Here is a 57,671-nt window from a genome sequence, read left to right on the forward strand (position 1 = left end):
TTTTTTTCTATGCCCAGACCCAGGAATAAGCAGGAACTTTTAGATCTATCTCAAAAAAATCTTGAAAGTCTATTTCATTTTTTAGATTCCTTACCAGCCGAAAACCTGCAAGAGGAATTTCCCCCTGGCAGCCTCAATAGGAATGTCCGTGATGTGCTGGGACACCTCTATCATTGGCAATTGATGATGCTGGACTGGTACAAGCTAGGTATGTCGGGGAAAAAACCAGATATGCCCGCCAGAGGCTATAGCTGGAAAAGTGTTCCGGATTTAAATCGAAAAATCAATGACTTATATGCTGATGCCCAACTAAACCAGGTACGACTCTGGTTGAATGAAACTCATTTTCAACTCAGAAGTCTGATCATGCAGCATTCCGATGAAGAGCTTTTTACTAAGAAACACTACAAATGGACAGCTTCAACCTCTCTGGGGGCTTATCTGATTTCTGCAACTTCCAGTCATTACGATTGGGCTTTGAAGTTGATTCGGAAACAATTTAAAAAGCTTTCTTCCGAATGAAACTAAGAAGTCTTCTTTTTAAATATATCATTGAACGCAAAGTCAAAACTGAGAATTGCCAGGAGTAAATAAGAAGACCAAAGCAATTCGATAGAATAAATCCGATACCCGAGGCTGAGCCAGAAACCTATTAAAAATGTCCAGCAGAAAGCCAGCTTTAAATAATCACGGTAATCCTTCTCATGCTTGCTAAAGAAATGCAGGCTGTAAAAAACAGCAGGCCCGATCATAGAAAGTCCAAGCAATAGCTGAGCACCTTCCCAGTGAAGAATTTTAAAGAGATTTGCGACAATGAAGATGGCTATAAATCCTTGTAGCACTTTCCTGTTTCGCCCTTTATCTTTAAAACTTCCATTGGCCAATTGGATAAAAAGGAACATGACGATGGCCAGGCGGAAGGCATAGGTGATATAATGCTCTTTGAGCAGGGAAATTCCCTGCCTATTCAGGATGGAAGCTGTGATCCCGATAATCAGAGAAAGACTTGCAAGGCTAAACAGATTCTTATTTGTCATCCAGGACCTAATGAATGGCTTATAATTTCATGTACTCGCCTCTATTTGACAATAGGTGTATCCTCATTTTCTTCTCACAGGAATCATTGCTAAAGAAGGATACAAAGTATCCCAATTGCCCATTGTCCAGGTACAAACGATTATTCGCATAGATTTCCAAATGTAAGTTGGGGTAGCTCGGAGTAGAAAGGAAAACAGAATCATTTTCAATTCTTATATCCAGGCAGTCTGTAGGGCCCAAAGTCAAATAGCTCCCTACATATTCTTTTAAATTCTCGGGATCAGTATGCTGGGCAAAATGATTGGGCAAATCATAGGTTTGTGATATGTGTCCATAAATTCCTCTTCCTTTTGCATAATAAATCTGGAATCGTTTGAGTTGATTTCTGATCGAAAGAACGGTGTACCTGATTACATCGGATTTGTATTCTTTTGAGTGCAGAAAATAGTCGATCAAATCTTCATCTACGATCCCCTCATAGGCCAATTTCCCATAGATCTTCACATCATCCGTAAGGATTCCCTCGATGAAATCGAATATTCGTTCATTCAATGATTTTACTTTCTCATTCATGGAATAGAGACTTTTCAAATCGCTGATCAAGGAATCTTTATAGGTATTGTCAGAAACATTGAGATGAATGAGATTTTGAAAGGCATCATCTTCGAGCACCAGATTGCCAGAATTTATGATTAGACCCGGGAAGTCCAGCGATTTTGTATAATCACTTTTTTCCACAGAGTCTTTCATGAAGAGATGAATCAAAGAATCTTTTACTTGAAGTTTGGAAATAGAAACTTCTGCGAGACTGAGATTTTGCTCTAATTCCTGATAGACCCGATGTATATTTTCATCAATCTTTCGGGTATACTGATAGTCTGAATTAAGTTTGTCGATGTACAAAGCCAACAGAATACCGAGGACTATCAGGAGTATTTCCCCGATTGCATAGACGAGATATCTTTTGGGATTCATGTGCTTGCCAGAGCTAAATCTTATCATATACAGCCGTTTTATTTTGGTTGGAGAACTAGTGGAAATAAATTGCCAAAGCAAACAAAATATTTAGTATGCCTTGGTTAGGTAAAGGGCTAGATCTTCTTAAGCTGCGGCATTCAATGAGTTAGGACATTTGGATATTATTATAGTAAGCCTTTTCCGTTACTTCATACCATTTCGCACTTCGTTTCCTAAAGGCATCATAACTCGCATAGGCCTTTCGGCTCATGGGATCTTTCGAAATCAGTTCTTCTACTGCTTCATCTGTATAGGATCTAAGGGTTTGTAAGACTTCTTTGGGGAAGGTTCTGATCTCGATATCCTCTTCCTTGATGAGTTTATCAAGATAAAGGGCATTCTGTGCATCGAACTCAGCTAATACCCAGGCTTGCGCCCACATAGAAGCAATACTCAAAATCTCTTGTAAGTCCGAAGGCAGGTCCTCGTAAATACTTTTATTGACAAAGAATTCCAGTTGAGTTCCCGCTTCATGCCAGCCTGGGATATAATAGTATTTGGCAATTTTGTGAAAGCCCATTTTGTAGTCGTGATACGGACCGATCCATTCGGTGGCATCAATCACGCCTCTTTCCAAACTGGTATAAATTTCTCCCCCGGCTACCAGCACGGGAGCACCTCCTGCTTTCTCCAATACTTTTCCGGCTATGCCCGGAATCCGCATTTTCAAACCTTTGAGGTCATCGATGCTATTGATCTCTTTATTGAACCAACCCCCCATTTGAACCCCTGTATTTCCTCCCATAAACGGAACCACATTAAATTTCGCATAGACCTCTTTCCACAATTCATATCCGCCACCCGCCATCAACCAGGCCGTAACCTGCTGGGCATTCATCCCAAAAGGAATGGAAGCAAAAAACTGTGCAGCCGGACTTTTTCCTGCCCAATAATAAGCACCTCCGCTTCCCATCTGCACTGTGCCACTTGAAACCGCATCAAAGGCTTCGAGGGCAGGTACCAATTCGCCCCCACCATAAACCCTAATATTGATCCGACCCGCTGACATCTTACGAACATAGTCTGCATAATAATTAGCAGCTTCTCCGAGTACGGGAAAATTAGGTGGCCAGGTTGTAACCATTTTCCAGCGGTACTTTTTGTTAGAAATGATGTTGGGGGCACCTTTTTCATCCGTTTTCACTTCTTCCGCACAACTACTAAGTGCCAAAGGGGCTCCTATGGCTGAAACGATACCGGCTTTTAGAAAATCTTTGCGCTTCATAAAAATATCTTTTAAGGCCTGAGCCTGTATATGCTAGAATATGTAAATGATTTCGGGGAAGGCGATGACCAAACCCAGAAATAGCACTTGAATAATGATAAAAGGAATGATCCCTCTGTATAAATGTTGTGTAGTAACTTCCGGCGGTGCTACACCTTTCAAATAAAAAAGGGAGAAACCAAAGGGAGGTGTCAAAAAGGAGGTCTGTAAATTCATTGCAATCAATACGCCTACCCAGAGCATATCTACCCCGAGTACATCAAAAATAGGCGTAACTACGGGAACGATGATGAAAATGATTTCGATGAAATCTATAAAAAAGCCGGCTATGAATATGACGACCATCACCAAAGCCAGAAATGCCATGGGGGATAGATTAGCTGCTGTAATCAGTTCGATGAGATAATCATCGCCTCCCAAGGTTCTGAAAATCAGAGAAAAGGTCGTAGCACCCAAAAGAATCATAAAGACCATAGCCGTCAGGTGGGTCGTCTGTTGCATGACCTCTTGCAGGATTTTGAGGGAAAATTTCTTTTGGAGAATGGTGAGCAAAGTCGCTCCCAGGGCTCCAACCGCGGCTGCTTCTGTGGGGGAAGCTATACCCGCGAATATCGAACCCAATACGGCTACAATAAGAAAGAGAGGCAATAAAAAGGCTTTCAAGACCCGCATGCCAAAACCTGCTCCTAAAAACTGTGCAACCTCTTCTTTAGGCATGGGCGGGGCATAATCCTTTTTTAAATTTGAGATGATCAGGATATAAATGATGTAGGCCAAAACCAGGAGTAGCCCTGGAATAATCGCTGCAGCAAACATACTTCCCACATCCACATTACTACTTCCTCGAGAACTACTGCCAATAGTATCTGCCAAAAGCACCAGGACAATAGAAGGGGGAATGATCTGCCCCAAAGTTCCGGAAGAGGCAATAACCCCTGTCGCCAATTCTGTTTTATATCCCCGCTTGAGCATGGTCGGCAAACTAATCAGCCCCATCGTAACTACTGTCGCTCCGACTATCCCGGTAGAAGCAGCAAGCATGGCTCCAACGGCAACCACTGATATCGCCAGGCCTCCTCGGATACGTCCGAAAAGTAGGGCCATGGTTTCGAGCATACTTTCGGCCAAACCCGATTTTTCCAACATAATCCCCATAAAAATGAATAGAGGAACTGCGATCAGAATAAAATTCTTGACCGTTCCCATGATTCGGTAGGGGAGGAGGTAAAAATCATTGAAGGAGAAAAAGTCCGGAGCCAGCCAGGTGAGGATGAGTCCGAACAAAACGGAAACTCCTCCCAGCGTAAAGGCAACCGGATATCCTTTGAGGATGAGGATAAAAATGATCAGAAATAATATGACTGCAAGTAATCCCATGTTATGCCTGTTTCTGATCTTTACCCATAAGGGTAAGGATGGAGGTGAGAATAGAGGAAATGCCTTGCAGCAAAAGGAGAATGAAACCTGCTACAATGGAAAATTTAAGGATGTATAAGGCTGGAAGACCACCTACCTGAGGCGAAGATTCTCCGATTTTAAAAGAGAAATAGGCATAGCGGGAGGCAACAATGATAATAATGATCGTCCAGGGAAGCAGAAAGAGTAAACCGCCGATCAAATTGACCCGAGCCTTCCCTTTCTCCGAAAACTTACTATAAAAAAGATCTACCCGTACATGTTTATCATGTTTGAAGGCATAGCCCGATCCCAGCAGGAAACAGAGGGCAAAAAAGTAAATCTCGAGTTCTCCCATCCAGATGAGAGAAAAATTGAAAAGGTAGCGCATGAGGACATCGATGCAAATGAGCCCGACCAGCAAAGCCGTAAACCAGCTGACTGCCTGTCCTACCCGCTCATTGATCTTATCCAGTAGTAGTGAAATTTGTAGCATTAACCTAGGGTTTCAATAGGCAATCTAAGGAAAAAATGGAGGAAGTGTTAAAGTGTTGTAGTGTTAGAGTGCGGAGGTTCTTATTTTGCTCCAGAAATTAACTATAACACGACAACACCCTCGCACGCTAACACTTCCCCATGCCTCTCAACATCGAAATCAAAGCACGTACAGAAAGAACAGATCAGATACGACAGATTCTTCACGACAAAGGCGCGGATGCCAAAGGTACCGACCATCAGACCGATACCTATTTCAATTGTGATAATGGGCGCTTGAAATTGCGGCAGGGAAATATTGAGTACTCCCTCATTCATTATGTGCGGGAAAATCAGGCAGGTCCCAAAGCGTCCAAAGTTTCTCTCTATCGTCCCAAACCTGATCCCAATTTGAAAGAGGTGCTTATTGCTGCCTATGGGATTTGGAAAGAGGTGGTGAAGGCAAGAGAAATCTTTTTCATCGAAAATGTGAAATTCCACCTGGATACAGTAGAAAAACTGGGAACTTTTGTAGAAATAGAAGCCATAGATCGGGATGGGAGTATAGGCGAGGAGAAACTTTTGTTACAATGTGAGCACTATATGGAACTATTTGGTATAAAGGAGGAGGATCTTTTGTCCACTTCCTATAGTGATATGATTTAAGGTCTCAGGAATTTAGAGGAATATGTTAGATAGATCCGTAAAGAGCCTATACAGATATACTTTTTTTCAAAACCTGATGGGTTTGGTAATGACTTGTGGGGCACTTTTTATATCGCGCTTTTTACTAAGACCTAATGCGGAAAAACCGACGTCCACCTTTACAAATATCTGGATAGATTATGGGATTTTATTATTTCTATGCCTGCTAGGCTATGTGTTATTTAAGCGATCCGTTGGGAAGAATCTAATAAAAGCCGAACGAGAGGAGAATCTCATCACAAAAATAGAGCTCTACAGTCCTTTCAGTATCATAAGGGCTGCTATTTTAGGAGGAATATCCATTTCAACTTACCTTTTTTTCATTATTTCTCGATCGGAAAGCCTCTATTACCTGACCTTAGCTTTACTTTTTGCAATGCTTTATTTTTTCCCAACTAAAGCCAGAGTGATAAAAGAACTCAAACTGAAAGGTGGATTAAAAAAGGAATTTCTGGAAAGCTTAAAAAGAAGAAGGAAGAGTTAAGGTATAAAGCCCTTAGGCAACTGCCGCCCTGGCCTAAGTGGATAGGTCTCATGGCTCTAATTGTATTCAAGTTAATTGTTTAGAAAAGAGAAAATGAGACAGCTCAACTTCGCTCGCTGCGATATAATTTATGCATCGGTTTATATACATAATATTGAGTAAGTCCTTAAATTGAAATTAGAAACTAAACGAAATTCTTAGGATGCAATTAAATCCCATCAAAAACACCTATATGAGCATGGCCATTATCAATGCTGCCATGATCGCCGGCCCTACAGTTCTGGCCATAGTTTTCTGGTTTATTGTCAATAATATGGGGGAAGGAGAAACTGCTCCTGCATCAGACATGACCCTGATTTTTCAGATCATTGTGCTTGGAAGCCTTTGTATGTCCTATGTAGTGGGAAAACTGATGGGAGGAAAGCAATTGGAAGCAGCCCGGAAAGCAGAAGGTCTGGAAAAGAAACTGGAACTCTACCGTAGCGTCAATATACTTAAAACAGCCTTGCTCGAAGGTTCTGCCCTGGCCGCTATGGTTTTCTTCTTTGTCTCCCATGATCAAACATTTATCTATTTGGGAGTGCTGGTTATCGGCTATATGCTGGCTACTTTCCCCACACAAAATAAAATCGCCAAGGATCTGGAATTGAGTGATCCGATGCAGCGCGAATTTACCAAAGCCCTACAGGCCTGAAGATGAAAGAAAAGAGGAAATTGGCTTTGGGCAAATAGGGTTTTTTCTCGCTTTTTTGTTATTAGAATGATCCGGCATCAGCCAGGAGAAAATAAGCCAGAGGGCTCTATCGTTTCTCCTATAGATATATTGGTACACAGCCGCATATTCTCTAATTAGATTTACATGAAGTATCTCCCCATCAGCATTTTACTGATTTCCCTCTTATTCTTCACTACCCAGCTAAAAGGCCAGGAATTCTTTGAAGGTAGCCTTACGTTTGAAGTAAAACTGAAAGGTCCCATGGCTGAAATGCTCAATAAAAATGAGCCCAATAATAAAATGACTATGCATGTTCGGGATGCAGACTATATCATCCTGCTAAGTGGAGGTCGTTATCCCAAGACCTTCTTCTTTGTAGCTGACTCCAATATCGAGTACAGTGTAGATATGAGCAAGAGAGAAGCCTATAAGTTTTCTATGCATGGAGACAAAGCCAGAGAAAGCCATAAGTCTGAAAAAAAGAAACCTGTAGAGGCAGCACCTACTGGCAATCAAGTGGAGATTCAGGGAATCCTCTGCGATGAATACAAAATGAGAAAAGATAATAGTTTGTTTACCTTCTACGTCAGCGATGACTATAGAGTAAACCTCGACCTTTATCCTAAAATACCTCGTACCAAAGCCAGTTTCCTGATCAAAGGACTTGATGGCCGCATTCCCCTCAAAACCGTCAAAAGACAAAAAGACCTGCAGGTAATTACAACTGCCGTCAAAATCACTCCGCAAGAATTTGATCCCAAGCAATTTCAATTGCCACCGGGATTTAAGGTGAAGGGGAGGGATTATAGGTGGTAATCCGTATTAGGGTGTTTGTGTGTTAGGGTACGAGTGTTATTTTTATAGTCTGAACGCTAATACCCTAAAACACTAATACGTTAACACTTCCTTATGGCTTCCCACAACGATCTCGGAAAAAAAGGTGAAGACATTGCGGCCGGATTTCTGGAGGCTAAAGGCTATCATATTATGGATAGGAATTACCGCTTTGAGAAAGCAGAGGTGGATATGGTAGCACTCCAACTAGAACCTGCAGAGCTGGTATTTGTGGAGGTAAAGACGCGTTCCAATACAGAATTGAATCATCCGGAAGATGCTGTTTCCGAAAAAAAGAAAGCCCTGATCTTTAAGGCTGCGGATTCTTATATCTACGAAAAGCAGATGTCAACTGTGCCCGTACGCTTTGATGTGATCGCCATAGGCATGGATAATCCCGAGCATCCTATGATTCACCATATAGAAGATGCCTTTCGAATGGAAGGAATGTGGTAATTGGTTTTGCTCTTGAAGTCCCACTCCCTATCTTTACCCAGATTTTTTGTTTACATAAGTTTCACTTAACTATATTCCTGAGCGTCATGACACAAGACCAATTAAAGGATATTCAAGCACGACGTGATGTGCTGGGGAGGTATCTTTGACATTGCTGGAAAGCTGGCAAAAATTGAAGATAAAGAAGCTATAACCCTCCAACCGGATTTCTGGGATCATCCGGACGATGCCCAGAAGGTACTCCGTGAAATTTCCAATATTAAGATTTGGACCGTGGCCTACAAAAAAGTAGAGGAAGCCATCGGTGAGGTCGAGGTATTGTATGAATTTCAGAAAGAAGGCGAAGTAGAAGTTGAAGATGTTAATGAAGCCTATGAGCTGGCGCTCAAGGTTTTGGATGATCTTGAGTTTCAGAAAATGCTGGATAAAGAAGAAGATCGTCTGGATTGTATACTCGAGATCAATAGTGGAGCCGGAGGTACCGAGAGCCAGGATTGGGTAGAGATGCTCAAGCGGATGTACACCATGTATGCCGATAAGCATGACTTTTCCTGGTCATTGCTGGATGAGGTACAGGGCGAGGAAGCAGGGCTCAAAAGTACAGAGCTTGAGATTAAAGGGAGTTTTGCTTATGGATTGTTGAAAGGGGAGAAAGGTGTGCATCGGATGGTGCGTATTAGTCCTTTCAATGCACAGGGGAAACGGCAAACTACTTTCGCTTCAGTAGATGTCCGACCTTTGATAGACGATACAATTGAGATCGAAATTGATTCTAAAGAAATAGAACTGACTACAACTCACTCTAGTGGTAAGGGAGGACAGAATGTGAATAAAGTGGAAACGGCGGTTCGCCTGAAACATATTCCTACTGGCATCACCATTTTTGCCCAGAAAGAGAGAAGTCAGCTTCGTAATAAGGAAAAAGCCATGGAGTTGCTGAAGAGCAAACTCTATGAACTGGAAATTGAAAAGCGTAATGCTGCCCGTTCGGAGTCCGAATCTGAAAAACAAGCCATTGAATGGGGCTCTCAGATTCGCAACTATGTCTTTCATCCCTATAAGCAAGTGAAAGATCTTCGTTCGGAGATCAAAAGCACCAATCTCCAGGGAGTTATGGATGGTGAACTGGACGAGTTTATTAAGGCTTATTTGTTGAGTTAATTTCTTGATTAATTAAAAACAAACTGTGTCAGCCCGAGCCCAGTCGAGGGGCCTAAGGTTTCCCCAACTTCCTTTCCCAAACACAAAGAAATTGTCATCCCGGAATCTATCAGATATCCGGGATCTCTAGCTTCTTCATATTTGCAAGAGATCCCGGCTCTTGGTTTAAGGCCGGGATGACAGATTGTTTCTTTTCTCATACAAATCGTGTCATCCTGAGCATAGCTAAGGACCTAAGCCCTTGCCCTACTTCCTTTCTCTTACTCTTCTTAAAGAATTGGAAAAGAGGTGGCTAAAATAATAAGGTTCCTCGGCTGGGCTCGGAATGACAGGATTTTTATGGTAATGCGCGCACTCCATTGGACAATTTGGTCAAGGGAGTGTGGGCTTGAGGCGGTGGGTTGAAAATTAGCTTCCTCAACGGGGCTCGGGCTGACACAATTGTTTATCATTCATTTCCCATCCACATACCACTCATTATATCGTTCTATAATGCGCTCGGTATCTTCTGGTTTGAAAAGTTCATTTCGAATCGCATCCGCCAATTCGGGGAAGTCGGGAAAAGCATCTGCAATGCGTACCCACTTAAAATTGTAGCTGACTTCATACAAACTACCATCCGGTTTTTTGATAAGGTCTATATATGCCGCTCCTTGTTTGAGGGTAAAGACCGAACGACGAGTATAAAATCGATACAAAGAAGCAGGGCCTTGTACCGTTCTCAAAAGGAAAATGGTAGAATCCGAAAATAGGCCTGCAAAATTTAAAGGAGTAGGCAAGACTTCATAATCCCGATTATCTACTCCAAAAGCCTTGATGCGATCGGGGGTGTATTTTGCCCGTACCCCATAGTCATCTACAAACTTCAATTGGCGTTGATTGAGAAAATCATCCTGTATGCGGATGTAGCCATAGGTAGTATCGCCATGATTGGCTACTATGTAACCTTGTTCGTAGCTGTTTTTGGGTCTTTTGGTTTGTCGTTTTTTCTCACTCTTATCCTGTGCCCATACATCTGAAAACAGGAATCCACTTCCAATTAACAGAGCAAGGAGAACTGAGGTCCGAATATGTTTCATTGCTTTGAAAAGCAGCTTGTTTGGGTTGTAATACTTGAGGAAAAAGCCTGCTTTATTGGAGCAGGGCCTTTATCTCTTCCGCACTGGGAATATCATTGTGATGCCATTTTTCGACGACAACTCCTTCTTTAAGTAACACATAGCCCGGATTTGAACGGACGATGGTCTTCAGTGTTTTTGGATCAAAATAGGTAAAGGGATAGGTCATGCCTGCTTTTGGTTTAACCTCCTCTTCAAAGCTTTTCTTGGAATCACCATTGGCTCCATAGACATTTACCCCACTTCCTTGCAGGCTTTGGTGCAAGGCCTCACTGGCTTTCATGTCGTCCATGTCTGCTTTGAATCCGGTGTAGATCACAACCATCAGATTGTTGCCTTCGAAGATCGGCAACTCACGATCACTATAGAACTGGTCGAAGTCAGCGCATTTTGGAAAATCATCTCCCGGAGCGATATATTCTTTACAGTGCTCAAGGTCTACGCCTACTTTATAAGCCCTATAATCTACTACGGGCAAATGCTCATGGCAGTAATAAGAATAGGCACCTGCCAGAAGGAAACTGGCCAGAACTACCTTCCAGGTTCCACTCTTTCCCAAAATGGGATGGATAGAATGCCTGACGATAAATACTGGGATCAGCATGCCTGTCAGGATGATATCTTTTACAAAAGACTCCCAGGGCTCAATTTTCAGGGCATCTCCAAAACAGCCACAATCTGCTACTGCTCCTGTATAATGAGAATAGCCCGTCAAAATGGTGAAGAAGATCATCATCAGCATGGAAAGCCACATGGTCAGATTCATCCTCCAGCCAACAATAACAGCGACTCCCAGGGCCATTTCAAATACACTGATAAACCAGGCGAGAGGCTTGGAAAGCGGAGTCATAAATTCAAAGAAGCCTTTGAAAAAAGAGAAATCACTCCCAAATACCCCAAAGTATTCTTCCAACTTATAGGCAAAACCGATATAATCATTGGCTTTAACATAGCCTGAGTAGAGAAACAACAATCCTACAAAGATGCGCACTACCCAAACCAGCATATTGGTTTTGGGGAGGTAATCCAAATCCAGGGATTTAACTTTTCGGGATTCAAAAAGCAGACTCAAGCCTGCCAATACTCCGGAAATTGCGAACACCAGGCCGATGATCTGGTAGCTAGTCATATATTCTTAAGGTTTAAGCTGGCTCTTCCATTTTTATCAGGGAAAAGACCGCATAATTCAACATATCTATATAATTGGCATCAGCGCCTTCGGATACCTTTACTTTACCCGCATTATCCTCAATTTGTTTTAGTCTTTCAATCTTCATCAAAATCAAGTCAACGATAGAACTAACCCGTATCTTTCTCCAGGCCTCTCCATAATCGTGATTCTTTTTTTGCATAGTCTTAAAGGCATCATCTACCTTTTTGTCATACAAGTTCTCAACTTTTTTCAAACTATCTATAGCAGCTAAGCGAGCGTCTTCATCCTGTAAATTTATTTCAAGCAGGATCAAAGCAATTATGCAATAGTTAACAATAGCCACAAATTCACCCTCTATGCTTTCACCTACCTTATTTACCTGACTTTCCTGAATGGATCGGATTCTCTCCGCTTTGATCAAAATCTGATCCGTGACTGAAGGCATTCGGAGAATGGACCAGGAAGTGCCATAGTCGCTGGCTTTATTCATAAAGAGTTCTTTACATCCTTTTATGATCTCCTGGTATTGTTGATCGGTTTTACTCATATCATTGATCTGCCCGGGCTTTCCGTGGCAATTCTGCCAAAAAATTCTACCAAAGGTATTAATTGTATCAATCAGGTGAAATTAATTGAAAAATTCTTCCTTTTTTTGTGCCAGTTTATAGCTCCCAACGGAATCAATCCTCTTTTATGAGTTTCTCCCTCAATTGCCGGGGCCACTTGCTCGACCTGAAGCGTCCACAGATCATGGGAATTTTAAATCTCACCCCCGATAGTTTTTCGGATGGGGGGAGCTATGATTCTGATCAGGCCGCTATAGATAGGGTAGGGGAAATGCTGGAATTGGGTGCTCGTATAATAGATGTAGGAGGATATTCTTCCAGACCTTTTGCAGATGAAGTAAGTAACCAGGAAGAGCTGGATCGTATATATAAGGTATGCGAGTCCATTTTGAAGCATTTTCCTGATACTCTCCTTTCAATAGATACCTTTCGTACTTCTGTCGCTAAGCCCCTGCTTGATCTGGGAGCACATATCATCAATGATATATCCGCTGCCAATCTTGATCCGGCGATGATGGAGCTTGTAGCTGCTTATGGGGATGTCCCCTATATTATGATGCACATGCAGGGGGAGCCCCGGAGCATGCAGAAAGACCCCCAATACAAAGACCTGATTCCAGATATTCAGGATTTTTTTGTGGAAAAGATCAGGGCAGCGCGTGAAGCCGGTATCAAGGATTTGGTATTGGATCCGGGATTTGGATTTGGGAAAAGGCAGGAACATAACTATCAGCTTCTGTATGAGCTGGAAAAATTTCAATTATTTGAGCTTCCCTTACTCTGTGGCATCTCTCGAAAATCCATGATGTACAAATTTTTTGATACAGATGCAGGAGACGTACTGGAAATTACAACGGCCCTTCATTTGAAGGCTTTGGAATTGGGCGCAAATATAATTCGCGTTCATGACATCCGAGAAGCCAATCGGATCGTACAATTATTTAGCTATCTTCAGGATCATGGAATTATTTGAAATAGGCTTTGTAAAAGTACGTTTGGTGGACATCATCGATATCTCGGTGGTGAGTTACCTTTTTTACAAACTCTATGAAAGCCTGAGAGGGAGTTTAGCGCTGCGAGTAATTAGTGTAATAATATCAATTTTCCTTCTATGGAAATTAATTGATCTGTTAGAATTTCGACTTTTAGGCTCCATTTTAGATCCCTTCCTCAGCCTGGGAGCCATTGCCGTAGTGATTATTTTCGCCCCGCAAATCCGCCAATTTCTCTCCCAGATTAGTACAAATACCCTGATCGACAGGATCACCCGTCCTTTATCCCGCAGAACAGAAGCCCTGACAACAGAAGTCATACAGGAGGTCATAGAATCTCTGAAAAGTATCAGAGCCACCGGAAATGGAGCATTAATTGTTTTCGTAGGAAATACACCTCTGGACCATATCATGGATGCCGGGGATCAACTGGACGCTATCATTTCTTCCCGCCTTATTTATACAATTTTCCAAAAAGAGAGCCCTCTTCATGATGGTGCTATGTTGTTAGAGGGGAATAAAATACGTTCTGTACGTTGTATTTTACCTATAAGTAAGAGTACGACCCTTGACGCAGAACTGGGACTTCGCCACCGATCTGCGGTCGGACTTACAGAAATAAGTGACGCATTGGTGATAGTTGTATCTGAAGAAAGAAGGGAATTGTCTCTTGCCAATGGAGGGAAATTAGTTCGCTCTGTGGATTATCAAGAAATTGAAGATGCAGTGTCCCGACATTATCAAAGAGTTGGAAAATAATTTCCCCGTAAGATACATATGCATTTAGGGGTGAAAAATCAAAACGAATGGGAGTAATTGCGATAGAAGAGATTGAGCTACATGCTTATCATGGTGTGTACGAAGAAGAGCGGAAAAGAGGCACAAGATTTCAGGTTGACGTTTACATGGAAACCGATACTCGAAATGCAGCAAAAACAGATCAACTCAAAGACACCCTGGATTATTTTTCCATTTATAAGTTGGTGTTAGAGATTCTGGAAGTGCCTTGCAATCTTCTGGAACATCTCTGTGAAAAGATCGGATCTGAAATCCTGAGTGATTTTTCTTCGGTCGAGTCGGTCAAGGTAAGGGTTTCAAAGCTCAAGCCTTTAGCGATGGAAAAGTGTGCGAGGACTTATGTAGAGATGTTTTTTGACAGAAAACATATTTGATCTGGAAAATGAATTTTTTGTTATAATTTTTAACATAAACACAATCCTGGGATGATTTTTGCGTTTAACCATTGCGACAGATAATAATCTCAGGCCGATATTTGAAATACTGAAGAGAAACCTGTAGTTTTGTCGCCTGTCTAAACTAAGCGATCACAATTAGTTTGAAAGGCGACGTGGCCGAGTGGCTAGGCAGAGGTCTGCAAAACCTTGTACAGCGGTTCGAATCCGCTCGTCGCCTCTCTTCCCACCTACTACGAAATAGATCTTACCCTTGATTGCTTGGTTACCATTCCTGTGCATATAAAAACCGTTCACTGATTATTTTCAGCCATTCCCAATTATGAGCTTGAAAGCATGGGGCTTTAGTTCCTTATTTAGAGCTCGAAACTATTGATTGGGCTGAAATATGTATAGGGAGCTTAATAATGGGATCAAGAAAATAGATACTTGATTGTATTATTACGTGCGGTGAATGAAATCAGAAGCGGCTAATGAAAACCCTAAACCCATTGATGCCTATTGAAAATATCTCACTTATTATAGAATGTGAAGCATAAGGTTTCACGCGTTCTCCTAAATTCAACCTTGTTCCAAAATTTTTCTTGAAATCAGAAACAATTCAAATTAACCGGAAGGAAGTATATGAAAAAACTAAGACATCTACTGTTGTTGATGTTCCTCTGCTCTACCATGACTGGCGTATCGCTAGCTCAGGATGATGATAAGTATAATAATGTTCGTAAGAGCGATTATGATCAGAAGGACCAATACGACGATGGTGACTACCTTTTCCCCCCCGAGCCCAAAAACAATTGGTCTATCGGTATTAAAGGAGGATTGGCGTATGTTGCTGGAGATGTAAAAGCTCAGCCAGGTGCTGGTTTTGCTCTCGACGTTCGTAAAGCATTGGGCCACGTATTTTCACTTCGCCTGCAAGGCGGTATAGGTCAGACCGAAGGTTTGAACTATCAACGCACCACTGGATACAGAAACCATGTAAACAACCCATGGAATGATGTATACTATTCAGGAGGAGTAAACCAACTTGATAACTCTACTGTTCCACCCGAAGTTTATTACAACTATCAGATGAGATATGGTGACCTGGCGCTACAAGCTGTGGTTAACCTGAACAATATCAACTTCTACAAGGAGCAGGCTCAGTGGAACGTATACGCAGCTGCTGGTGTAGGTCTTATGGCCTACAATACAAAAGTAGATGCTGGTAGAGGAGCAAATGTTGATCCTTATGACTTTAGTTCTATACCGGGTCTTACCGGAAGTAATTCTATCTTCAATATTGGAGGAAGAAGAGATGTAGTAAATGCCTTGAAAGGCGTATTGGATGGTGAGTTTGAATCTCCAGGGGAAGGCCATATTGATGAGACTGCTATCCAGATTGGTGGAGACAACTATGTTGTTAACCCTGTATTGACAGTTGCAGCTGGTCTGCGCTATCGCTTAGGAAGAAGAGTAGAACTTGAACTCGAGCACAGAATCGCCTGGTCCAATGATGACCTTTTAGATGGTCAGCGTTGGCAGGAAGTAGGCGGAGTATTGACTCCTCTGACTCGTGATTTCGATAGTTATAACCACACGACCCTCGGTATTCACTTCCGTTTGGGTAAAGGAGAAGAATCTCTATGGTGGAGCAATCCACTCACAGAAGTATATAGTAGTGCACAGGAAGCTCGTGAGATCGTTAAGCGTCTTACCGACGATAGCGACAACGATGGTGTACCCGATCTGTATGACAAAGAGCCAGATACTCCGATCGATAGCCCTGTTGATGGACAAGGAAGGACCCTCGACAGCGACCAGGACGGATATCCAGACAACGAAGATGACGAGCCTTTCACTCCTAAAGGATGTGATGTGGACGGAAACGGAGTTGCGCTTGATGCAGATAATGACGGTGTGCCCGACTGCTTTGATAAAGAGCCAAACTCACCTCCCGGCATGTACTATGATGCCAAAGGTGTAGCTATCCAAATGCCGGATGTATCTACAGGTGTTGCTGACGTACCTTGTCTGCTGCCTATCATCCACTTTGATTTGGATAAAGACGCGATCAAGCCAGAATTCTACCCAGAGCTTTATTATATCGCTCAGGTGATGAAAAACGATCCTTCTTTGAGAGTACGTGCTACTGGACACGCAGATGTTCGTAACACAGATGCTTACAATGAAGATCTCTCTATGCGTCGCGTAAATAACGCTGTGGACTTTATCGTAAACTCTTATGGAGTTGATCGTAGCCGCTTCGTTACAAGCTACCAGGGTGAGCAACAAAACCTTATTCAAAACCTACCTGCGAATCACTCAAACCGTAAATTGGAGCCTCTCCACTACGTAAATCGCCGGGTTGAATTTGAATGTGTAAGAGAATAGAGAATAGACCTCAGTTTATTCGCTACAAAACAGGCAATCTCCTTCCGGATTGCCTGTTTTTTTGTTTCAAATTTTTTGCCCCTTATCTTTCTGTAGATGTTATTAGCCGAGCATACTCTTTTCCTGATCAATCCTGGATCAGGAAAGCGCAATGACGCCGATCAGGTAGAAGATCTAATTAAAGAGATTTATCAAAAGGCAGAAAAGGGGGTGAAAACTTTGCGTATCGACTTTAGTCGATTGGACGACCAGCTGGAAGAGGCTATTGCCTCTGGCGTAAAAAATATCTATGCCGTAGGAGGAGATGGTACTGTAAACGCCATTGGCTCCCGTCTGATAGGAAAATCGGTCAATTTTGGCATCATCCCCAATGGCTCCGGCAATGGTTATGCTCGCAATCTGGGCTATTCTATCAAAACCCGACTGGCCATCCAACAATCCCTCAACTCCTGGGCCATTAAGGTAGATACCGGCCTGTTCAATGGTCGGATTTTTCTCAATGTGGCTGGAATTGGACTTGATGGAGAGGTCGCCCGGATTTTTGATGAAGGGGGACAGCGAGGATTTCGTCCCTATGTAAAAAGTTCTGCTGAAGGCTTGCGATCTTTTCAGGCAGAAGATGTCAAAATGATTCTGGATGCTGAGGAATTTGAATTTTCCGAGCTCTATGGGATCGCAATTGCCAATGGCAAACAATGGGGCTATGATGCCAAGGTTTCTCCTCAGTCCAGTATCACAGATGGCTTACTGGATATCCTGGTCGTAAAGAAGTTTCCTTTACTGAAAGCTGGCCTGGTTGTCCGCCGCCTTTTCAATGGTAAATTCGAACGATCTAAATATGTAGAAGTCTTTCAGGGAAAGAATTTGAAAATTATTCGACAGCAAGGAGGTAGTGCCCAAATCGATGGAGAACCCTTTGAAAGCCTGGCTGAAATTGAGGTGAGCGTTCAGGAAAAATCCCTCAATGTACTGCTCCCCGGCACCTTGACCGAACAAAAAGTACAAAGCCTCTAATTTTTTCTCCTCTGCATTGACGTTAGGCTCTCCGATTTTTGGCTCCACATTTTTTAAAAAGGTGGAAATCTCTTTTAAATCATACTTCTTCATTTTGTCGGAAAACCTGGGATCTGTATGTCCCTAAATCCTCTTTTTGAGGATTCTTGAGTATATTTGTTAGGTCAATAAGTATTAAAGAAGGAGATGTTTCTTTAATCATAATCCAAATTTTATGAAACTATTATCACACTTACTTGTCTCATTACTCGTCCTGAGTCTATGGGCTTGCTCTGGAACCAAAACTGAATCAAGCCAGGAGACGGCTGAAGCTGATGAAGCTCCTAAAACAGAAGAGCCTGCAGCAGCAGCTTCAGAGGAAAATATGTCTAGTGACCTTTATTCTCTGAAAGTCCTGAAAGGAGATATTCCCAGCCCGATGAAAGAACTTACTGCCAATTTTGGAGATGCAGAGGTTAAAATCGTCTATGGTAGCCCTTCCGTTAAAGGTCGTGAGCTATATGGCGGACTGGTTCCTTATGGAGATGTTTGGCGTACCGGTGCCAATGAAGCCACTACTTTTGAAACTTCTACAGATGTGGAAGTGGGAGGAAAATCACTTCCTGCTGGAAAATATGGTTTTTTTACCATCCCCGGCGAAAATGAGTGGACCCTGGTATTCAACTCTGTTAGTGAACAGTGGGGAGCTTATGACTATGACGCTTCCAAAGATGTATTACGGGTAACTGCTTCTCCTTCTGCCAGTGACGATATGTCCGAAACCATGGAGTTTCTGCGTACAGATGAAAATACCTTAGCCTATCACTGGGGTAATTTGATGGTTCCTTTTGCGGTTGCTGCTAAATAGGGAGGTGTTATAGTGTTGTGGTGTTATAGGGCGTAGTTAGTTGAAAGATCAGAACTACCAAACTATAACACTACAACACCCTCTTAAACTTCTCTTACTCCACTCTCGCACGTATCCCAGCAAAGACATGCGCGCCTGCGCCGGCTTCATAAAACCTGCCACCAAAAGCATTGATTCGTACATTGCCGGGATATAGCTTATCAAAAATATTGTTTACCCCAAAGAAAGGTTCGATTTCTCCCCAGGAGCTTTTGAAGGTCCAGGCAACTCTCGCATTCAGGAGGGAATAAGGATCAAGTTTTACACTATTTCTGTCATTGGTGTAAATGGAACCTACTGTCTGCAGCCAGCTTTTTGCGTAAAAACCAGAGGGATGCTGATAGCTTAGGGCAATATATCCGGTTTGTGCCGGAATGCCGGGGAGTTTATTCTCGTCAAAAATATCCTCATTTACCTGATAATCTCGGTAGCTAAATTCATTTAGGCTGACACTGGCCATGGCATTCAGGCCTTTTGTCAATTCTGCCTGTAAAAATACTTCTGCTCCCAGCCTGTTTGAGCTTCCTGCATTGCGAAAGAATTCCCGATCCGGAAAAGCAGGTAGTTCAAAAGGAACCAATTCGTCAAATACCCGGATATAGTAGAGAGATAAGGAATATTGAATTTTTGATTCGCTTCCTTTAATCCCAATTTCAATATTCCTGGCTTTTTGGGGAGCTAAATCCGGATTGAATCCACCGCCTCCGTCCGGATTGGCAGAGAGCTCACTCAGGGTAGGTGTTTCAAAGCTGCTGGAGACATTGGCGAAAAGGGATATGTGCTGATTGGGGGCGTACAAAATCCCGAACATGGGATTGAATTGTTGGAAATCCAGTTTACCCGAATCATCTCCATTGCCCAGAAAGCGATCTTCAGCCTCCAGATTGAGAGCATCGAATCGCAAACTCAGGTTTAGATTGAACTGAGGACTGAGATAGAGTTCCTGATAAACATAGGCACCGAAACTGAAAAAACTTTCCAATTGGTCAAAGGTCAAATCGCCAATTTCCCCCTCATTATTAAAGAAGCGTGTCCGATCATCTGCCTGATAGTCCAGATCGGCTCCCGTTTGAAGTCTGTACGCTTTTTCACCCAGACTTCCGGTATAGGTATAAGCAATACCTCCGCCTGTATAAGTCCTGTCTATACTTACCGCTCCTCCAAATCCAAATGGCAGGCGGTTGTCAAAATCTCTGCTCAAATGATAAGCTCTGATATTGAGCCGCTGATTATCGCTGATCCCCTTTTGGAAATTCAAGGCGATTCGCCCTTGCTCTACACTTTCGCCCCCATCAAAATCGACATTACGTTGACGGGCATCTCGAGGATTATCAGTGAAAGCTGTCGAATCTACACCTCCCGGATCATTTGCCAGGGGACTATTTACATAATTGGCGAAAAGGGTCAGAGAGGTCAGGGAATCCCATTCATATCGAAAGCGACCATTCAGAAGGGTGCTTTCCATCTCGCTATGACTTCTATAGCCATCAGTTTGCGTATGACTTCCATAGATCAGGCCGCTGAATTTTCCATACCGAAATCCTGCTTTCGCCTGATACTTCTGAAAATTATAGGAACCTGCTGAAATACGTGCCTCTACAAAGGGCTTTTTTACATCTTCTGTTTGTAGGAGAATGACGCCTCCTGCTGCATTTCCATATATACCGGCTGCTGGTCCGCGTAGGATTTGCATATTCTGGATCAGGCCCATGTCCACATTATCTACTTGCGCCTGTCCATCAGGGGTAGATTCCGGAATACCATCAACAAGGAGTTTCACTCCTCTGATCCCAAAAGCAGCTCTTGCACCAAATCCTCGTATCGAAACCCGTAAATCCTGCGCAAAATTATCTGCATTCAACGCAAAAAGTCCGGGTACGGCCACCAAAGATTCATTGATGCTCAATTGTTGATTTCCTTGCTGAATCGCCTGCTGGTCGATCCTACTCACCGAAAAGGGAGTTCTTTGATCCGGGGTATTGATACGCAAAGCATTGATCTCGATCGTAGGGAGGCTTTTTGCTTTGGTCGTATCTGATTGACCCAAAGAAAACTGGAAGGCCAGGCTGAAAATGACTGCCAATAGAAAGTAGCGATTCATAGGTAAAGATGTATTATCCGTTTGCCGGACGAAATTAGGGGTTTATTTGGAGGGGGGCAAAAGTCGAAGACTTTTTAGGGTATTAGTGTGTTAGGGCGCGAGAGTTAGCGGATAAATGTTTTTCTCCTCCAACCCAAACACACTAACACCCTCACACGCTAATACATGAATTTACATCCCACTCGCTCGTACCACACAATCGCTCCCATAACGATCTTTCAGCGTATCCAATGCCTGATATAAGTCAACCTGTCTCGGGATCGACTCAAACAGCCGAATCTGGGGCTTGCCCGGAACGAGGTGGCTAAATTTTATCCCGACCAGGCGCAATCGTACTCGTCGTTGATATAGGGTGTCAAAAAGACTCAGGGCTTTTTCGATCAGGACTTCATCCGAAGCACAATAGGGGATTTTTGCCTGTCTGCTTACGGTATCAAAATCTGTATAACGGATCTTGACCGTTACGCAAGCCGTGAGTCGATCGGATTGGCGAAGTTTAAATGCCAATTTCTCGGTCATGGAAGTGAGCAAAGCCTTGAGTTTATGGATATCCATGGTGTCCTCAGCAAAAGTGCGTTCGCTGGACATGGATTTTTGCTCCGAATGCTGCACTACGGGTGCATCGTCTTCTCCTCGAGCCCTTCGGTAGAGCATGGTCCCATGTTTCCCAAATGCACACTCCAGCAATTCTCGAGGAATGCCGCGCAAAGTCTTGACCTTTTTTACGCCCATATAAGCCAGATCCAAAGACATCTGCTTTCCGATCAGGGGAATCTTCCGTACGGGCATAGGTCCCAGGAAATTCTGTACCTCCTGATCCTTGACTTCCCGCGCTCCATTGGGTTTTGCTTCTCCTGTGGCCACTTTGGAAACCATCTTATTGACCGAAACCCCGAGCGAAATGGGAAGTCCTGTTTCCCGGATCACGCGCTGCCGTAGGTTTTTGGCCCATTTCGTTCCTCCGAAAAAACGCTCCATACCCGTCATATCGATGTAAAACTCATCGATGGAAGCTTTTTCGTAAATGGGCGACTCCTCTTTGATGATTTCAGTGATCCCCTGCGAATACTGCGTATAGGCATCAAAGTCTCCCTTCATCACGACTCCATGCGGACACAATCTCCGCGCCAGCCGCATCGGCATGCCCGACTGCACCCCAAATTGTCGCGCTTCATAACTACAGGAAGAAACCACTCCTCTCCCTCCAGTACCGCCAACCATGATCGGTCTGTCATTGAGTCGACTGTCTTTCAGCCGCTCGACGGATACAAAGAAGGTATCCAGGTCCATATGTGCAATGGTTCTCATAAACGTTGAAAACGTATAAGGATTTTTGAACGTGTTGGCGTGTTGTTGTGCGGGAGTTGGGGAGGGTAGATGAATGTGTTTTTGGGTAGTATTTGGGTGTTCTTGGGTTCAAGTATTCTCGTAAAGAGCTTCTCTCCAGAACACGAGAACACCTCTTCCATTATTCCATTCCTTGGCTATTAAAATTAGATAAATACCCAATAAAAATAGCAATTTAATTCTTATTGTGCTAAATTTATTATCAAATACTAAGAAAACCTAAGATTGAACTGTGTATCTTAATTGTCACACGCGTTTCAGTCTGCGATACGGAGTACTCTCTGTAGCAGAACTGGTCGAACTTGCTGCTCTTTACGGAATCCCTGCCCTGGCATTAACAGATATACACAATACTTCCGCGGCCTACGACTTTGTGCGTATGTGCCGAGAAAAAGGAATACATCCCGTATTGGGGATGGAGTTTAGAAATGGTGATGACTTGCTTTATGTAGCATTGGCGAAAAACCTGAAAGGCTTTCAGGAAATCAATACTTATTATTCCAAACATGCCCATAAGAAACAGCCCTTTCCGGAGATTGCTCCCTTGTGGTCGGAGGTCTATGTGATCTATCCCTGGCGAAAGCGAGAACGGACCAGTTTGAGTGAACATGAATTTCTGGGAGTACATCCGAGGGAGATTCGACAGGTTTTACGTTCTCGCTACCATCATCGACAGGATAAATTGCTGGTGCATCAACCCCTGACTTTCGTGGATAAACGAGGACATAATATTCATCGACTTCTGCGTTCGGTGGATCACAACATCCTGCTCAGCAAGCTAATGAACCGTATGCAGGCAGGAGAAGGAGAGGCTTTTGTTCCGCCCAATGAACTGCGGGAGATCTATTCCTCTTACCCCAAAATCCTCTACAATACCGAAAAGCTGCTCGAAAACTGCAGTTTCCCTTTCATTTTTGAACAGCCTCGTACCCGACAGACCTTTACCGGAGCTAAGTATGACGATATGATTCTGTTGGAGAAGTTGGCGAAAGAAGGATTGGCGAAACGCTATGGCCCCAATCATGCCGAAGCGCTCAGGCGTATGGAACGAGAACTTGAGATCGTCGAACAGCTGGACTTCAATGCCTATTTTCTCATTACCTGGGACATGGTGCGCTATGGACAGTCGAGAGGATTTTTCCATGTAGGGCGGGGGAGTGGCGCCAATAGTATTACGGCTTATTGTCTGGGGATTACGGATGTGGACCCTATTGAATTGGATCTATACTTCGAACGTTTCCTCAATCCTAAACGAACTTCTCCTCCGGATTTTGATATTGATTTTTCCTGGACGGATCGGGACGATGTGATTGATTATATGATGAAGCGATACCGTTATAGCCATACTTCTTTGTTGGCCACCTACAATCGCTATAAGAATAAGGGAAGTATCCGTGAGTTGGGGAAAGTTTTTGGGTTGCCCAAAGAAGAAATCGATCTACTGGTCGCCAAAAGAGATCAACCTGATCCGGGCCTGAGTAAATTGTCCCGGCAGGTTTTGCACTACTCCAAACTCATTTCCGGTTTCCCCAATCACCTAAGCATACATGCCGGAGGAATTTTGATCTCGGATGATCCCATTCATGCCTTTACTGCTACCGATCTTCCTCCCAAAGGCTTCCCCATTACGCATTTTGATATGTATGTGGCAGAGGAAATCGGCCTGCATAAGTTTGATGTATTGAGTCAACGGGGACTGGGGCATATTCGATCTTGTGTGGAAATTGTAGAGGAAAATCAGGGGAAATCCATCGATGTTCATGCGGTCAATCGATTTAAACAGGATGAGGATGTGAAGGAAATTTTGCGGAAAGGGCAAACGGTCGGTTGTTTTTATGTGGAGTCGCCAGCCATGCGGGGACTTTTGAGCAAACTTCGTTGTGATGATTACCTCACCCTGGTAGCTGCCAGTTCGATCATCCGTCCGGGAGTAGCTCGGTCCGGCATGATGCAAGCCTATATCCGTCGCCACAATGGTGAGTCTTTCCAATACCCTCACTTCCGCCTCCGTGAATTGCTGCACGATACCTATGGCATCATGGTTTATCAGGAGGATGTAATCAAAGTAGTCAATGGATTTGCGGGTTTGAGTTTGTCGGAAGCGGATATGTTGAGACGGGCGATGTCAGGAAAGTCTAGAGAGAAAGGAGAATTTGGCGTAGTCAAAGAGCGCTTTTTAACTGCCTGTCGGGAGAAGGGATACGATGAAGCCATCAGTCAGGAAATCTGGCGGCAAATTGAGAGCTTTGCAGGCTATTCATTTTCCAAGGCTCACTCTGCCAGTTTCGCCGTCGAAAGCTTTCAAAGCCTCTACCTCAAAGCCCATTATCCCCTCGAATTCATGACGGCTGTGGTCAACAATTTTGGTGGCTTTTATGATACGGAAATCTATTTGCATGAGGCACATATGTTGGGGGCAAAGATTCATGCCCCCTGTGTGAATACCAGTACCTGGGAGACCCGGATCATTGGCAAGGATATTTATCTGGGCTTCATTCACCTCAAGGACATGGATCGAAAGATTGCCCAGGCCATCGAGCCGGAGCGGGGATTTCGAGGCAAATTTGAGGATATGGCTGACTTTGTAAGGCGCATTCCTTTGAGTGTGGAGCAGTTGACCATTCTGATTCGGATTGGCGCTTTTCGTTTTACCGGCAAAAGTAAACCCCAGCTTTTATGGGAAATGCGTTTGCACCTCAAACAGAAAGCTGGCAATAAGCAGGCGGAAGTACTCTTTCTCCCGAAACAACATGATTTTGATTTGCCCGACCTGAAAAGTACGCCCCTGGAAGATGCCTATGATGAAATGGAGCTGCTGGGTTATCCGATCTGTTCGCCTTTTGATCTGCTCAAACCTTTGCCCCCCAATGCCCAGCACATTTTATACAAAGACTTCCCTAAGTATGTCGGTCGCGTCGTGCGGGTCCTGGGCTACCTTATTTGTACCAAAACGACCGCTACTATTAAGGGGGATCGTATGCAGTTTGCCAACTTCTTTGACATCAAAGGAGAAATGTTTGACGTAACCCGTTTCCCGAATGTGGTGCATAAATATCCCTTTGTTGGGCGAGGGATTTACCTGATTACGGGAAAAGTGGTGGACGAATTTGGCCACTTTTCGATCGAGATGACGGAAATGCGAAAATGGTTGTATCTGCCTGATCCGAGGCAGGAAGATGAGCGAGTGGGGGTGTAGAATTCTAAGACTTTAGAATCAATTCTGCATCAATATTTAATTTGGTATATAAAGCCTTTGCGAGGTCAAAAGTCAGTTTCCGCTTCCCACGGAGGATTTCACTAATACGAGAAGGAGTCGTGCCCAGCATTTCTGCAACATCTTTTTGTTTTAGCTTTCGCTGGTACATGCGGAGTTCAATCATCTCTGTCAGGGTATTAGGCTTAAAAGAATAATTGAGTTCTTCGTATTCTGCAACCATATCAGATAGTTCATCCAGTTCCTGATATTCTTTGGATTGAGGATCAGTATCATTGCCAACGATCTTCAGCAGGTCTTCCATTCTGGCAAGGCCCTTTTCATAACTGACTTTATCCGTAATTTTCTTCATTTCTCTTCTTTAAACTGTGCTGGCATCTTTCAATTTATCATACGCTGCATGAGTCCCAATAAATCTTATATAAACCTTTTGGGAAGCAAAAATGATAATGGCTATTAGCCGAAAGTTATTTCCCCCAATATTGAAAACAAACCGACTGTTCCCAACATAATCAACCGAGTTAAAATCTCGCTTAATATCTGCTAACGTTTTCCAACTAGCCTTTTTGGTGACTTCATACCAAAGCAATAAGGGAATTTTAGCCTGTGCATGTCTATCAGAGTATTCCTTGAGAACTCTTGGGGTAACAACTCTCATACAAAAGTATATACCTCAAAAATAGAATAAAGTTCTATTAAATGGAATTTTGTTCTATTTAATTTGGTTCCGCTTCGGACACTACCTACACATGCTGATCAATCAAAATTACATTTCCATCCGGATCAACAATTGAAAAACTCGCAGGCCCAGTGCTACTTTCATCTACTTCTTTCCCCGGAGCAATTCCTTTGCTTTTTAGCTCTTTTTGAATCTCACGGATATCGTCATAGCTCTCCAATGCCTGAGCACTTTGGTCCCAGCCCGGATTGAAAGTGAGGATGTTGTTTTCAAACATACCCTGGAACAAACCGATGACGGTATCCTCATTTTTCATGATGAGGTAATTTCGCTCGATATCGCCGGCATATACCTGGAAGCCCAGAGACTCATAAAAAGCTTTGGATTTGTGGATGTCTTTTACGCTAAGGCTGACCGAAAATGCTCCTAATTTCATGTTTTTATTTATTGTATTGACTTTTTTAAAAGTCGCAAATAGGTACACGATAAGCAAAGTATATTTTATACGGTTCTTCAGGAACCCCTCCGCGCTAGCAAACCTCCCCTTATTCGACGAATAATGGGAGGTGCTCATTCCAGCTCCATTTACACTGCCGCGTCATTGCGAGGTCAGAATTTGGCCGAAGCAATCTCCTTGGCTCGAATAATCTTTTTAGGTCAAGGGGATTGCTTCTCCTTTGTCAAAGCCTCGCAATGACAGTTTGTTTGGAGTGTTGATGCTATACGTAAATTTAATTCTCCAATTGCCGCATGCGTGTGGTTTCCCTGGACCCCTCCGCACCAGCCAAGCTCCCCTTATCCGCGGAAAAATGGGAGGGGCGCATTCCAGATCCATTTATACAGCCGTGTCATTGCGAGGTCAAAATTTGGCCGAAGCAATCTCCTTGGCTCGAATACTCTTTTTTAGGTCAAGGGGATTGCTTCTCCTTTGTCAAAGCCTCGCAATGACAGTTTGTTTGGAGTGTTGATGCTATACGTAAATTTAATTCTCCAATTGCCGCATGCGTGTGGTTTCCCTGGACCCCTCCGCTCCAGCCAAGCTCCCCTTATCCGCGGAAAAATGGAAGGGGCGCATTCCAGATCCATTTATACAGCCGTGTCATTGCGAGGTCAAAATTTGGCCGAAGCAATCTCCTTGGCTCGAATACTCTTTTTTAGATCAAGGGGATTGCTTCGCCTTTGTCAAAGGCTCGCAATGACAGTTTGTTTGGAGTGTTAATGCTATGGGTAAATTTAATTTCCCAATTGCCTTATGCGCGTGGTTTCCCTTATTCTGCGCAAAAAGGGAAAGGGGGCTTTGCGGGGAAGGGTTTACAACACTTAGCCGTACGCGGCTCGTTTCCTGAAACTCTGTACTCTCAGATTCAAAAACCCGAGACTATGAAAACCTCTTATTACCTACTCAAAAGGCACAGGCTCCAATTCTATCTTCCGATCACTCACATCTTCGCCTGCAAAGAAATCCACGACCAATTGCTGCAATTCTTCTGATAGCATAAAGAGATTGTGTCCGGCATGATCCAGAATGACATGATGACCATTTTTGAAGTTTTTGGCGATTTCTTTTGCCGCAGATACGTAGGTCCGTCCGTCCAGCATGCCACTCACGAGTAAGGCTTTTACCTTATTCTTTTTCTGTACGCGAAATTCATCCGGCAGCATGGGAAAGACGTCTGCATTCATCCAGTCATACATGATAAAACTCAGTGCGGGGCCATAGGTAGTAGTCTCTCGCTCGGCTTTGATTTGGGCATTCCTTTCGGCACTCATCCCGCTACTCATGTCCATGGCAAAGGCCATAGGATTCATACGACTGAGGGCAAATTGCTTGATCTGAAGCATACGAGGAGCGATGCTGCTATAATCACCTTCATACATCTCGGAATAGATGCGTGCATACTTTTTGATGTCCCAGGGATCACGGAGATACATATTAGCCATGAGTACCTGTAGTTCAAAATTGTTGAAACCAACCGTCTGGCTTTTGCCACGTTTGTCTTCGAATGTGAGTATAACAGGCTCCTGTTTTAATTTGTCATGAACATAGTTGATCTTTTCTCTCAGGTTTGGATACTTGGGTTCGAAGCCATAATTGTCTTTCGCCCGTTCGCAGAGCATATTGATAAAGGCTTCGGTATTGGAAGGAAGTTTGATGGTATGGTCAGGACCTTCCATACTCGCAATGACCGCCCGATCAATATTTTCCTCAAACAATCGGATGTACTCAAAACTCAAATGTGAACCATAACTGATGCCCCAAATGGAAATTTTGTCCTCTCCCAGGGCCTTTCTCAGATCATCAATGTCATGGGCATTTTCGGTGGTGTTATAGGCTTCGAGCTTAGCTCCGGCATCTTTGCAGGCGGTCTTCATGGCCTCTATATTGTCCAGAGAGATTTTTACATAGGTTTCTCTATCCATAGGCTTGCTTGCATCCAGAGGCGTCATAGAAACAAAGCTGGGCAAGGAATTGGACCAACCGGTACCTCTTTGGTCGTAGGCAATCACATCGGCGACTTCCCGCAATTTCATAAATAAGTCGAAGCGGGCACTTCTAGCCGTTTGAATTCCAGAGCCTCCGGGGCCTCCCGCCAGGTAGACGATGGGTGAGCCCGGATTGGGATTGGTGCTTTTGAATCGGATGAAAGAGATTTTTATCTCGCGAGAATCGGGATTTGATCTATCCTCAGGAACCATAAAGGTTCCCAATTCTGCCTGAACCGTGTCTTTGCTTCGGGAAACAAATTCGTAGTCCCTGATTTTAAGGTCCTGAGCCGTCATAAGTGTGGGGAGTAAGAGGAAGAAAAAAGTAAAAGCGCGCATGTACAGCTATTAGGTGTTGAATGAAAGAAGTAATTCTAAAGATGGGATAAGATGGGAAGAGTTGGAAAAAACGTATATAAAAAGAGCCCACCTCAATGGCAGGCCCTTGACATTCCCTATATGTACCGTATCAATTCTTTTTCTCTGCGGCGACTTGAGCAGGTGATTGCATACGCATGAGTTCTCCGAAAATATTTCCATCTACATTGGAAGGAAGAACAGCAATCTGAACTTTAGAGGCGAGTTCTTTATTGACCATATAAGAGGCATAGGTCGGATTCTCAGCACAAATTTTGGCGATTTGCAACTCCTTATCGATCCCCACCTGATCAAAGGCTTTTTGCTTTTCTACTTCGATCATCTCCAATTCTCTTTTGTGTTCGGCTTCTGCCTTTTTCAGGGCACGTACTTTTTTTACATCTGCTTCGGCCAGTAATTCTGCTTTTCGGGCTTCTGCATAGGATTGCTTTTCTGTGACCTGTCTTTGCGTTTCTGCTTTGGCGAGTTCTGTCTTACGACGAATCTCTTCTGTGTTTGCCTGAATCTTTTGGAGTTTGCCTTCCATACGGGCGCGCTCTATGGCAATTTCTCCATCGGCAGTGGCTTTTTTGCGATTGGCTTCTGCTGCGGCCAACTCGACTTCATTTCTTTGGCGAATAGCTTCCAGTTCGCGTTCTTTCATGCCGGAAGCTTCGAGGGCAGTTGTATAGGTTTTGGGGAAATAAATCTCGGGGATGATGACTTCTTCTATGGATACTCCGGCTTCTCCCAATTCATTTTGGAAAGCTTCTTTTATATCCAGGATAAACTTTTGCCTCCAGGGGCCAAAAACGGAATCAACAGAAGTATAAGGATTGGCTACCTTATTAGCGAGTTCGCGACTACGAGGAGCCAGGATCAGGGTATCAAAGGAAGTGGGATGCGCAAATTGTGTGTGAAAGGCGACCACATCATCAATGCGCCAACGAATAGAGATATCGAGATCGAGGGGAACTCCATCGCCTAGTCGGACAGATTTTAAGCTGGACTGGAAGAGTTGGTCGCGGAGTTCAAGATTGGTGTTTTCTGTTTGTTGGCAAGCGGAAGCAAAGAGCCATACTAGCAAGATCGAAAGCAAAATTTTTGTGTGCATGATATTGAGGTTAATAGGTTACAAATGATTGACTCAAATCACGCAATCTTCTCGCCTATATATATAGGACTTTGATCAAGTGCGATGCTTTACACAAGAACTGTCCTACTTGATCGAGAATGTGCAGGGATGGCTCTTAGCTTTTTAGGATTTCTTTTTTACCAATACGAGGGGCTTTGTTTCCCGATTGATCATTTTTTGATAAAACTCTCTAAGCGCAGGATAATCCTCGGGAAAAATGTAAGGAGCTTTGATCAGCAAGCGACTTTGAACAGAAATCATCTCACCAATCTGATTTGTCTGGAGGTTATAGGTTAAAGATCGTCCCGATAATGCCAATTGAAAGGGTTTGGGCGCCTGAACCAATTCATAATCTTTCGGAATCTTAAAATTGATCAGTATGTTGAAATCCCGAGTATATTCCATATCGACAGGGAGTCGCCTTTCTCCTGCTTCAAAGGGCATGGAGCTGGAAAAACAGAGTAAGGGGGAGAGGAAGATCGTATCTTTTTTGCGCTCGATATATTTATCTGCCTCCAATTGTTGAGTATAATAGATAGCCAAAGGAAGACTCGGCTCGGCAACACTTTCATATTTTGGCTCAGGGACTTTGCCCTGGCTGGTAGGGCGAAAAGGACTCCCCTTATGAAGGACTGCATTTTTATTTTCCTTTAGCAAATTTCTTCTGTTAAGTGCAGCATAACCACTGTGTGATTCCTTTACCTCAATATCCACATACTGATCTGATATATCTGCCTGAATCATCCACAAGCTTGCAGACTTTGCTCGATTCTGTAGATTGATAAGGTGGGTGGTAGTATCCTTAAGCAAAAGGGCCCGTGCAGTCATAACATCTGTGGGAGGGAGGTCATAGGTTGCCGATTTCTGTGTGGCATCCAAATAAAAGGCATTGCCATCTGCTTCAACCCGACAGATAAGATGATTATACTGATTGAAAAGCGGAGCTTGTGAGGCTGGCCCATTACTTTTGGTACTGACGAAAACCTGCTCCGGCTTGAGCTCTGCCATATCCAGCATATAGAAAAGCAACATATTTATTTCTGCTCCATTGCCTGTTCTGGATTTATAGACTTTGGCAGGATCCTTCTGGACCCATAGTTCATATTTATCGTTCCATTTGACTTGTTCACGAACATGATCATGAACTCTGGCAATTTTTTCTTCTTTTGTAATGGCATCCTTTACCAGATCCTGACTGATAGCATACAAGGCATTTAAGGCTTTTTGATCCGGATCCAGATAGGTGCTGTATTGAAGACGCTCCCGCAATTGTTTCCATTTTTGCTGCTGGTTTGTATTGCCGATGAGTGCCTGGGTGATAAAAAATCGAATTCCTGCACGGTATTGATTGGGATTTCCGGAAAAGGCTTCCTTGGGAAGGGCAGATACATATTTTGCTCTCCAAATTCCTCTTCTTCCGGGAGAAACTTCCGCTCCTATGGGAACAGATTTATAGATATAGGGATCAAAACCGCGCGTCTGGACCTCACTCCAGCGCGTAGGAATCTCTGATTGAAAATACCAGGCTTTGAGTTCGTCGAATGCTTCTGCGACCAAACTGTATCTAAACTCTATGATAGAACCTACTTTAACATCCGGAAAACTAAAACTGCGAATAATATCTCCTCCATCCAGAGAATCGGGAGGAAGTGATTTTAGATCTAATTTACTGGGAATTGCTTTCATTTTGCCAAAGTCCCAATTGAGGGTTTGGGCGCGAAATCCTCCCAGTTTTTCGCCTTGCTGATATCTTATTACCTGCTTGGCGTACTTGAGCCCTTCTTCTTTGAGGATTTTGATACGAGTATGCCTGAAAAGCCGGACTCTGCCTTTCTCCCAGTTTTCTGGTGTCCAGGTACCGTGGTCCCAGAGAATAACTGCCGACGCAGAAGGATCTAGTTTGTAGACCTCCATCGACATGTCCTCGGGAGGAACAATGCCCCATTTTGTTTCGGTTTTGGGAGGTACGGGCAGGTTCTGCCCAAATAAAGAGTTATCAACTATTGCAAATAGTATCCATAATCCCGCTACAGCTTTCAGGTAGTAGTTCATATCTTAAAAATACGATATCAGCAGCTTTTTTCCATACAGACATGAAGTCCTGGCCTTTTGTTGAAGAAATTTAGTTTTCTTTCCACCTTTTTTAATAAAGGTGGGCCAAAAATCGCAGAGCCCAGAACCAGCCCCACATGCCGCCCCTTTTCCCGATGGGCTCTGCAGGGCCCACCCGCCTAAGTAGATTTCTATTCGAAATAGCCTGACTCCAACACTCTAACACCCAAAAACTCCAACACGTCTTTTGATGGAGCCAAAAATCGCAGAGCCCAGATCCACCCCACTTGCCGCCCCTTTTCCTGATGGGCTCTGCAGGGCCATCGCTCTTGGGTGGTGGGAACTTGCAGGTCCAACTAATTTGAAGACTTCCTTCATTTGCGCGCCAGGGCTTTGCTGCTGCATTGGGTGAGGGGGCTGTACTGCGTGTTGGCTTGGATTGCAGCAGCTTGATTTTTGCGATGCCTGTCCTGAATAATTTATGAAGGATTCATCTAAGGAAAAGAAGAAGGATAACTAAAAGCACTGAACTAAAAGCTATCTGTAGCTGTTGCCCCTTTTTCCGATGGACTCTGCAGGGCCATCGCTCTTAGGTAGTGGATTGGCTAAGGCAAGTATTCCACCAACCCAAAGACCCTAGTACGCAAACACGCTAACACGCCTAAAAGGCTCTCTACTTCTTTTTCTTTTTCACACGTTTCAGAATGATCTTTTCTTTATGCTTGGCGATCATGGTATCAAATACCTGTTTTAGGTAGGGATAAGCCTCTTTCTCGTAATAAGGTTCCTGAATCAGGAAATCACAGCGAATCTGGATTTTGTTTCCCGTTTCCTCTGTCAGATAAGTAATGCTGGCCATATCATTGGTCAGTTTTACCTGAACCTGCTCAGGCATACTTTCGACCTGATAACCTTCGGGAATTTTGATCTCAGCGATGTATATACTATTGGTGGGATAATTGAAGTCAATGGGATGTTCGCGACTTTCTTGTGGAAAGGGATTTTTCTCATACGCAAACATAAGGAGAGGAGAAATATAGAGGTTGTCACCGATCTCCTGAACGAACTCATCACTTTCAAAGGAATACTCAAGTTCCAGTAATTCATCTGGCTCTTTGAGATTGCTTACCTTAAAATCCTCGAAATCTATATCCGGGAATATCTCATTGTAGGTCTCTTCATAAATCTCCTCAGGACTCTTGGCTTCCTCTTCTTCATAGACTTGAAAGCTTTTTCGAAGGTCCAGGGCCGAGTATCCACGATAATTTTCTGTTACCTGGATATTCATAGAGCCTTGAGGATCAATTTCGGAGCTTGTTTTTATGTAGCTGATAGATGAATAAAGATTGGGAATCTGAATCCAGCCGTCTCGTTTAGGATTGATCAAACGCCCGTACTGATTGAGGTCATTGGCATCCAGAAGATCATAGGGCCTCATTTTATCCGTAGCATCTAAAAAGAAGAGCTCTTTACCAACCTGAGCCGCACAGATCATATGATTAAATTGACTCATACGTGGGATATCATAGGTATAGGGTTCTGAATCCCGCGTACTAATCAGAACGACATCGCTGAAAATCCCAACATAGTTCAGGAGGTCAGACAAAAAGGCATTGATCTCAGCGCTGCTTCCAGATCGAGTCAATAATAGAGGGGTAGATTTTCTGGAAACCTTGGAAGAGTAGTATCCATTCCATTCGATGCTATCCCGTACATACTCATAAATTTTCTGCATCCACTCCAGGGTATCTTTTGATCCATCAATGATCGGTTCAAAAATACTTTTTGCATAAGGCATCTGATATTTAGGAATACTTCTTACCCTAGGATGTATATCCCTGGCAAGCTCTTTCCAGGATTCATAAAGACTGGGCCTGATCTTCACAAAGGTTCGCCCATAATCGGTATTTACCGCTATGGTTCGTTTGAAATCCTTGAGGTCAAATTTAACTCCAAGTCGGTAGTGGTCCATATTTCCTACGAAAGACTCTACTTTTAAACTCGGGACATCTTTTCTGAGCCAATGATATCGCCCTCTTTTCCCTTCCTTGGACTGTTCTCCTAAAATGTAGTAATCAATATTTCGAGCACAGTCCAAATAGAGCTCACTATGAAGGGTTGGAATCTCTTGCTGAAAATACCAGGGCTCCAGGGTAAATACATTGGGCGTGGTCTTTTTATAAGAATATTCAATGATAGAACCCACTTTTGCTTTGGGAAAGGTAAAGCGTATTTCTGTTATGGCTCCATTTAAATCATTCTCAAAAATTTGAGATTTCTCAAGACTTGTGATCTCAAGTCCATCCTCAAGATTGATCGTTTGGGCGTAAATCTCTGTTAGGCGCTCAGTATCATCTCCAGATATAAAAGGGATGCTTACATCCGCTCGATCCAGGCCATTTTCATTGAGGATTTTGATTCGAATATGTCGATGAAAGACAGCTTTGAAACCAATGCCATTCTTTCCATTTGTTTTCTTGACTTCCCATTCCCCATAATCAAACAATATCAAGGCAGAAGCATTAGGCTCTGCTTCATACTTTGTTAAGTTGCGCTCTTTCTCTGATAATTCTCCCCAAATAAAAGGAGAACCTTTAGGACTTTGAGAAAAGCCTTTTAAAGAAAAGAGCATGAGAATTGAGGAAACAAGAAAATAGTGTTTGAAGGTGTGCATGCTGTGTTAATGAAGGAGAACTGAAATGCTTGAGCTTTCAGTCTCGTTGGTGTGTCAATTAGATAAGTAAATGCAATGAGTGTTTAATTCTAATAGAAAGGACGCAAAAATATTTTTAAAGTCTAAATACTTTTTTGAAAGCTAATTTATACCATTTGCGAAATTTCTTCGTATCTTATATATGTAGGGCCGTCAGAATCATCCCCTGATTCGCGGTCCAACCCCAAACCAAACCCATGAAGAACCTTGCCGCCTTTGCTGGCAAGGTTTTCTCTTTTCTCAATCCCCTCTTTCTATTTGATCAACCTAACGAAGGATTTTTCGTATTTTAGGTAGTACACACACACAGCACAGCCCACCTTATATTAAACAGGTATTAATGGCAGTTACCCCAAAAACAATAGAGAAGGAAATTGTTCCTGTAGATGATTCGCTACATGCACAATTCGAATCTCAATATAAAATGGAATTTCCTTATGGCTCAGTGCTTAGTTTTAATAAGCTGATTGAGCATTGGAAAAAGCTGGTTGATTCAGATAACCTCAACGAAGTCATTCTGGCGAAAGAGGTGATGAGTCGACTGGAAAAGACATCGGATCTTATTGGAGATATTGACGATCCCACTTTACTTGAAAAACATAAAGATGTAGTGGATTTGATGATCTCTGGTTTATTCCCCTCACTTAGACATGAGGACTATATGGGCATCGTAGCATATCCTTTTGGGTATAGCTATGTGCATAAATCAAAGGCGGTGGAAAAGGTGATGCAGATGAAATTTGCACAGGCCAGTTTTGGTGAGAGTATGGAAGAGATGCACCGGCAAAAAATTATCAATGCCGGGATTTGCATTCTCAACGAACACTATGGGCAGAGCATCGAGAATGATATGGTGATGACCTTTAGCATTACCGATGAGGAGACAGGTCTGGTAACCTATTACAAAGGAAAAGTTGATACCACCTATACAAAAGTCCGCGCAAAAGGTCCCCTCAAAAAATTGAGCGATTCCTTGATCCGGAAATTGACCAATAATGTGGAGGATGTTGATTTATGGTTGAATGCGCTTCCTCCGGACAACTTTGAGTTTGTAGGAGTGGTTCAGGTGAAAATGACAGACATCAGTGAAGAGCAGGCCTTCAATAATTTGAAACTTAGCTTGCTGCAACAAAATGCAGTGGTAGATCCTGAAAAACTCAAACTCATCGAACTTCAGATGAGAAATTACTTGAAATCGCCTCTGCTGAAGTTGGGAATTGCTGGTAAAGGAGTCGGACCGGGGGATACCTTTGGGATCAAAAGCGGTCTTTGGAATAGCCTACTTCCCATGAGGGAGGAATATTTTGAAACTGCCAGCGAGAAGGCGCTCTACAAAAGAGTCATGGGAGAAGGGCAAGTCGCAGTGATCGATGATTTAACAAAGATTCCCAATCCCGCTTTGTATGTTCAGGATTTGATCAAAATAGGGATCAGAGGATTGGTCATTGCTCCTATGCTCGATGAAAGTGGAAATCCAGTAGGTGTTCTCGAACTTGGGAGCCCTACGACTTGTGGATTTCATGCGATCAAAACAGCCCGTGTAAAAGAGATTTTACCGGTCTTCACGGTTGCCCTTCAGCGAGCCATCGAGGAGAAAGGTAATCAGGTAGATGTATTGATCAAACAGAAATACACTTCTATTCACCCTAGTGTAGAGTGGCGATTTGTTCAGGCTGCGAATGAGTTAATCAATCGCAGGTTGTTGAACCCGGATCACGATACGCCGGAGCCCATCAGCTTCAAAGATGTATATCCGCTCTACGGGCAATCAGATATTGTAGGCTCTTCAGGAAAAAGAAACAAAGCCATCCAGGAGGACTTGATAGAAAATCTTGAGCTGCTCCAGAAAACGCTTGGGCCCATCGACATGTGTAAAGGCTTTCCTTTGATCGGTGTTTATCAGTATCGCACGCAAAAATTTATTGACAGCCTGAAAAAGAATGTCAATTCAGGGGATGAGGTTCGGGTGACGGAATTTTTGACGGAAGAAATACAACCCTTGTTGGATAATCTCTCAAAGCAAAGTCCTGAGTTTACCAAGATATGCGAGGAATATAAAGAGCATTTGGATCCGGAAATGCGGGTAGTATACACCCATCGGCGGGCGTACGAAAATAGCGTTACGTTCATCAACCAAACCCTCTCAAGGCTGATCAATAATTATCAAGAAGAGGCACAGCGTATCCTGCCCCACTACTTTGAAATGTACAAGACCGATGGGGTAGAGTACAACCTTTACATGGGAGATTCTCTCTTGTATGAGCAGGAATTTGATGAGAAATACATAGAGAATATTCGCCTCTGGCAATTGATGACGATGATTGCGGTTACCCGTAAGGTGGAGGAAATTCAGGATCAATTAGAGCTTCCCTTACGAACCGCAGAACTGATTCTGGCATTCTCCAATAAAATCGCCATCCGATTCAAAACGGAGGAAAAACAATTTGATGTTGACGGAGCTTATAATGTACGATACGAAGTGATTAAAAAACGGATCGACAAGTCCAAGATTAAAGGTACCAATGAGCGCTTGACACAGGCAGGGAAAATTGCCATTGTATTCACCCAGGAGAAAGAAAGACTCGAATACCTTCAGTTCTTTGAGTACTTGAAAGCTCAGGGAATGATCGAAGACGAGGTTGAGGATCTCCTGATTGACGAATTGCAAGGAGTTTCAGGTTTGAGAGCCTTGCGTGTGAAAGTGATTGTATAAGAGAAACCAAACGCATGTCATTGCGATCCCGATCCTCGGGAGAAGCAATCTCCTTGAGCTAAATAAATTTTTGTAGGTCAAGGGGATTGCTTCGTCCTTAATAAGAACTCGCAATGACAGTTTGTTTGAAGTTTATTAATAAATTTGGCTAAGCAGCAAGCAAAAGCCTAACTTAGATATATGCTAGGATTTAGATTTGGAAAATTTATTCCATCTGAGGAGAACAGCGATCCCTTTGAGCGATTGTTGAAGATCTTTATGGAATTGCTGACCCATACTTCCGGAGATGTGGCTGAGGCCCTCAACTGGATGAACCAATTGGATCGGCAATACGGCCTTACCGACAATGAGTACGGCATGGGGGATTTTATCGAGGACCTCAAGCGCAATGGATATATAGAAGAAGATGAGCCCGGTGGCGGGACCTTTAATATAACTGCCAAATCTGAGCAAACCATCCGTCAAAGATCTCTTGAGGAGATTTTTGGAAAACTGAAACGCTCCGGCAGAGGAAATCATCGTACGCCTCAGGTAGGCTTTGGAGATGAACCCCTGAGTGAACTCAAGCAATTCGAGTTTGGAGATTCAGTAGAAAACATCGCTTTCACCGAATCCTTCCGAAATGCCCAAATTAACCACGGCATAGATGACTTCATGATGACGGAAGACGATCTGGCAGTGCGGGAAAAAGAACACAAAACCAATGTGGCGACTGTACTCATGATCGATATTTCGCATTCGATGATTCTTTATGGAGAAGATCGGATTACACCAGCGAAGAAAGTGGCTATGGCCCTTTCAGAGCTTATCATGCGAAAATACCCCAAAGACACCCTGGACATCATCGTATTCGGAAATGATGCCTGGACGATTAGTGTAAAAGATCTGCCCTACCTAAAAGTAGGACCTTATCACACCAATACAGTCGCAGGACTTGAGTTGGCCATGGATATCCTCAGAAGAAGGAAGACCAGCAATAAGCAGATCTTCATGATTACGGATGGAAAACCGACCTGTATTCGGGAAGGGGCACGTTATTATAAAAATAGCTTTGGGCTGGATCGCAAGATTCTGAACAAAACCCTCAATCTGGCTGCACAGGCAAGAAGATTGAAAATTCCCATCACTACTTTTATGATCGCCAAAGATTCCTGGTTAGTAGAATTCGTACAGGAGTTCACCAAAGTAAACAATGGGAGAGCTTTCTATACGAGTTTGGAAGGATTGGGTGAATACATCTTTGAAGACTTTGAGAAGAACCGTCGCAAGAAAATGCGATAGTTCGATTACTGAAATATTGAGAGGGTCAGCTAAGTGTCTGACCCTCTTGCATTTTCGGTCATTGTAAGAATAGCTTTTTTCCTATAACTTGGAAGCCGATCAATGTTTTCATTATGGCAAATTCCTTCGATCTTCAGTGTCCCAGTTGCGGAGGCTCAAATTCTCCTAATACCAAAAGCTGCCAGTACTGCAATAACTACCTGCCCAATCTGACTGACTGGGAAAGGAGAGAGACTCCTTCAAGTGATGATGATAAGACGAGGGATTATAAATACTTTCACTCGCTCTCTAAGCTATATTATGGATCGCTAATCTTCGGGCTTATCCTGATGTTGGGAACCTATGTCTTCTTTTTCAATTCTCTATCGGAAGACGAATTGGTGGCCTGGTCTCCGGTTTGGTTTCTGTTGACCATATTTGGTGCAGGGGGATTTTATGGAGAAAAGGCCATCCATACCATTTTGGATGGAGAGGCCAAAGACTTTAGTGATGGTTTGATTAAGGCTTCTGAATCCATCGGCATCATTCCCAGAATCTTCATTTTCCTTATCTTTTTGCTACCGGGCCTATTTGGCGTTTATAAATTCCTTTCTTCCCCTGTTCTGATTAGCCTTACAGTTACAGTATTCTGGGCGGCTGCGCTCTATATCTTTTTATTTGGGATTTTTCCGGGATTATGAGACAAAGAAATTCTGTGTATGCTGTAACTCAACACAATTCTTATGATCATGCTAAATGAAGTATTTACAACCGATAAAATCATTGTAGCATTGATAGGGATCGTTGCAGGAATCGCGAGTGCTACCGTTTCTTATCTCTGGCAGGTTCGATTTGAAAAAAAGAAAAAGCTTTTGGAGATCGAGACAGAGCGAAAACATCTTTTTAAGAAAGAAATTGCCGAAGCTGTTCAGATCATGATGGCTATGATTCAGGAAATATCCTGGGTTGCCTGGGAAGTAGGCAAAGGGCATTTGACAATCGATCTTGAGTACCTGGAAAAGTACAATACCAAGGCAAAAGAAAACCTCCATAATATCAGCAAGCATTTGGCATACATTGCCGCGACAGATTTGGCGATATATAAGAGCTTGCGGGAAATTTCCCAAAAGGTGTATGATCAGGATGTCAAACTGGCTAACCGATTGATTGACTTTTTGGAAGGCAAAGTCGAAAAAGAATCCTTTCAGGAAATCAAAGATGAGGTGCTAGGTCTGGAAAAAGAACTCCCCCAAAGTTTTGCAGCGCAATTGACCAAAATTGATGAGGCCTAGGAGTAGCAGGAGGAAAGAATTTAACCTATCTATAAGCGTATCAATTAAATAAGAACTCGAGGCAAGCAAGCCTTTGTGAGGAGAGAATAAGTATAATAATTTGCATTTAGTACGTTTCGTATTATATTTATAGTACGAAACGTACCAAATGGAAAATACTGCACATAAATCAACCTTGCTGGACTTTGCCATCCTGGGACTCATACAGGAGGAAGCCTTATCTGGCTATCGGATTCGAAAAACTTTTGAAACGACAGCTCTGGGCGTGTACAGTAGCAGTCCGGGTAGTATTTATCCAGCCTTGAAACGTATGGAGAAAAATGGCTTGCTGGAGAATGTTGTGGTCGAAGGCAGTAAGAAGCAGGCCTACCACATCAGTCCCAAAGGCATTGAGGTCTTAAAAGCCTGGTTGAAAGAGGAGATTACGCAAGAGGATGTAGCAAAAAGGCGGGAGATACTTTTGCTAAAATTCGCTTTTATGGAAATGCAATTGAGCAGGGCTGAAACTCAGGCTTTTCTCCTCTCCTTTCAGAGACAGCTGGAAATTTACATAGAAGAACTGCGTGTGTACCATAAAAACGAAAAGGCAGAAATGCCTTTATTCGGAAGCCTGGCTTTTCAGCATGGGATTGAAAGCTGTCGGGCCACGATTGATTGGTGTAAAAGTTCGCTGGAGGTCTTAAAAAATGAAAGCGGCATATGAAAACATCTATTCCCATTAAAATACCTGGAGCTATCCTGGCACTCAGCCTCCTTTTTTATCTGGCCAATCTTCTATTAGGGATCCCTTTTCCTGAGGGGAGTTTTGTCTGGGGCTTGCTTTCCAATCTGCTGATCGTAGGCTTCTTTTATTTTCTGATGAAAAAGACTACGCTTAGCGGCTATAAGCTGATGGGCTTTCTCTTCTGCATCTACTTTATCATCGGACATTTCAACATCCTCATTGAAGCCTATATTTTCAATGTTACCGATCAAAGCCAAACGCTAAAAGAAATACTGAGAGGCTTTATTGTAGCAGGGCTTTTTGCTCTCATTTTGTTAAAGCTATTTGGACAGGGGAAAGAAGATGTAGACAATCCTTTGAAAAAACGATCTGTCATTTCCTGGAGTTGGCGAATCCTCCTTGCCGATTTTCTCTATATGTTTTGTTATGGGACAGCCGGTTTTATCCTGGTTACCATTTATCCGCAGCTACTTGATTTTTATGAGGGAAAAATTCCGCCTTTTCCTTTGGTACTCAAAACCCAATTATTCCTGCGAGGGCTGGTCTTTGCCGGTATTGCGGTTTTGATGGATCGCTATACCTTGGCAACTCGTTTACACAAAGGCCTCTTGATAGGGGCTTGCTTTTCGATACTCGGAGGTTTGGCACCTCTGATTGCCCCCAATGAGCTCATGCCAGCTTATGTACGCTTTGGACATGCCTTTGAGGTTGGGATCTCGAATTTTCTGTATGGCTTTGTATTGACTTACTTGATAGGCCGAAAACAAGCAGGCTAAGAATAGAATCTCAAGCACATTGAACTATTGATTTTGGGATGCTTTTCGGGCTTTTCTTTTAAGAACTCTCATATTATCGTATTTAATGGGTGTCCTTAAAAACTTAAATTTTGTCTTTTGATAGAAATGCCCAATAAAATATTCGTCATCTTCTCCTTTATATACAGTGGCTTTCCATTTTCCTTTTATAGGAATGCTTCGGCCTAAATCATTCTCAATCTCTATCTTCTTAGAATTTACTTTGTCTGATATATTTGCTATCCTATCCCCCAGAAATACACCTTTCGCAGGGGAAAAAATTGTATCTCGACTTGCCATGTATACAATTTTTTCATCATATACCCCGAAGTAAAAATGATAACCATTAAATAAGGTGTCATACAACTTTAGCTTTCCATCTGTGTCGATCCATGAACCGCTACTTACTTGATTTGGATTTTTAAATTTTGCCCCTAACCTATAGGGGATTTGCTTATTCGGTGAGCAGCTTGAAATAAGGCAAATCAAGGCTATGGAAACTCCAACCAAGATATGGCTGTGTTTATAATTTGGAGAATTAGAAAATTCCTGAAAGATATTTTTTAAATTTAAAATTGCACCTCTTCCTCTACAATCTCTTCTCCTCTTTTTACTTTGACCATCATTTTGGAACCGGGCTCAATCTTTCCGAGGGCATCCATATAGGCATAGACGTCCTTGATTTCAAATTCACCCATCTGCAAAACGATGTCTCCGTCTTTGAGACCGGCTTTGGCCGCGGTGCGTCCCATGATCACTGCATCGATGCGCATGCCTGTTCCATCAAAAACATAATCCGGCATGACACCTAGCGTAACTTTAAAGCTTCTGCTCTGCTTTTGCTCGTCTTTGGTTTTGGTGAAAGCGAGTTTGCCCTTCTTATCCAGCTTTTCAACCAATGCATAGATATAATCCGAAACATCAAGCAGGCCCTCATAATTGATCAGGGGGCTATCATCATCTGGCTTATGGTATTCCTGATGTTGTCCGGTAAAGAAATGTAGGACAGGCAAATCTTTCAGGTAGAAAGAAGTATGATCAGAAGGACCAATGCCCGATTCTGTCATGGAAGTTTTGAGTGCGGGCTTTTTGATTTTGGGTAAAACCTCTTTCCAGAGAGGAGAAGTGCCCACCCCATTCACCGAAATCACTCTTTCCTCCTTTAACCTACCTACCATATCCATATTGAGCATGTAGTTCATTTTACTGGCATCGAAAAAGGCAGAATTGGTGAAAGCCTTTGAACCAAACAATCCAAACTCTTCTCCGGAAAAGGCCAGGAAGAGGTAATTGTTATTGGTAAGTTTTGAGTTTTTCAGTTTTTCGGCCAGGTAGAGTAAAGAAGCCACTCCACTGGCATTATCATCTGCGCCATTGTGTATGGCATCTCCTCCAGTAAATCGAGAACCAAAACCTCCCATGCCGAGGTGATCATAATGCGCTCCGATAATCACAGTAGTCTCTGCTCCATTGTGCAGATATGCCACAACATTGGTTCCTCCTTTGGAACTTCCTTCGCCCGCAGCAGCATGAGGATTGTTGCTATGCTTGAAGTCAAATTTGTGGAAGTAATTTTCCAGTTCTTCCTTTTTCTTATTGATCACCTTTCCATAAGAAGAAAGTCCCATTTCCATAAAGCGACTGGCGATATATTCTGCAGCCATTCTTTCGCCTTCCGTACCGGTTTCTCTTCCTTGTAAATCATCAGAAGCCAGATATACGACATCTACTCTGATATCTCTCAAAAGATCCGAACGTTCCTGGCTAAAGGCGAGGAAGGGTAGGAGGCAGGCAAAAAGGAAAAATGTGATTCTTTTCATAGGTAAAATTTATGCAGCAAAATTAGCCAATACTTTCTGAAAAGTATTAGTGATAAAAGTCAGACCAAAGAAAAATGTTTGACCTTGTCAGGGGGTAATAGTTTCCAGGCTGCTATCCAGGAGGAATTTTCGGGCATCTTCGGCGGTTTCATAAGGAATCTCCTCCATCGGAACATGACCGGCATTTTCATAGATCATCACATCAGCAGCCGGGATATCTTCCAGAAAACTATCTACCATAGTAACTGGAATCCAGGCATCCGTTTTTCCCCACATGATCAAAACGGGAATCTGAAGGAAATTTTCTTTCCATTCGGCCGGCTTGTATTCCTGGTTCATACGAGCAACCAGTGCGTCTCTATTTCCCGGAGCTAGTGAAAGCTCATAATAGCGCATAAGCAGTTCTTCGGTAATCTTGTTGTCATCGTGATAAACTTCTTTGATGCTATTCTCATAGAGGAAGAGAGGGGTAATGCTGCTGATCAGGTTTTTTACGATAGGCGTTCTGCCCAGTTTAAAGGCAAAGGGCAATCCTTTATTGCTTTTAAACCCTCCCGGGTCGACGAGAATGAGTTTTTTTGTCCTATGAGGATATTTCTCGGCAAACTTACGGGCGATCCCTCCTCCCAGAGAGTTTCCCGCAATATAACAGCTGTCTACGCCTCGGCTATCCAGAAACGCTGCGACAAGCTCTGCATAAGTATCCAGACTGTAATCGTGACTTGGATGGGGACCTGTCAGTCCAAAAGCTGGTAAATCCATGCGAAGGATGCGAAGGCTATCCTTCATTTCTTCTGTCCAAACATCCCAGGTGTGCAAAGAGGAAGCGGTTCCATGGATCAAAACCAAAGCCATTCCTTCGCCTTCATCCCTAAAATGAACGTTCATTCCCTTGAGTTCTATAAACTCTGATTCGTCATTGGTATACTTCTCTTTCAAGTTCTCCAGCGGGATGTCAGGAGTATTTAGCGCAAATAGTAAAACGCCAAAGGCAACAATTATAAAAATGATGATGTAAAATAAATATCGCATGCGTTAGGGTTAGGAGCCTGAACTTTGTTTTAGCAATAAGGATCTAAACGGTTGCAGGCAGCGTTTGAACAAACAAATACAGTGAAAGATTGGGGTTTTGATAAAAAGTAACACGCCTGAAATTACGCAAAATAGCTGTTTTTTAGGCAATTACAGTTAAAAATCAATTTTAGGCCATTCATGAGACGAATCGAACTATTTAACAAAAATGATGTTCCGCTCAGCAGAATAATCTAAGCTTTTAGAATATTTTGATTCAACTTGAGATCACCAAACACCGACGAAACCCAGATAATTGAAACACAAACACGATGGAAAAAACACTTGCCTTTATTCTGGTTATACTGCTCTATACCTGTTCTTTTGGACAGGACACTTTTTACACCAGCGGACAAGGAAAAGGAGAATGGAATGATCCGGACTCCTGGATGTTGGACGAAACGGGATCTACTGCAGGAAGAATTCCTACTGCAGAGGCAAACATCATCATCAGACACAGTATTACTCACATTCTCACTGCCTCCTATACCCATAGTGGAAACATAGAAGTGAGAAAAGGATCTACTTTTGAGATCATGGGCGAGGGAGATTATACGTTTACAGGTGATCTCTTCGAATTGAAAGGAAGTCTCATCGCCGGGATCGATCTCTACCACAAATCACATAATGACGATTTCAGCCACTTTGTTATTCGCAATACAGGTCTGGTATATGCACTTGGAGAATTGCATGTAGCTTCAGGTTCTGAAATCCTAAGCGAACAAAATACCTGTGGAGCCTTTTATATCACGGATGCGCTTCATATCCACGGCGAAAATACCCGTATGTTGGGACAAGCCAGCATTATTAGTGGGGGCTTGCGTGCCTGGAAAATGGATGGCGCGGAAATAACTTCAGAAACAGAAAAATTAGAATATGTTTCCCTCACTTTGGGGAATAATATCAAAATATTTAGCTCCGAATATGATTGCGAGTTCGGCAATACCGTAGTAAGCGGAAAAGGCGGTCATGTTCCTGATGTAGACCTCAATGACTTCAAAGCTATACAAAGAGGAGCTTCTGTTCAGATTGCATGGTTAACTTCTTCTCTGGCTATTCTACCAGAATTGAGTTTAGAGCGTGCCTGGGAAGGAGAAGATTTCAGCGAATTGAGAAAAGTAAGTTCTGCAGAGATAAATGAAACCGCAGGATATTATAATGTATCAGACGCAGAAAAACTGGAATCCAAACGCCGATATAGACTGAGCTATACCAATGAACTTGGGGAACAAATTGTCCTGGGGGTAATTGAAGCTGGAGCGGGTCCGCATGTAGAAGCTTATCCCAATCCTTATACAGGAGAATTATTGACCATACAAGCCCAGGGATTTGAGGCGGATCAGGAGCTTTATATTAAGATTCTGGACCTACAGGGAAGAGAACTTTGGAAGGGCTTTTCCAGCAGTAATTCTGAAGGGCATTTGAACTATAAAGCTCAGCCTCAATTAGATCCGGGAACCTATCTCATATCTGTCGAATCTGGCGAGCTTCGACAAAGCCAAAGATTGTTAGTGTTTTAGTTTGTGGAATATTCAGAAATAACGATTAGACCTTAAATTAAACGGGTATAATTTTTTAAGCCTGAGAGCATTTTTGGCAAAGAGATTGCCTAGAAGATGCTTTCAGGCTTCTTCTTTGAGCTCATTGAAAATACCGTAGTCGGAAAAATGTTTGATTTTGTAGTTCAGCTAACTTATGTCAGCTTTCCGAACTTTTATGATTCTGGAATAATTGCCTGTGACTTTATATTTGAGGAGTCAGTCTAGAAGGCAGTTGGAGGAGGTGTGAAATGAGAGTTTTTTGCCAAATTGTTAAAAAAAGAGGAGGTTTTGTTTAACTAGTTTAATAAAACCAACTATTTATTAACAATTTTTTAACATAAAACGTTGTAAAGTAAGTCCGGGAGTTCTAACTTGCGGCCGTTTTGTAAATAACAAGGCGACAAAGATAATTGTTTTAATCATATGACCAAAGATTGGATGACATTATTGCTAAATGCGACTTTATTCGCTCCCCTGGTGGGTATTCCGCTAATATTGCTATTCCATCGTAAGTGGGCAAAGTACCTGGCATTCGGGTTTTCATTGCTCCCTTTTATCGTCGGAATTGTACTACATAGTGTTTATCGTTTCTCCCCTGATCCTTCTGCTCTATACAGTAAGGATTTTGTTTTTTTTAGTGAGAGCCTGTGGTTTACGCTGGACAACATTGACATCAAGTTTATGCTGGGTGTGGATGGGATTTCAGCCTACCTCATACTCCTTACTGCATTGATCTTCCCGACCCTGGTGGTTTACTCCTGGGGCAAGGCTGACAAGCAGGAAAAGTTGTATTATCTCATGCTCCTGGTCCTGGAAACCGGAATCATCGGATTCTTCTTGTCTCTGGACCTATTGTTACTCTACATTTTCTTCGAAATGGTACTGATCCCAACCTGTTTCTTTATAGGAATATGGGGCGGGGCACAGCGGGAAGCTGCTTCTATCAAGTTCTTCCTCTACACCCTGGTAGGATCACTGGTAATGCTTATTGGTATTATCTATCTGGGACTGAATGTCTCTGACGGTTACCTGACGACTGATTACTTTGTAATCCGTGATGCTTTGGCTTCCGGAACCAATCCTGCTTTCTCTATGGAAGCACAGCGTTGGTTGTTCGCTGCTTTTGCTATCGGCTTTGCAATCAAAGTTCCTTTGTTCCCTTTCCACACATGGCAGCCATTTACTTATTCAGAGTCCTCTACAACAGGTTCTGTGATTTTGGCAGCACTCTTGTCAAAAATGGGAGCGTACGGATTTATCAGATTCTGTCTGCCTTTCTTTCCGGAAGTATCTCTGGAGTTTGCACCCTTCATTATGACACTGGCTGTAATCAGCATCGTGTATGGTGGATATCTGGCTATCGTTCAAACCAATATTAAAAAGCTTATTGCTTATGCTTCTTTCTCTCACCTGGGATTCATTATCCTCGGTATCTTCTCCTTTACTCAGGAGGCGATGAGCGGAGCTGTAATCAGCATGGTAGGACACGGTATTGCTACAGCAGGTTTGTTCTTGCTGACAGGAATGCTTTACGAGCGCCACAAAACCAAAGACATCCGTGGATTCCAGGGACTGGCCAAAATCGCTCCTAAGTTTACAGTACTCTTTATGATCACTGTAATGACAGCTTTAGGACTTCCCGGTCTGAGTGGATTCGTAGGAGAATTTATGATCCTGATTGGAGCGTATAGCTCTACCGAGGTTTCCAGCGTATTTGCTATCCTCGCAGCTTTGGGTATCGTAGCCGCTTCTATCTACCTCCTCAACACCTTCCGTGTGATGATGTTTGGTGAGACCAATGAAGAATTGAAGAACAAAATCTTCGATCTCAATCGTCGCGAAGTAGCTGTAGTGCTTCCATTAGTTACGCTGATGATCGTTATGGGACTGTATGCATCTCCTTTCCTCAACCAGATCAACAAAGGATCTGACAGAGTATTGAAGATTGTTGAGTCTCGTGTCGAAGGAAAGTCTTTCACTGACAACACCATCGATAAAGAAGACGAAAAAGTAAAAATCCTGAAAGAAGAAGACATGGATGTTTTCCAGTCTACCAAGTAAGGATCGAAAAATATAGTAAAAAGGGGGCGCATATTATATGCGCCCCCTTTTTTGTTATTCCTCCCGTTGATTTGATAATTTCCGCATTTGTAAGGTTTTTTTGTAAAAGTATTTTAAATCATAGAAGATTTTTGGTCCAACATGCGTTAGAAATTCAAGAGAAACTAATATCTTTAATTTGATACATGAAAGATCAAATAAATCTAAAAACTTCGCCTATGGTAAAATGTAATACTTAGAGGGCTTTACCTTTGATTAATCAGCGGTTTGAGCCCAATTTGCTCATAATTCCCTCAGCTCATACACACTTAATTTAACCTGGATCACCATCTATGCGGACGTTGAGAGTTTCGTTAGTACTTGCATTACTTTGTAATCTTTTTATCTGCTCTTTTGCTCAAGCACCCAGTAAGAAAAACGCAACCCTCGAACAAATAATACAAAAGTTCATATTTCCCTATGGCCTGAGTTCTGATAACCAGTTCAAGCTGGCTGCCTATGCAGAACTTAAAGGACAGTTCTCCAATATGGATCAATCCCTGACCCTCAATTTTGGAGATTTGGGCTATTTCTCATTCTTCAGCAAAAATTGCCTCTTTCGTTCGGGAAAGGGCGTCTATCACCTCAATAAATATGATACGGGTTCTCCTTCTATAGAACTCATCAATCAAAAACTCAACGAGATGTTTGAGCATATTATCTTATTGGGGAATGGAAACGCAGAGCCTGAACATATTGAGTTTGTCGATAAACATTTGGCCAAAAAGAATATCGAACCCTTTGACAAGATTTTTATTCGTCACATCCTCCTTAAGTACGGAGAATATGATCCCCTCATGGGACAGGTAAATTTCAATACCGAAACCCTACCGGATAAAATCTTTGCCAGAGATAAGGATGCCAAAAATCAAAGCTGGCTCAAAAAATACATCAGTCCTTTGAAGATAAGACTGGATGAAAAGATCCTTCGCGGATATTATATCAATTCCGGAGGTACCGTATTTGTTGAGAATGTCGATAGAAAAGTTTTTTATGCTACCGGCGAGCAATATGATGACAATGTCACAGCTTTCAAGGTATTTATCCAAAAACTCTTTGTTCAAAGCGCCCAATACATCGTGCAGAATGAAGCAGATCGACTCAAAAGAATGAGTGAAAAGAAGGATGGCATAGTAACTGAGATGGTCAGCTATGACTCTTCTATAGATAAATCTAAAAAATACGTACCCAGAGGAGGTCGCAGGATCACCAAAGCGCGTGCGGTAAAACCTTTATACGACCACAACTCCTGGGTACCTATGATGATGGGTATGTTGGCCAAACAAAAGATAGATATCACAGATGAGGATGTGCTTTCTTACTTTATTGAAAGGAATGATTTCTACCTCATTTATGAAAGATTGAGTATAGAGGACCAAAGGAAAGTGGATAATTTCGTACTCAAGCGGCAGTAAGCAAACCTTGTGGCATTGCGCGGGAATCAAAGCAATCCCCTTGATCTGGAAAAAGTATTTTGATTCAAGGAGACTGCTTTGCCCCAAATCTCGCCTTGCATTGATGCATGGGATAGAGATTCTTGTGTAGATACCCAACTAAACAAAACAGCTTCAAAATATAAATCAGAGCATAGGAGGCACTTCTTCCCTCTCCATTTCCTCTTCCTTATTTCTCTTTTCTCTTAAAAAAACACCTCCCGATACATTTGATGAGATTTCCGCTTTTGACCTTACATGCCATTTGGAGGACATGATTAAGCCTGAATTCTCTGTTTATTGTCAATCAAACAGGAGTCTTTTTCCAAAAATGCCTGCCTGATAAGTAAAGAGAGCCGAATAATCTGTTTTACTAAGTCCTCCCTCCTCAAATATTTCCCTGAATTTTGATAAAAACCTTACACAAATAATCAAATTAAATACGACCAATCGGACTTTTATTTTAACGGTTCGAGCACTGTCTATAAGATGATTTGAATCAGGCTTATATTTTAGTGTCAAACTTCTACAAGAGTTCTTTAACTCTGGGGTACACAACGATTAGGTGGGTAAGCAACGCCCTATGCTTCCCAAGCAAAATAGCCGATCCACTTTAAGCCGAAACTGTACCCGATTATCGCTTACGTTAAATTATTTGGTACATGTCTTATTCCGAACTCAACAGCCATACTCCGACAGAAGAGGTTAAGAGAGACCCCGCGCTCAAAGCTTTAAATGCCCAATTACCTGCCATTCGTCAAGCCTTCGAATTGATGAAGCAATCTCAGGAAATCGCTGAGAAAGTTAAGATGTCAATGGAAGCACTGGTCCCTGCACTTGAAGTGCAGCTGTACGGTTTGAATTCTGAAATTGAACAACACGTACACAATCAGGAAGAGACGGAAAATGCTTATGCTTCGGTAGTCCGAAAACTGGAAGATCAGCTTCGAGTTGAACGACTTCAGTATGAAGAAAGAGAAAATGCACTCCGCAAAAATTGCCAGGATGAAATCTCTCAGATGAGAACAACCCTGGGCCATATGAATGAAGAATTGAGTAAAGCAATTGAGCTTACCAATATCTATCAGAAGCTGTATCATGATCTGAGAGATCAGCAAAAGTTACAGCAACTTCATACGAAGGTAAATGGCAATGGTAGTCATAGATCAAGCATGAATATGTTTCATGTCTATGATCTGGATAAATAACAGCCAAGATATATCTTATCTTCTTTTGATCTTCAAGACCTGACCGACATTGATCCTGTCTGAACGAAGGTTATTCAGATCTTTGATCTCCTTGACAGGCACATCGTATTGCTTGTAAATCCTGTAAAGAGTTTCACCTCTGCGAACGGTATGCGTGATCCAATCACTATCGTCGTCGGGGAGAAACTCTTCTCCATTATCTCGCCCGCCATTGCTTGCAATATTTTCATCCTTATAGTAAGGGACATTAGGGAGATCTTCACTGAGGGCATCCACCAGGGCATTTAGGTCCCCGATTTTTACCCGGCGGATTTGTCCGGTTTGTTCTACCACAAAGAGGGCGGGTAATCTATTGTGCTGAAAAGCCAATTTTAGAAAATCATAATCATCCTGATCAGAAATCAGAATATGCTCTCCCGGAGGATTGTATCGATTCAATACGCCTTCCCAACTCTGCCTGCGCGTATCAGTAGAGATCATAATAAATCTCACCGGCTTATTTCTGTATCTACGGCTGGACTCGATGATCGATGGGATCAAATAGAGAGATTCTTTATTATAACTAGCCCAAAAACTCACCACCCATACTTCATCCTGAGGGTTGCGGGTAAAATTCCTGCAGTCATTCAGAAAATCTGAATAATTCATAGTGGTGTCCACCTGAGCCTGGGCAGGAAGTAGGCAGCAGAGCAGGAGAATTGTTAAAGAAAGCAATTTTGATGTTTTCATTCCGTCAACCTAATAATTTGTGCAATAGAGAGTAAATGGCCTTATACAATTGATTGGGTTTTAAGGTCCTCCAGTTTAACGCATCTGTTTTGTCACTCCAGTACAAGTACTGTGAGATCCCATAGGCCCTCATCTCTTCCTTTAATTCCTTTCGCAACCTCAGCGCAAAGATCCAACCATCCTCCAGTTCATCTTCTACTGCTCGATAGTAATCATCTTCCTCAAGATAAATATGAAAAACATTTTCGCAAATCAGAATGAATTTATTTATTCCATTATCTATCAGGTAACTCAGGCAATTTTCAGATAAAAGTCTGTAATCATTGTCGAAAAGATCATTCCATTCACCAAATAACTCAATGATTGCGTATCCTTCCTGGTAATTTGCAAATAGTATTTTAACCAACAAACTTTCAGAGCCAATATCATCCCATAGAGGATGTGCAGGAATACTATTTACAGACCGGTCAAAGTAAAAAAGGTTGTGTTCAATCCCATGAAAAGGGGAATTTGGGTCTTTTTCATGACTATAAGCTTCCAACCAACCATAAAATGGCTCAATATCATGCAATTCGCTTGGCATGTATGAAATATATTCTTTATTTAATACGTAAATTTACAAAGCTTACTGTAGAGCAGCAGCAAATGTTTCGTTTTTACCCACGTTCAAAGACATTTGTGAAACCCTCTGCTTGATAATCTCGTTATTATCACTGGCTTTAATGAGCATCTATGTTAGTACGTCATTCCCTAACTCTCACAATGTTAGCTGTGTGGGCTGTATTCCTACCTGCACAGACTTCCCCCAAAATCGACACCCTGGTGACCGATGAAGGAGCAACCAATATGTTGCTCAACATCAAAATCCCCTCAGGTGAGATGTATCTTACCAGTTCAGGCATTTGTGGAAAGTCTCTTTCCAAATTGGCCTCCAACTCAGATGATGCAGAACATAAATACGACCATAATGTCGAAATGAATGGGACAGTCAGTCGATTTATTAATGTCGAGTATCCCAAGAACAAAGCCGCAATCAATAGCAATTCTACTGCGACCCTCAGGCTCGCAAATCCCGTTACCGAAAATTTTCGAAGTGAATACAAGCAGGACCCCAGTCTGGATACAGAATTGAAACTGGATTTGGGATCAGGGGGAGCATGGTTAGACCTTTCTGCTATGAGTGTAAAGAAGGTTCAGATCAATTCTGCCTTCTCCGATGTGGTACTTTCCTATAATAGACCTAATTTTGTACGGATGGACGAAATGGACATCCATGTTGCCAGGGCTAAGATCGTATTGAAAAACCTTGAACAAGCCCGTGCAAAAAAGGTTCATATCAGAAATGAGATGGGAGAAACCAAAATCATCATAGGAGACAAAGGTAGACCCGGGTCAAAAATCCATGTAAAATCAGGTGTAGGAGACTGCATGATTGTTATTGATAAAGACCAGCCTACCAAGATCGTCCTTTCAGGCGGGATGTTTTCAAAGATAGAAGTAGATGATTCCTTCAAAGAACATGGCGAAGGAACTTATGTAAATGCTGCCTATCATTACAACCCTGCCAAGTGCACGACAGTCTTTTGTGAAGTAGACCTTGGAAACATCTCTCTGATGGCCAAGTAAAACTTTCAGGACGTACACACAGAACATGAACGAAAATTTTTTACGAATTGACAATGTAAGCAAAGCCTATGATGACTACCTCGCGGTAAACCAGGTTTCGCTGAATATCCCTAAAGGGAAAATTTATGGCCTCCTCGGCCCAAATGGAGCAGGAAAAACTTCCACCATTAGAATGATCACCCGCATCACTGTACCTGATAGCGGGACTATTTATTTTAATGGAGAAGAACTTGCCGAAAAGCATAGCCGGGATACCGGATATATGCCCGAAGAAAGAGGCCTCTACAAAAAAATGAAAGTCCTGGAGCAGATTACCTATTTGCTCAGCTTGAAAGGACTCCCTACCTCAGAAGCCAAAGCAGCAGGCATCGATTGGCTGGAAAGACTCGGCCTTACGGATTGGAGCAACAATAAAGTTACCGACCTGTCCAAAGGTATGCAGCAAAAGGTGCAGTTCATCTCAACCATTGCGCACAAGCCTCGCCTCCTGATCTTGGATGAACCCTTCTCCGGACTCGACCCGGTCAATACCAAATTGATCGAAAAAGAGATTTTCCGCCTCAAAGATGAAGGAACAACTATCATTTTCTCTACCCACCGCATGGAACAGGTGGAAGAACTCTGTGATTATATCGCTTTGATGAGTCAGGGGAAATTGATGTTGGAAAATGAGATTACACAGGTAAGAAAGGATTTTCAAAAGCAGGTATATCATATCAGCTTTCTGGGAGATAAACAGCATTTGATGGCTGTACCCGGTCTTGAAATCCTTGAGATTACCGACAAACAGGCAAAAGTTGAACTTTCAGGTGGAGAAGGAGATCGCAATGATCTGCTGAGACGTCTGGCTGATTCTCCTTTGGAGATTCTGAGCTTTGCCCTGCATTTGCCCCGCCTCAATGAAATCTTCATTGAATTAGTGGGTGGCAACAAAAGTCTCAACCGCAAGGAGACTGTATAAGCTCCTTTTTCCAAAATTTCTCCATCTCCCCTAAATCAGAACATCACGACATGGACAAAATAGGCATCATATTTAAAAGAGAATATCTCAATATGGTCAGGAAGAAGAGCTTCTTGCTGGCTACCTTTTTAGTACCCCTGGGATTTGCCGCATTGATCGGTATTCAGGTGGCATCGGCGGTTTTTGTCGAAAAAGAAAATTATGATCTACTGATTGTAGAAGACGACACTTATGCGATTACAAGTCGCATAAATAAAGGTGAAAACTTCAAAGTAATTCCCATAAAACCGAAACGTGATTTCATCGCGCAGCGGGATAGTTTGCTTGAGCGGGTAAAGAAAAATGAGAACGAAGTTTACCTCTATTATCCAGCAACTTATCTGGAAAAAGAAAATATTACAGCTACACTTCATAGCTCCAAAAAACTCAGTCAGCAAGTAAGACGTGAAGTTGAGCGCAAACTGGAGCGAGCGATCAAAGACTATAAGACTGAACTCGTTGGAATCAGCAAAGAGCAGTTGGATAAGACCGATTTTGAATTGGATCTCCAGACCAAAAGTGGTGAAACGGAAAATAGTACCAGCGAAATCATGGCTTTGGCTGTCGGTGCAGGTACAGCCATCATCATTTATATGTTGATTGCGATTTATGGCGGAATTTTAATGCAGGGAGTAATAGAGGAGAAAGCCAACAGGATTGTTGAGGTCATTGTTTCCTCTGTAAGACCTTTTCAATTGCTAATGGGGAAAACCCTTGCACTGGCCTCCGTTGCGATCACTCAGCTCATCTTATGGGGCTTGTTATCTATGGTAGTCTATTTAATCATGATACCCTTTATCGCAAGTTCTGGAATTAATCCTTCCGATCTTCAACAGCCGGGTATGGAAATGTCTGCCAGCGAAGCGGAAAATATGCTGATCGAATTGAGAAGTGCCAATTGGAATGTCCTCTGGTTCTTTCCTATCTATTTCCTCGGAGGATTTTTCCTCTATGGATCTTTGATGGCAGCTGCTGGTTCAGCCGTTGATAATATTCAGGATGCACAGCAATTTACCATCCCCATTACCCTTCCTTTGATGTTGCCTTTATTTTTCTATCCCAACATCATCCAGAATCCCAATGGAATGTTTGCATCCATTACCTCGCATATACCCTTTTTCTCACCCATGATTATGCCTATGCGAATAGGCCTGGGCTCCGTCCCCTGGTGGGAAATCGCCTTGTCAATAGTTATCCTTATTCTATCCTTCCTGGCTTGTGTGTGGGTCTCTGCAAAGATTTACCGCACGGGTATTCTCATGTATGGAAAGAAACCGAGCTTCAAGGAGATATTCAAGTGGTTGAGGTACAATTAGCATAGCTAATTGCAAGTGTTGGCGTGTTAGTGTTTTAGGGTATTAGCGATAATTTTTTTAGAATAACGCTAAGCCTCTGATACTCTAACACGCTTCTGCATTTATACATCTATTCATGGAATCGCATAGCCTGTATGTACCCAAAACTTCCTTTCATCCCTGCAAAACCAGAACACGAGAACACCTGAACCCAAGAACCCTAATACTCTAACACGCCTTCACTTCCGCACGTTAAAACAATCCCCCTGCACGCTTATTCATTAGTGCTAAACAGGCCAGCAATCGTGGCGTATGTTTGATTAAACAACAGTCAAACATTTTAAGTCACGATTATGAGCAAGCCCCAACTTTTCAACCTGATCAAACTGTTTAGCCTCAGTATAGCAGCTTCCTTATTTCTATCTTCATGTGTAGTCGACCAGGGACCAATAGGCCCTCCCGGACGAGATGGACGTGATGGAAATGCAGAAGTATTTAGCATCAATTATCTCGCAGAAGAATCCGATTGGTATGATGTAGGTTTTCCTGGTGATCCCGGATATTACATCGCCCTCGATCTGGATGTTCCTGAAATTGACCAGGACATTGTAGAAAATGGAGTTGTACTCGTTTACTATCGCGAGACCCCAACCAACGCCTGGACAACCCTGCCTTATACCTTTATCTCTCACGATCCTGAGTACATCGAAAAACTCGATATGATCTATGCCCTCGAATTCGTAGGAATTCAAAGCATGGCCTCAGACCGCAGCGCAGTTCCTTATACCGGTACCTTCCGCGTCATTGTAGCGCCCGGTATTGGCTTAGGCAAGAGTGCCAGTGGTAAAGTGGATCTTTCCTATGAATCAGTAGCCAAGCAACTCGGTATTACCGAAGACATGCAAAGCTTCCGGTCGATATAGAAGAGTGTTAGCGTACTAGTGTGTTAGGGTTCAAGGGTGATAAATATCCTTCCCTAACACACTAGCACCCTAAAACACAAACACTCATCATTTACCCCTACAACCTTCTAACAACTACAAACATGAAAAGCAAAGCCCTGTTAATTGTAATTATCAGCCTATTCTCATTTTTTACCAGCCAGGCCCAAAGAAATCTCGCTCCCGAATTTGACAGCCGACATAAAAACATCTATGCCGAACTTTTTGGGAGTAATATCATCGCAGGTGTAAACTTTGATATGCGCCTCAATAAAGGCCAGAACGACGGTATCGGATTTCGCGTAGGTGTGGGAGGTCTCAGTGTTTCAGGCGTAGACCAAAACACAGAACTTAGCGTAGGAGTCGTAACCTTTCCTTTGGAAATAAATACCGTAGTCGGCAAGCGTCGTAGCAGCCTGATCGCAGGTGCAGGACTCTTACCCATCTACGCCACTGTTTCTGGTCAGGGAGAACTCACCAATTACGAATATGTATCCGGTGATGGTTTTGGCCTGGCAGGAGGATTCCTTACCCTGGGATACCGACATCAACCCCTCAAAAATGGAATCATGTTTCAATTCAACTGGAACCCTATGATCCTCAGAGGAAGTGGATTCAATGCCGGATGGATCGGTCTGGGAGTGGGAGTGGGTTTCAAGTAAGAGACGTGTTGGTGTGTTAGGGTGTTTGTGTATTAGAGATAAGAGCAATCAAACACTAACACCCTAATACTCACAACCGCTAACACTTAAGTCATATAGTTCAGACCCAAATAAGCAGCGATGCCAGTCCTCCGGGGCTGGCTTTTTGTGTAGGATGTCGGGGCTTTTAGCTATCTTGAAGTAAATCTTTAGGCATGAGGCAAGAGATAGAGAAAATACAGGCGCCGGCACAGATCCAGAAGGTGTTGACGGTGGATGCTAAAGGCATAGAAGAGAGAAATGACCTCCTCGCTGTAGAATCTCCTTTGGAGATCCGATTGGGATACGGGAAGAAAGAAGCGCGTGCTCAAAAGAGCATCAGCATCACTATGCGAACCCCAGGACATGACCTGGAATTGAGCATGGGATTTTTATTTGGGGAAGGGATCATTCGGGCTAAAGAGGATATCCATACGATTCGACATTGTACAGATCAGGGGAAGGAAGAGAGCAAGGGAAATGTGGTTAGGGTGGAACTTGCAGAAAACTGCCAACCTGACTTGAAGAAGCTGGAGCGTCAGTTTTATACGACTTCCAGTTGC

Annotated in this window: 52 protein-coding genes and 1 tRNA gene (1 of these 53 cut by a window edge); 31 read left to right on the plus strand and 22 right to left on the minus strand. The window is 42.8% G+C overall.

Annotation, left to right across the window (positions count from 1 at the left end; genetic code table 11):
• Positions 1-9 precede the first annotated feature (9 nt).
• Positions 10-522 carry a ClbS/DfsB family four-helix bundle protein gene (locus R8P61_01750; GenBank protein MDW3645770.1) on the plus strand — a complete coding sequence of 171 codons (513 nt, stop codon included), beginning with the start codon at positions 10-12 and terminating at the stop codon, positions 520-522.
• Positions 523-524: 2 nt separating this feature from the next.
• Here R8P61_01750 and R8P61_01755 read toward each other — a convergent pair whose 3' ends face one another.
• The 5 genes from R8P61_01755 to R8P61_01775 all read right to left on the minus strand — a co-directional run bounded on the left by R8P61_01755 (position 525) and on the right by R8P61_01775 (position 5,171).
• Positions 525-1,037 carry a hypothetical protein gene (locus R8P61_01755; protein MDW3645771.1) on the minus strand — a complete coding sequence of 171 codons (513 nt, stop codon included), beginning with the start codon at positions 1,035-1,037 and terminating at the stop codon, positions 525-527.
• Positions 1,038-1,056: 19 nt separating this feature from the next.
• Positions 1,057-2,040: a hypothetical protein gene (locus R8P61_01760; protein ID MDW3645772.1), complete on the minus strand. Its 984-nt coding sequence runs from the start codon at positions 2,038-2,040 to the stop codon at positions 1,057-1,059.
• Between the two features lie 121 nt (positions 2,041-2,161).
• The gene (locus R8P61_01765; protein MDW3645773.1) at positions 2,162-3,280 is read right to left on the minus strand and encodes a TRAP transporter substrate-binding protein; all 1,119 of its coding nucleotides are present in this window, start codon (positions 3,278-3,280) and stop codon (positions 2,162-2,164) included.
• Between the two features lie 33 nt (positions 3,281-3,313).
• Entirely contained in the window at positions 3,314-4,657 is a 1,344-nt protein-coding gene (locus tag R8P61_01770) for a TRAP transporter large permease subunit (protein ID MDW3645774.1), read from the minus strand.
• Position 4,658: 1 nt separating this feature from the next.
• On the minus strand, positions 4,659-5,171 hold the full coding sequence (locus tag R8P61_01775; protein ID MDW3645775.1) for a TRAP transporter small permease subunit: 513 nt from the start codon (positions 5,169-5,171) through the stop codon (positions 4,659-4,661).
• Between the two features lie 140 nt (positions 5,172-5,311).
• Here R8P61_01775 and R8P61_01780 point away from each other — a divergent pair, with 140 nt between their 5' ends.
• The 6 genes from R8P61_01780 (at position 5,312) to prfB (ending at position 9,504) form a co-directional block, all read left to right on the plus strand.
• A complete protein-coding gene (locus R8P61_01780) occupies positions 5,312-5,815 on the plus strand; it encodes a class IV adenylate cyclase (protein ID MDW3645776.1) in 504 nt (167 codons plus the stop codon).
• A gap of 22 nt (positions 5,816-5,837) precedes the next feature.
• Positions 5,838-6,338 (plus strand): hypothetical protein, encoded by a 501-nt coding sequence (locus tag R8P61_01785; GenBank protein ID MDW3645777.1) that lies wholly within the window; start codon positions 5,838-5,840, stop codon positions 6,336-6,338.
• Positions 6,339-6,540: 202 nt separating this feature from the next.
• A complete protein-coding gene (locus R8P61_01790; protein ID MDW3645778.1) occupies positions 6,541-7,032 on the plus strand; it encodes a hypothetical protein in 492 nt (163 codons plus the stop codon).
• Positions 7,033-7,197: 165 nt separating this feature from the next.
• Positions 7,198-7,869, plus strand: coding sequence for a hypothetical protein (locus tag R8P61_01795; protein ID MDW3645779.1), 672 nt, complete (start codon positions 7,198-7,200; stop codon positions 7,867-7,869).
• A gap of 93 nt (positions 7,870-7,962) precedes the next feature.
• Positions 7,963-8,343 (plus strand): YraN family protein, encoded by a 381-nt coding sequence (locus R8P61_01800; GenBank protein MDW3645780.1) that lies wholly within the window; start codon positions 7,963-7,965, stop codon positions 8,341-8,343.
• A gap of 86 nt (positions 8,344-8,429) precedes the next feature.
• Positions 8,430-9,504, plus strand: a protein-coding gene (gene prfB / locus R8P61_01805; GenBank protein MDW3645781.1) for a peptide chain release factor 2 whose coding sequence is annotated in 2 segments (ribosomal slippage) — positions 8,430-8,489 and positions 8,491-9,504 — 1,074 coding nt in all. Because the reading frame shifts where the segments join, the coding sequence is not laid out codon by codon here.
• Positions 9,505-9,956: 452 nt separating this feature from the next.
• On the opposite strand, the gene R8P61_01810 is transcribed toward prfB, so the two are convergent.
• The 3 genes from R8P61_01810 to R8P61_01820 are packed head-to-tail and all read right to left on the minus strand — an operon-like array spanning position 9,957 to position 12,322.
• The gene (locus R8P61_01810; protein MDW3645782.1) at positions 9,957-10,583 is read right to left on the minus strand and encodes a hypothetical protein; all 627 of its coding nucleotides are present in this window, start codon (positions 10,581-10,583) and stop codon (positions 9,957-9,959) included.
• Positions 10,584-10,635: 52 nt separating this feature from the next.
• Positions 10,636-11,751, minus strand: coding sequence for a DoxX family protein (locus tag R8P61_01815; protein ID MDW3645783.1), 1,116 nt, complete (start codon positions 11,749-11,751; stop codon positions 10,636-10,638).
• 13 nt (positions 11,752-11,764) lie between these two features.
• Complete coding sequence (locus R8P61_01820; GenBank protein MDW3645784.1) at positions 11,765-12,322, minus strand: DUF1599 domain-containing protein; 558 nt, start codon at positions 12,320-12,322, stop codon at positions 11,765-11,767.
• Between the two features lie 146 nt (positions 12,323-12,468).
• Between R8P61_01820 and folP the strand changes: the two genes are divergently transcribed.
• From folP to R8P61_01855, 7 genes are all read left to right on the plus strand, one after another.
• Entirely contained in the window at positions 12,469-13,314 is an 846-nt protein-coding gene (gene folP / locus R8P61_01825) for a dihydropteroate synthase (GenBank protein ID MDW3645785.1), read from the plus strand.
• Complete coding sequence (locus R8P61_01830; GenBank protein ID MDW3645786.1) at positions 13,301-14,092, plus strand: diadenylate cyclase; 792 nt, start codon at positions 13,301-13,303, stop codon at positions 14,090-14,092. The genes folP and R8P61_01830 overlap by 14 nt, the downstream gene beginning before the upstream one ends.
• 47 nt (positions 14,093-14,139) lie before the next feature.
• The gene (folB, locus tag R8P61_01835; GenBank protein ID MDW3645787.1) at positions 14,140-14,505 is read left to right on the plus strand and encodes a dihydroneopterin aldolase; all 366 of its coding nucleotides are present in this window, start codon (positions 14,140-14,142) and stop codon (positions 14,503-14,505) included.
• A 170-nt stretch (positions 14,506-14,675) separates the two neighbouring features.
• Positions 14,676-14,746, plus strand: a tRNA-Cys gene (locus R8P61_01840).
• 404 nt (positions 14,747-15,150) lie between these two features.
• Positions 15,151-16,899 carry an OmpA family protein gene (locus R8P61_01845; GenBank protein ID MDW3645788.1) on the plus strand — a complete coding sequence of 583 codons (1,749 nt, stop codon included), beginning with the start codon at positions 15,151-15,153 and terminating at the stop codon, positions 16,897-16,899.
• A 96-nt stretch (positions 16,900-16,995) separates the two neighbouring features.
• Positions 16,996-17,913, plus strand: a complete 918-nt coding sequence (locus R8P61_01850; protein MDW3645789.1) for a diacylglycerol kinase family protein — start codon at positions 16,996-16,998, stop codon at positions 17,911-17,913.
• Positions 17,914-18,127: 214 nt separating this feature from the next.
• Positions 18,128-18,760 carry a DUF2911 domain-containing protein gene (locus R8P61_01855; GenBank protein MDW3645790.1) on the plus strand — a complete coding sequence of 211 codons (633 nt, stop codon included), beginning with the start codon at positions 18,128-18,130 and terminating at the stop codon, positions 18,758-18,760.
• Positions 18,761-18,854: 94 nt separating this feature from the next.
• On the opposite strand, the gene R8P61_01860 is transcribed toward R8P61_01855, so the two are convergent.
• Together R8P61_01860 and dinB are read right to left on the minus strand one after the other, a co-directional pair.
• On the minus strand, positions 18,855-20,900 hold the full coding sequence (locus tag R8P61_01860; protein ID MDW3645791.1) for a TonB-dependent receptor: 2,046 nt from the start codon (positions 20,898-20,900) through the stop codon (positions 18,855-18,857).
• A 171-nt stretch (positions 20,901-21,071) separates the two neighbouring features.
• Positions 21,072-22,208 carry a DNA polymerase IV gene (dinB, locus tag R8P61_01865; GenBank protein ID MDW3645792.1) on the minus strand — a complete coding sequence of 379 codons (1,137 nt, stop codon included), beginning with the start codon at positions 22,206-22,208 and terminating at the stop codon, positions 21,072-21,074.
• 271 nt (positions 22,209-22,479) lie between these two features.
• Here dinB and dnaE point away from each other — a divergent pair, with 271 nt between their 5' ends.
• Positions 22,480-25,443 carry a DNA polymerase III subunit alpha gene (dnaE, locus tag R8P61_01870; protein MDW3645793.1) on the plus strand — a complete coding sequence of 988 codons (2,964 nt, stop codon included), beginning with the start codon at positions 22,480-22,482 and terminating at the stop codon, positions 25,441-25,443.
• A 4-nt stretch (positions 25,444-25,447) separates the two neighbouring features.
• On the opposite strand, the gene R8P61_01875 is transcribed toward dnaE, so the two are convergent.
• From R8P61_01875 to R8P61_01905, 7 genes are all read right to left on the minus strand, one after another.
• A complete protein-coding gene (locus R8P61_01875) occupies positions 25,448-25,813 on the minus strand; it encodes a helix-turn-helix domain-containing protein (protein ID MDW3645794.1) in 366 nt (121 codons plus the stop codon).
• A gap of 9 nt (positions 25,814-25,822) precedes the next feature.
• A complete protein-coding gene (locus R8P61_01880; protein ID MDW3645795.1) occupies positions 25,823-26,119 on the minus strand; it encodes a type II toxin-antitoxin system HigB family toxin in 297 nt (98 codons plus the stop codon).
• 85 nt (positions 26,120-26,204) lie between these two features.
• Positions 26,205-26,576 carry a VOC family protein gene (locus R8P61_01885; GenBank protein ID MDW3645796.1) on the minus strand — a complete coding sequence of 124 codons (372 nt, stop codon included), beginning with the start codon at positions 26,574-26,576 and terminating at the stop codon, positions 26,205-26,207.
• A 962-nt stretch (positions 26,577-27,538) separates the two neighbouring features.
• Positions 27,539-28,963 carry an alpha/beta fold hydrolase gene (locus R8P61_01890; protein ID MDW3645797.1) on the minus strand — a complete coding sequence of 475 codons (1,425 nt, stop codon included), beginning with the start codon at positions 28,961-28,963 and terminating at the stop codon, positions 27,539-27,541.
• Between the two features lie 130 nt (positions 28,964-29,093).
• The gene (locus tag R8P61_01895) at positions 29,094-30,095 is read right to left on the minus strand and encodes an SPFH domain-containing protein (protein ID MDW3645798.1); all 1,002 of its coding nucleotides are present in this window, start codon (positions 30,093-30,095) and stop codon (positions 29,094-29,096) included.
• A gap of 144 nt (positions 30,096-30,239) precedes the next feature.
• Complete coding sequence (locus R8P61_01900; GenBank protein MDW3645799.1) at positions 30,240-32,168, minus strand: DUF3857 domain-containing protein; 1,929 nt, start codon at positions 32,166-32,168, stop codon at positions 30,240-30,242.
• Between the two features lie 673 nt (positions 32,169-32,841).
• Positions 32,842-34,842, minus strand: coding sequence for a DUF3857 domain-containing protein (locus tag R8P61_01905; GenBank protein MDW3645800.1), 2,001 nt, complete (start codon positions 34,840-34,842; stop codon positions 32,842-32,844).
• Between the two features lie 379 nt (positions 34,843-35,221).
• On the opposite strand from R8P61_01905, the gene R8P61_01910 reads away from it, so the two are divergent.
• The 6 genes from R8P61_01910 (at position 35,222) to R8P61_01935 (ending at position 41,646) form a co-directional block, all read left to right on the plus strand.
• A complete protein-coding gene (locus R8P61_01910; GenBank protein ID MDW3645801.1) occupies positions 35,222-37,594 on the plus strand; it encodes a hypothetical protein in 2,373 nt (790 codons plus the stop codon).
• A gap of 180 nt (positions 37,595-37,774) precedes the next feature.
• The gene (locus R8P61_01915) at positions 37,775-38,875 is read left to right on the plus strand and encodes a VWA domain-containing protein (GenBank protein ID MDW3645802.1); all 1,101 of its coding nucleotides are present in this window, start codon (positions 37,775-37,777) and stop codon (positions 38,873-38,875) included.
• Between the two features lie 113 nt (positions 38,876-38,988).
• A complete protein-coding gene (locus R8P61_01920; protein ID MDW3645803.1) occupies positions 38,989-39,555 on the plus strand; it encodes a hypothetical protein in 567 nt (188 codons plus the stop codon).
• Positions 39,556-39,597: 42 nt separating this feature from the next.
• On the plus strand, positions 39,598-40,146 hold the full coding sequence (locus R8P61_01925; GenBank protein ID MDW3645804.1) for a hypothetical protein: 549 nt from the start codon (positions 39,598-39,600) through the stop codon (positions 40,144-40,146).
• A gap of 148 nt (positions 40,147-40,294) precedes the next feature.
• Positions 40,295-40,849, plus strand: coding sequence for a PadR family transcriptional regulator (locus R8P61_01930; GenBank protein ID MDW3645805.1), 555 nt, complete (start codon positions 40,295-40,297; stop codon positions 40,847-40,849).
• Positions 40,846-41,646 (plus strand): hypothetical protein, encoded by an 801-nt coding sequence (locus R8P61_01935; protein ID MDW3645806.1) that lies wholly within the window; start codon positions 40,846-40,848, stop codon positions 41,644-41,646. Before R8P61_01930 ends, R8P61_01935 begins: the two co-directional genes overlap by 4 nt.
• Positions 41,647-41,670: 24 nt before the next feature.
• Here R8P61_01935 and R8P61_01940 read toward each other — a convergent pair whose 3' ends face one another.
• From R8P61_01940 to R8P61_01950, 3 genes are all read right to left on the minus strand, one after another.
• Positions 41,671-41,964 (minus strand): hypothetical protein, encoded by a 294-nt coding sequence (locus R8P61_01940; GenBank protein MDW3645807.1) that lies wholly within the window; start codon positions 41,962-41,964, stop codon positions 41,671-41,673.
• Between the two features lie 269 nt (positions 41,965-42,233).
• Positions 42,234-43,484 (minus strand): M20/M25/M40 family metallo-hydrolase, encoded by a 1,251-nt coding sequence (locus R8P61_01945; protein ID MDW3645808.1) that lies wholly within the window; start codon positions 43,482-43,484, stop codon positions 42,234-42,236.
• Positions 43,485-43,571: 87 nt separating this feature from the next.
• Positions 43,572-44,516, minus strand: coding sequence for an alpha/beta hydrolase (locus R8P61_01950; protein MDW3645809.1), 945 nt, complete (start codon positions 44,514-44,516; stop codon positions 43,572-43,574).
• A 311-nt stretch (positions 44,517-44,827) separates the two neighbouring features.
• On the opposite strand from R8P61_01950, the gene R8P61_01955 reads away from it, so the two are divergent.
• The 4 genes from R8P61_01955 to R8P61_01970 all read left to right on the plus strand — a co-directional run bounded on the left by R8P61_01955 (position 44,828) and on the right by R8P61_01970 (position 50,837).
• A complete protein-coding gene (locus tag R8P61_01955; protein MDW3645810.1) occupies positions 44,828-46,075 on the plus strand; it encodes a T9SS type A sorting domain-containing protein in 1,248 nt (415 codons plus the stop codon).
• A 444-nt stretch (positions 46,076-46,519) separates the two neighbouring features.
• Positions 46,520-48,157 (plus strand): NADH-quinone oxidoreductase subunit M, encoded by a 1,638-nt coding sequence (locus R8P61_01960; GenBank protein ID MDW3645811.1) that lies wholly within the window; start codon positions 46,520-46,522, stop codon positions 48,155-48,157.
• A gap of 332 nt (positions 48,158-48,489) precedes the next feature.
• Positions 48,490-49,611 (plus strand): hypothetical protein, encoded by a 1,122-nt coding sequence (locus R8P61_01965; protein ID MDW3645812.1) that lies wholly within the window; start codon positions 48,490-48,492, stop codon positions 49,609-49,611.
• Between the two features lie 680 nt (positions 49,612-50,291).
• Positions 50,292-50,837 (plus strand): hypothetical protein, encoded by a 546-nt coding sequence (locus R8P61_01970; protein MDW3645813.1) that lies wholly within the window; start codon positions 50,292-50,294, stop codon positions 50,835-50,837.
• 15 nt (positions 50,838-50,852) lie between these two features.
• Here R8P61_01970 and R8P61_01975 read toward each other — a convergent pair whose 3' ends face one another.
• Complete coding sequence (locus tag R8P61_01975; protein MDW3645814.1) at positions 50,853-51,566, minus strand: LysM peptidoglycan-binding domain-containing protein; 714 nt, start codon at positions 51,564-51,566, stop codon at positions 50,853-50,855.
• Between the two features lie 4 nt (positions 51,567-51,570).
• On the minus strand, positions 51,571-52,149 hold the full coding sequence (locus tag R8P61_01980) for a hypothetical protein (protein MDW3645815.1): 579 nt from the start codon (positions 52,147-52,149) through the stop codon (positions 51,571-51,573).
• A 179-nt stretch (positions 52,150-52,328) separates the two neighbouring features.
• On the opposite strand from R8P61_01980, the gene R8P61_01985 reads away from it, so the two are divergent.
• The 6 genes from R8P61_01985 to fdhD form a co-directional block, all read left to right on the plus strand.
• Positions 52,329-53,192 carry a hypothetical protein gene (locus R8P61_01985; GenBank protein MDW3645816.1) on the plus strand — a complete coding sequence of 288 codons (864 nt, stop codon included), beginning with the start codon at positions 52,329-52,331 and terminating at the stop codon, positions 53,190-53,192.
• A 25-nt stretch (positions 53,193-53,217) separates the two neighbouring features.
• On the plus strand, positions 53,218-54,153 hold the full coding sequence (locus tag R8P61_01990) for an ATP-binding cassette domain-containing protein (GenBank protein MDW3645817.1): 936 nt from the start codon (positions 53,218-53,220) through the stop codon (positions 54,151-54,153).
• Between the two features lie 50 nt (positions 54,154-54,203).
• Entirely contained in the window at positions 54,204-55,508 is a 1,305-nt protein-coding gene (locus R8P61_01995; protein MDW3645818.1) for an ABC transporter permease, read from the plus strand.
• A 332-nt stretch (positions 55,509-55,840) separates the two neighbouring features.
• Positions 55,841-56,410, plus strand: coding sequence for a hypothetical protein (locus tag R8P61_02000; GenBank protein ID MDW3645819.1), 570 nt, complete (start codon positions 55,841-55,843; stop codon positions 56,408-56,410).
• A 122-nt stretch (positions 56,411-56,532) separates the two neighbouring features.
• A complete protein-coding gene (locus R8P61_02005) occupies positions 56,533-57,090 on the plus strand; it encodes a hypothetical protein (protein MDW3645820.1) in 558 nt (185 codons plus the stop codon).
• A 194-nt stretch (positions 57,091-57,284) separates the two neighbouring features.
• A protein-coding gene (gene fdhD / locus R8P61_02010; GenBank protein ID MDW3645821.1) for a formate dehydrogenase accessory sulfurtransferase FdhD crosses the window boundary here: on the plus strand, positions 57,285-57,671 show its beginning. The gene runs 480 nt beyond the window's last position; the window shows 387 of its 867 coding nt (coding positions 1-387); the start codon lies at positions 57,285-57,287; its stop codon lies off the right edge, out of view.

Source organism: Bacteroidia bacterium (assembly GCA_033391075.1).
In the GTDB taxonomy this organism is placed as follows: Bacteria; Bacteroidota; Bacteroidia; order J057; family J057; genus JAWPMV01.

Coding starts and splice junctions, on each gene's coding strand:
- R8P61_01960 (MDW3645811.1), top strand. CDS start 46,520: ATGACCAAAGATTGGATGACATTATTGCTAAATGCGACTTTATTCGCT.
- R8P61_01770 (MDW3645774.1), bottom strand. CDS start 4,657: ATGGGATTACTTGCAGTCATATTATTTCTGATCATTTTTATCCTCATC.
- R8P61_01880 (MDW3645795.1), bottom strand. CDS start 26,119: ATGAGAGTTGTTACCCCAAGAGTTCTCAAGGAATACTCTGATAGACAT.
- R8P61_01810 (MDW3645782.1), bottom strand. CDS start 10,583: ATGAAACATATTCGGACCTCAGTTCTCCTTGCTCTGTTAATTGGAAGT.
- R8P61_01750 (MDW3645770.1), top strand. CDS start 10: ATGCCCAGACCCAGGAATAAGCAGGAACTTTTAGATCTATCTCAAAAA.
- R8P61_01945 (MDW3645808.1), bottom strand. CDS start 43,484: ATGAAAAGAATCACATTTTTCCTTTTTGCCTGCCTCCTACCCTTCCTC.
- folP (MDW3645785.1), top strand. CDS start 12,469: ATGAGTTTCTCCCTCAATTGCCGGGGCCACTTGCTCGACCTGAAGCGT.
- R8P61_01875 (MDW3645794.1), bottom strand. CDS start 25,813: ATGAAGAAAATTACGGATAAAGTCAGTTATGAAAAGGGCCTTGCCAGA.
- R8P61_01900 (MDW3645799.1), bottom strand. CDS start 32,168: ATGAACTACTACCTGAAAGCTGTAGCGGGATTATGGATACTATTTGCA.
- R8P61_01780 (MDW3645776.1), top strand. CDS start 5,312: ATGCCTCTCAACATCGAAATCAAAGCACGTACAGAAAGAACAGATCAG.
- R8P61_01940 (MDW3645807.1), bottom strand. CDS start 41,964: ATGGCAAGTCGAGATACAATTTTTTCCCCTGCGAAAGGTGTATTTCTG.
- R8P61_01995 (MDW3645818.1), top strand. CDS start 54,204: ATGGACAAAATAGGCATCATATTTAAAAGAGAATATCTCAATATGGTC.
- dinB (MDW3645792.1), bottom strand. CDS start 22,208: ATGAGAACCATTGCACATATGGACCTGGATACCTTCTTTGTATCCGTC.
- R8P61_01790 (MDW3645778.1), top strand. CDS start 6,541: ATGCAATTAAATCCCATCAAAAACACCTATATGAGCATGGCCATTATC.
- R8P61_01965 (MDW3645812.1), top strand. CDS start 48,490: ATGCGGACGTTGAGAGTTTCGTTAGTACTTGCATTACTTTGTAATCTT.
- R8P61_01755 (MDW3645771.1), bottom strand. CDS start 1,037: ATGACAAATAAGAATCTGTTTAGCCTTGCAAGTCTTTCTCTGATTATC.
- R8P61_01765 (MDW3645773.1), bottom strand. CDS start 3,280: ATGAAGCGCAAAGATTTTCTAAAAGCCGGTATCGTTTCAGCCATAGGA.
- R8P61_01860 (MDW3645791.1), bottom strand. CDS start 20,900: ATGAATCGCTACTTTCTATTGGCAGTCATTTTCAGCCTGGCCTTCCAG.
- R8P61_01795 (MDW3645779.1), top strand. CDS start 7,198: ATGAAGTATCTCCCCATCAGCATTTTACTGATTTCCCTCTTATTCTTC.
- R8P61_01815 (MDW3645783.1), bottom strand. CDS start 11,751: ATGACTAGCTACCAGATCATCGGCCTGGTGTTCGCAATTTCCGGAGTA.
- R8P61_01915 (MDW3645802.1), top strand. CDS start 37,775: ATGCTAGGATTTAGATTTGGAAAATTTATTCCATCTGAGGAGAACAGC.
- R8P61_01950 (MDW3645809.1), bottom strand. CDS start 44,516: ATGCGATATTTATTTTACATCATCATTTTTATAATTGTTGCCTTTGGC.
- R8P61_01970 (MDW3645813.1), top strand. CDS start 50,292: ATGTCTTATTCCGAACTCAACAGCCATACTCCGACAGAAGAGGTTAAG.
- R8P61_01785 (MDW3645777.1), top strand. CDS start 5,838: ATGTTAGATAGATCCGTAAAGAGCCTATACAGATATACTTTTTTTCAA.
- R8P61_01985 (MDW3645816.1), top strand. CDS start 52,329: ATGTTAGCTGTGTGGGCTGTATTCCTACCTGCACAGACTTCCCCCAAA.
- R8P61_01855 (MDW3645790.1), top strand. CDS start 18,128: ATGAAACTATTATCACACTTACTTGTCTCATTACTCGTCCTGAGTCTA.
- R8P61_01830 (MDW3645786.1), top strand. CDS start 13,301: ATGGAATTATTTGAAATAGGCTTTGTAAAAGTACGTTTGGTGGACATC.
- R8P61_01895 (MDW3645798.1), bottom strand. CDS start 30,095: ATGCACACAAAAATTTTGCTTTCGATCTTGCTAGTATGGCTCTTTGCT.
- R8P61_01760 (MDW3645772.1), bottom strand. CDS start 2,040: ATGATAAGATTTAGCTCTGGCAAGCACATGAATCCCAAAAGATATCTC.
- R8P61_01845 (MDW3645788.1), top strand. CDS start 15,151: ATGAAAAAACTAAGACATCTACTGTTGTTGATGTTCCTCTGCTCTACC.
- R8P61_02000 (MDW3645819.1), top strand. CDS start 55,841: ATGAGCAAGCCCCAACTTTTCAACCTGATCAAACTGTTTAGCCTCAGT.
- R8P61_01885 (MDW3645796.1), bottom strand. CDS start 26,576: ATGAAATTAGGAGCATTTTCGGTCAGCCTTAGCGTAAAAGACATCCAC.
- R8P61_01975 (MDW3645814.1), bottom strand. CDS start 51,566: ATGAAAACATCAAAATTGCTTTCTTTAACAATTCTCCTGCTCTGCTGC.
- R8P61_01890 (MDW3645797.1), bottom strand. CDS start 28,963: ATGCGCGCTTTTACTTTTTTCTTCCTCTTACTCCCCACACTTATGACG.
- R8P61_01905 (MDW3645800.1), bottom strand. CDS start 34,842: ATGCACACCTTCAAACACTATTTTCTTGTTTCCTCAATTCTCATGCTC.
- R8P61_01990 (MDW3645817.1), top strand. CDS start 53,218: ATGAACGAAAATTTTTTACGAATTGACAATGTAAGCAAAGCCTATGAT.
- R8P61_01935 (MDW3645806.1), top strand. CDS start 40,846: ATGAAAACATCTATTCCCATTAAAATACCTGGAGCTATCCTGGCACTC.
- R8P61_01955 (MDW3645810.1), top strand. CDS start 44,828: ATGGAAAAAACACTTGCCTTTATTCTGGTTATACTGCTCTATACCTGT.
- folB (MDW3645787.1), top strand. CDS start 14,140: ATGGGAGTAATTGCGATAGAAGAGATTGAGCTACATGCTTATCATGGT.
- R8P61_01850 (MDW3645789.1), top strand. CDS start 16,996: ATGTTATTAGCCGAGCATACTCTTTTCCTGATCAATCCTGGATCAGGA.
- R8P61_01775 (MDW3645775.1), bottom strand. CDS start 5,171: ATGCTACAAATTTCACTACTACTGGATAAGATCAATGAGCGGGTAGGA.
- R8P61_01925 (MDW3645804.1), top strand. CDS start 39,598: ATGATCATGCTAAATGAAGTATTTACAACCGATAAAATCATTGTAGCA.
- R8P61_02005 (MDW3645820.1), top strand. CDS start 56,533: ATGAAAAGCAAAGCCCTGTTAATTGTAATTATCAGCCTATTCTCATTT.
- R8P61_01920 (MDW3645803.1), top strand. CDS start 38,989: ATGGCAAATTCCTTCGATCTTCAGTGTCCCAGTTGCGGAGGCTCAAAT.
- R8P61_01910 (MDW3645801.1), top strand. CDS start 35,222: ATGGCAGTTACCCCAAAAACAATAGAGAAGGAAATTGTTCCTGTAGAT.
- R8P61_01980 (MDW3645815.1), bottom strand. CDS start 52,149: ATGCCAAGCGAATTGCATGATATTGAGCCATTTTATGGTTGGTTGGAA.
- R8P61_01800 (MDW3645780.1), top strand. CDS start 7,963: ATGGCTTCCCACAACGATCTCGGAAAAAAAGGTGAAGACATTGCGGCC.
- R8P61_01930 (MDW3645805.1), top strand. CDS start 40,295: ATGGAAAATACTGCACATAAATCAACCTTGCTGGACTTTGCCATCCTG.
- R8P61_01820 (MDW3645784.1), bottom strand. CDS start 12,322: ATGAGTAAAACCGATCAACAATACCAGGAGATCATAAAAGGATGTAAA.